Here is a 55,473-nt window from a genome sequence, read left to right as displayed (position 1 = left end):
CGGAATAAAGGTCCTGGCCGCGCACGACATGGCTGACGCCCTGCAGCGCGTCGTCTATGGTGACGGCGAGGTGATAACTGGTCGGGATTTCGCGGCGCGCCACGACCACGTCGCCCCAATCCTGCGGATGGGCTTCGACACGACGCGTCGCGGAGAGCGTCTCGTCCGTGTATTCGGCCCATGACAGGTCCTTGCCGGCGCGCGCTATTGCAGCATCGACGTCCAGCCGCCAGGCAAATGGCACATTTTCGGCAACGCGCCGCTTGCGTTCGCTCGCCGTCAACGCCTTGTCGGCGGCGGGATAGAGCGGCACGCCGTCCGGGTCGCGCGGCCAGTCGCGGCCACGCTTCTCGCTGTCGGCGATGAAGGCGCGGATATCACTTCTGCTCATGAAGGCCGGGTAGACAAGTTCTTCCTTGATCAGCCGCTCGAGCATCGCCCGATATTCGGCAAAATGCTCGGACTGGCGGCGCACCGGTTCCTCCCAGCCAAGCCCCAGCCATTTCAGGTCGCGAAAAATGCCTGCCTCGAATTCCGGCGTGCAGCGCGTCGTGTCGATATCCTCGATGCGCAGCAGCAGGCGTCCGCCCGCCGCCTTTGCCAATTTCTGATTGAGCAGCGCCGAATAGGCATGGCCGAGATGCAGTTCGCCGTTCGGGCTCGGCGCGAAGCGGAATGTCAGCAGTGTCATTGTCCGGCGGCAATCGGGTTGTGTGGCGCTTTCGCCAATTGCTACTTTGCGCCGGTGGCGTCGTGCGTCCAGAGGGACACGTGACGAAGCGTGCGGCACTTTTGATTTTGGAACAAGCAGACATGCAACGCATCGCCAGTCTCGACGACATTGCGCAAGGGCTGGATAGGCTATGCTTACTCGACCCACGCCTGGAAAAAGTGCGCGGCATGGCCGGCGAGGTGCCGCTCAGGCTGTCGGAGCCGGGGTTCAGGAGCCTTGCCTCGATCGTCGTTTCACAACAAGTGTCCCGCGCGAGCGCCGATGCCATCTTCGGCCGGCTGACGAGACTGCTCGATCCGCTGACGCCGCAGGCGATACTTGCCGCCGACGAGGCGATCTTTCGCGAGGCCGGGCTGTCGCGGCCCAAGCAGCGCGGCCTGGTTGCCGTCGCCCGGGCGGTGGCCGAGGGACTCGACCTCGATCACCTGTGCCGGCTCGATGCAAGCGAGGCGATCGCGGCCATGACCAAGGTGCCGGGCATCGGCTCGTGGACGGCTGAAGTCTACCTTTTGTTTGCCGCCGGACACCCAGATATCTTTCCGGCGCGCGACGTTGCATTGCAGAGCGCGGTCGGCCATGCACTCGGCATCGACCCGCGTCCGCGGGAGAAAATGCTGATCCGGCTTGCCGAATCATGGAGCCCGTGGCGCGGTGTCGCATCGCGGCTTTTCTGGGCTTATTATCGCGAATTGAAGGGCAGGGATGCCGCGCCTCCGGCCTGAATCCGCAAAAAAGCATTGAAATCATGCGTTTTTGAGACCCGGCATGATCGACAATCCGCTTCACATCCCTGTCATGTCGGGCTTACAGTATCCGCGTCGACCGGTTCTAGGGTGAAGGAGGTCAACGACGTGACGGTTGCCGTATCTCCGGATGGGCTTCCAGCGCTGGTGCTGAATGCGGATTACCGTCCGCTCAGCTATTACCCCCTGTCGCTCTGGTCCTGGCAGGATGCCATCAAGGCGGTGTTCCTCGAGAGGGTGAACATCGTCGCCGAATACGAACACGCCGTCTCTTCACCGACCTTTTCGATGAAGCTGCCGAGCGTCGTCAGCCTGAAGGCTTACGTGAAGCCGTCGAGGCATCCGGCGTTTACCCGTTTCAACGTCTTCCTGCGTGACCGTTTCCAATGCCAATATTGCGGCACGCCGGACGATCTGACGTTCGACCATGTCATTCCTCGCCATCGCGGCGGCGCCACGACCTGGGAGAATGTCGTCGCTGCCTGCTCGCCCTGCAATCTGAGGAAGGGCGGCATGATGCCGGCCCACGCCAAGATGTGGCCGCTGCAGAAGCCCTACCAGCCGACGGTGCATGATTTGCATAATAACGGCCGGCTGTTCCCGCCCAACCATCTACACGAAAGCTGGATGGATTATCTGTACTGGGATGTCGAACTCGAGCCGTGAGATCATCCGATAATTCGGGAGGCTGGCCGTCTGAAGCGATTTTCTGCGCTTCCGATGCTCACGGACCAATGTCCGCTCCGCTTCGGTTCTCGACAATCACTCCACCCGACTCAGCCTGCCGAATTCTTGGATGATTTCGTGTCGCGCTAAATCAGTCGCGGGCGAAGGCGCTGCGGAAGGCTACGACTGCCAGGACAAAGCTGGCGATGGCGTTCCAGCCGGCCAGCGACAGGCCGAGGATTCGGAGCGCCGCCTTGTCGCAGGAGGGCGGGACGAATTTGTCGAGCGCATCGAGCACGCCCTTGCCGCCGGTGTCCACCGGCCCGGCGGCTGCGGTGCAATCGGTCGGGCCTGGCCACCACGCCCATTCGACGCCGGAGTGATAAACGCCGAGATAGACGCCGTAGAGCATCAGCAGGCCGCCAATAGCCAGCAGGCCACGGCTTACCCAGGCTGGCGCGTGAAGAGCCGACGCAAGCACCGCCAGCAGCATCAAGGGCACGCCGACATAGTAAGGGGTGCGCTGCTCGAGGCAGAGCTTGCAGGGGATGTAGCCGCCGAGATACTGGAAGGCCAGCGCCGAGCCGACCGTGGCGGCCATGGCGACAGCGAGAAACAGGGCGGTGCGGAGCCGCTGGCGTCCGGTATCGGCATTCACGGTCGCTGTCATCGGACTCAGTCCATTCGGTTCGATGCCGTTCAGACGGCGTATTTGACGACGATATAGAGCAAAATCAGGGCAGCGGCGGCGGCGCCTGCAATCTGGCCAAGGCGCTTTTCGATGAAGTGGCGGATCGGCTCGCCATAGCGGCGCAAGAGCCACGCGAGAAACAGGAAGCGAGCACCGCGCGCCACGATTGCCAGCACGATGAACAGCAGCAAGGGAACACCGATGACGCCCGACAGGATCGTCACAACCTTGATCGGCGGCAGATGGGCGAGGCCGGAGGTGACCAGCATCAGGATGATGAAGCCGACACCCGATGAGGCGCGCATCGCCTCGAACTCGTCATATTTGCCATAAAATTCGAGGATCGGCCGCGCCACCGCATCATAGGCATAATGGCCGATGAACCAGCCGGCGATGCCGCCCAGCACCGAGGCGACGGTGGCGACCAGCGCGTAACGATAGGCGCGATCCGGCCGCGACAGCGCCATCGGCAGATAGAGGACGTCGGCCGGCACCAGGAACACCGAGCTCTCGACGAAGGCGATGAAGGCCAGCCACCATTCGGCGGATTTGCTCGCCGCCAGCGACAAGGTCCAGTCGTAAAGTCCGCGAAGCATCGGCACTCCTAATGCACGCCCAAACCAGAAGCGGTCTTGGGATCACGACATGTACAAACAAGACTTGGAAGCGCCCCGCATCAACCTCGTCGGACAAGGTGCGCTTCAATGACATGCGCCGCCTGTCTAGAAAGATTTTCCGCGCTGCACAATGGCAGCTGCTTCACGAAATCGAAAGGCTGAGGCTTGAGCGAGCCCAGATGTCGGGATTTGGCCAGTTGATTGACGAGCAAGCCATGGCGTCGAACACTTGCCTGCCTGAAGTGCGTCAAGGCAGTTTCCAATTACATCGTGGGTTTTCCGGCCGAACACGATCCGTGTTTAAATACCGGCGATTCCTGTCGCATCCTCTCTCCCTGCTTCGCCCTTTGCGCCGCCATGTCGTTGTCTGATTTCATTTATCGCGCCTTTGAGAAGCTCATCCGTCCGCTGGATATTCCACCCGCGCCGCTGCCTGCGAGCGGGCCGTTTGCGCTGCTCCTGCATTTTGCGCGGATGTTCCGCGGCACCCTTGCGGCCATTACCGTCCTGATGATGGCGGTCGAGGGGATCAACCTTGCGACGATTTGGGGGGCCTCGTTCGTCGTCGATGGGGTGAGCGCGAAGGGCGCGGCGGTTTTCCTGCAGGAGGACTGGCCGACGCTGGTCGTGCTCGGCGTGCTGGTTTTCCCCGTGCTGCCGTTGCTCATCTTCGTGGGCAATGCGCTGAACTCGCAGACGGTGGCCGTATGCATGCCGGCGGCGATGCAGTGGCAGGGCCACAAGGCGGTGGAACGTCAGGATCTTGCCTTCTTCCACGACCTCTTCGCAGGTCAGGTGGCGTCGCGCATTTCGCAAGTCGCATCCGCCGTGCAGCAGCAGATCGTCGTGGCCTTCTACAGAATACCGCTGTTTCTGGTGCAACTCGTCGGTTCGCTCGTTCTGCTTGGCGCGTTGTCCTGGCCGCTTGCGCTTCCGGTTTTCCTCTGGATCTCCGCCAACATCGCCATTGCGGTGGTGGCGGTACCCCAATATTCCGAGCGGTCGCGCCGCTCGGCGCGGGGGCGAAGCCTCGTGGTCGGCGCCATGACCGACCTCTACAGCAACATTCAGATGGTCAAGCTGTTTGCGGCGGAAGACAGCGAGGCGGGCGCGATGCGGACCGTGATGGAAAACGCCATCGAGACCCAGCAGCGCGAAAGGCGCATCTATCTGATGACCGATATGGGCGTCGTCCTGCTCAACGTTGCCCTCTTTCTCACCAACGTTGCCATAGGGCTCTGGGGATTTGTCGCCGGCTTCGTCACGGTTGGTCAGTTCGCCGCTTCGATCGCCATCGTGCAGCGGCTCAATGCCAACTCCCGTGCCTTCCTGCAGATGGGCCAGCAGATTTTCCAGGCGGTGGGCACGATCCGCGACGCAATGCCGGTCGTGACGACGCCGCCGACCATAAATGACGCGCCGACCGCCAAGCCGCTCGAGGTCACGGCCGGCGAAGTCGAGTTCAAGAACATCCAGTTCGAATACCGCGAGGGGCAACGGGTGATCGAAGACCTGTCGCTCACCGTGCGCGCAGGCGAGAAGGTCGGGCTCGTCGGCCTCTCCGGGGCCGGCAAGTCGACCCTTGTCAGCCTGCTCCTGAGGTTCTTCGAGCTGAAGGGCGGCGCGATCCTGATCGATGGGCAGGATCTCCGTAGCGTGACCCAGGCCAGCCTTCGGGAGAGCATCGGCGTCGTCACCCAGGACGTCTCACTGCTGCATCGCTCCGTCGGCGACAACATCCGTTATGGTCGGCCGGATGCCCCGCCGGAGGCGTTGGAACGCGCCGCGATGCTGGCCGAGGCCGACGGCTTCATCGCCGATCTCAGAGATGGCGAAGGCCGCACCGGCTACGACGCTTTCGTCGGCGACCGCGGGGTGAAACTTTCCGGCGGCCAGCGTCAGCGCGTCGCGATCGCCCGGGTGTTGCTCAAGGACGCGCCAATCCTGGTTCTCGATGAGGCGACGTCCGCATTGGACAGCGAGGCCGAGGCGGCGGTCCAGGACAAGCTCGCTCTTCTGATGGAAGGCAAAACTGTGATCGCCATCGCCCATCGCCTGTCGACGATTGCCAGGATGGACCGGATCGTCGTCCTCGACAAAGGCCGCATCGTCGAGGAGGGAAAACCATCGGCGCTGCTGGAGCGCGACGGGCTCTATGCCCGACTGTGGAAGCTTCAGACCGGCGGCTATATTGCCGACGCCCTCGAGGAGATGTGAGCCGCCCTCGGTGATGATGTTTTGCTCATGGCCGGCTCGATACATTCTGCTTTCACTCCGGAAACCGGACTTGGCTGAACTCGTTTCCACCATAACGTTCGGAAGCCGATCCCAACTTCATCGATCATGAGCGAAGCCATAATCCCGAACTCCCGTGCCGCCATTCTCGAGCGGCGATCTGCCGGCGCGCTGACATGGTCCGGCCCCGCCCTGATGTTGTTCGCGCGGTCGGCTTTCGCTGTTGCCGCGCAGGGCCTGGTTGCGGCCGTGTACGCTGCGCACGGTTCGGCGACGCCCTGGCGCGACGCAGGGGCTTGGCTGCCGGTATATGGCAGCTTGATCGACGCGGGCTGCCTTGGACTCCTTTGGTGCCTTGCGCGGCGCGAGGGCATCACGTTGCTCGATTTGGTCGGTTTCGATCGCAAACGCTTGGGGCGCGATCTGTTGTTGGGCGTTGCGCTCATCCTCCCGAGCCTCGTTTTCATCTACGCTGGGATCACCGCCAGCAGCCTGTTGGTCTATGGCAACCCTGACGCACCGCAAATATACGGACCTTTGCCGCTCTTGCCTGCGCTCTACGGGGTGCTGATCTTTCCGTTGGTCTGGGGCATTACGGAGCAGACCACCTATAACGGCTATCTTCTGCCGCGTTTCCAAGTCTTGTCGGGAAGCACGGGATTTGCCGTTGCCGTCGTAGCGTTTTCCTGGTCGTTTCAGCATGCGGTGATGCCGCTGACGTTCGACCCGCATTTCATGCTCTACCGGCTCTTGGCACCCATCGCGCATTCGACATTCATCACCCTCGTGTACCTGCGCGTGCGCCGCATCCTGCCGCTGGCGACGGCGCATTGGCTCATGGATGGGGCGTCGGTATTCATCGGCATTCTGTGGCCGCTGTTGCGGTAGAAGGGTTCAAACGGGACGAGATGCCCGCTATCGATCGAAGCGCCGTATCACGAAAACCGAAAGGCTGGGCTCGAGCTAGATGGGATCTCGGGAATTGGCCAGTTGACGAACAGGCCTCCAACCGTATAGTCCGCGCCCATCCAGGCCGCCCGGCCTGAGCCCCTATGGCGGAATTGGTAGACGCGCTCGACTCAAAATCGAGTTCCGCAAGGAGTGCTGGTTCGATCCCGGCTAGGGGCACCACTTTTTAAATTCCCACCCACTTCTTATTGAACCTAATGGCGTGGATGGGATCGTCCAGCGACGCGCCCGACCGTGGCCGAATGATTGCACCTTGCCTGCTGCCGCGAGCTGCTCGAGCTTCCGCTGAACGGTGCGCGGACCAGCCCCAAGCGCAATTTGGCGTTCCTCACCGCACGCGATCAGGCGTGCCGCGGTCCCGCAAAAAGACGTTGCCGCAAAGTCGATCGCTGCCCGACGGACATGTTTCCTCCCGCGAACTACCCACCAGACCCGGCCCACAGATGCAACCTTGGGAGGTGAGATATGCGGTAACATTATGGCACGATGCGAAACAGCTTCGTCTTGGATCGTGCTGCGGGCCGGAGCCGCCGCCGTGCCTAGCGCAGGGCGGCCACGACGTCGGCGAAGTCGGCCCGCTTGCCATTGCCGGCGCGACGCAATTGCACCTCGACGGGCTTGCCGTCGGATTGGTCGCAGTAGACGATGGGTCCGGGCCGCACCCATTTGTCGCCCCACTCGGTCAGCGCGATAATGACCGTTTTGAATTCCAGCCCCTTCCGGGTCAGGACGTAGTCGGCCTGCTCGCCGGCGGCACCCGGGCGACGGTCCATCAGGCCGGCCTCGACGAAATCCTCGAGGCGCTTGGTCAGGATGTTGGTGGCGATCCCCAGGCTCTTCTGGAATTGCGAAAAGCGCGTGCAGCCGCCGAATATCGCGTCGCGCAGGATCAACAGGCTCCAGCGCTCGCCGACCAGTTCCAGGGCCCGTGAGGCCGAGCAGTTTTGTTTTTCATAGAGACGACCAAGCATGGTGTGAACATACCCTATTGACTTGCATCATGCAAGTATGCATTGTACTTGCATGATGCAAGCGACAGAGGTCGAGAGAGCGTCGCTCCACTTCATCGCCCGAGATTTCGGGTGTCCATTAACCAATCAGATCTAGACAGGAGATATGTTATGAAAAAGGAAGAAGATTACACGACGTCATTCGTCGTTAAGCAAAGCCCCGAAGAGGTTTTTGCCGCGGTTGTCAATCCGCGCGCCTGGTGGTCCGAAGATATCGATGGCGATACCAACAAGCTCGGTGCGATATTCTACTATCATTTCAAGGATATCCACCGCGGCACGTTCAAGGTCACGGAGCTTGTGCCCGGCAAGAAGGTCGTCTGGCACGTCGTTCTGAACTACTTCAACTTCGTCAAGGATGCGACCGAGTGGACCGGCACGGACGTGGTCTTCGAGATCGCGCCGACCGAAAAGGGGACCGAGCTGCGTTTCACCCATGTCGGGCTGAAGCCGAGTGAAGAATGCTACGATGTCTGCCATGACTCCTGGCGCTTCTATGTCGCGAGTCTTCGCGACCTGATTTCGACGGGCAAGGGGCAACCCAACAAGGGCGAAGAGAACGCCAACCCAACGGTTGTCCCGCAAAACGAGGACCTCGGCGCCGCCGAGCGCAAGGCGGCAGGCGATGGCGCCGGGATGATCGTCATGACGACGGCAGCGGCGAAGCCCGGCATCGAAAGCAAGGTGCGGAATGCCCTGCGGGACGTGGCGGGGGCGGCCCGCAAGCAAAGCGGGTGCATCGACTATAGCGTCTTTCGCTCGGAGGCAGAGCCCCATGTTACCATCTGCGTCGAGCGCTGGGCATCGAAGCAGGAGCGCGACGCTTTTCTACGCTCGGCGGACGCGAAGAATTTCGTTTCGGCCATAACCGGCGCCTTCCTGGAGCGGCCTTCGCCGATCTCCTACGCGACGTTGGAAGTCGGGTCCTAGTTGCAAGGTTCGCCTGGTCACGGCGCCGGCTGCCCTGGAGCAATGCAACGGGGGAGACGGCGTCCAAGCGTGGGAACAGAAAACCATAGCCTACTTGCATGATGCAAGAACGATGGCTTGCATTTATGCAAGAGGAGGAGAGATCGTCGTGCCGAAATCGATGGAAGTCACAAACAAAGCCGTTCTCGTGACCGGGGCCAATCGCGGCCTCGGCAAGGCGCTGGTCGAGGAAATATTGAGGCGGGGTGCCAAGCGCGTCTATGCCGGCGCGCGCAAACCGCTCGCCCACGCGGATCGGCGCGTCACGCCGCTGATCCTGGACGTGACCGATGCGGTGCAGATTGGGGCGGCTGTCGAGCGGATCGGGTCTCTCGATATCCTCATCAACAACGCCGGCATCGGGCTCTACGACGATCTTGGCGATCGTGCTGCGCTCGAGCGACACCTCGCCGTCAACCTGCTCGGCGTGCATGGCGTAACCCACGCATTCCTGCCGCTGCTCACGCATTCGCGCGGCGCCGTGGTCAACATCCTGTCGGAAGCGGCTCTCGTTCCGTTCCCGATTATTCCGTCTTACTCACTATCGAAGGCCGCCGCGTTTTCCATGACGCAATCGCTGCGTGCTCTCGCCGGCGCTCGTGGCGTGAGCGTTCATGCAGTCCTGTCCGGTCCCATAGACACCGACATGAGCAGAGACGCCGATATACCGAAGAGCTCCGCGGAGAGCGTCGCGAAAGGCATCCTGGACGGCATGGCGCGAGGGGAAGAGGAAATCTTCCCTGATCCAAAATCGGCATCCATGGCCGAGAGCTGGCGCGGCAGCGCGTTCAAAGCGCTCGAACGCCAGATGGCGGCTTTCGTCCAAGCCATGCCCGCCAAGCCATAGGCGACCGCCGCCATCGATGCGCTGCCAGCATTCGCAATTCAGCACGACACAGTGGAGCGGAACATCATGCTGTTGAACGCAACTTCCCCGGTTTTCACCAGCGGATCACGATGACTTTCTCGGTCCCGTTGGCGAGTTCGACAGCTTCGGTGCCATCCGGTTTGCGGCTTTGGATTCTGGCGCTCTCGACAGCTTCAACGCCAACAACGTTGACTGCAAAGGCTTCATCGATTTCGGCGGCACAGACCAAGGTGTCCGGCGGCAGGTCCTTTACTTGATCCAACAACTCGCGAAGCTTCATGGTCGAATCTCCTTGGCGATAGCAGGAATGAGCAGCACGCTTTCGCCGCACATTCGGAACCATGTCCCTTGAGAAAGGTTCCCGATGAGGTGGAGATGCCGCAGAATGGGACCAGCGCGGCGATCCGCCCGTCGCGATGATGTGAACGCGCCGTGCGAAGCATCTGTCTCAAATCCCTGTCCCTAATGCTGCCGGCGCAATTCCTTGTTAATCATGCCGCCCATCGCTAGACCGACCGCCATCACCGCAAAAGTCGCCGCGATAGATCGCTTCGGCAGCACCGTCTCCCAACCTGGCGTCAACCGCTTCGGCACGAAGCCATAATCTGTTGCCGCGGCAATGGCCGCTGCCGCCAACGCATCGCGAAATATCAGAAGCGACGGACGCGGCGGCCTCGAGGCGAGCCATAGTTCGAAAAGGAATGCCCAGAAGATGGAGGAAGCGTGATGCGTGCCATAGCCGACGAGCGTGTGCGCCACGTCACCGCGCCGCACGGACGCGGCCTGTTCGCCGTAGAGCCAGTGGCTGGTCGCATTCGTGGGCTGCAGGGCGCCTTTGCCTTCCTGCCTTGCAAGCAGGGCCAGCGCAGCTGTCGTGGCGAAGCTGACGATCGTACCCGAAACGGCTGCGGACAATCCTGTCTGGATCAGACTTTTCACTTGGTCCTCCGTCGTTTCGCGGTCGGCTCCTTGGAACGCCTTTGTGAATTCGCGGCAGTGTCGTGATTGCCAAAACGGCAAAACGAGTCCGAAGTTCCGGGAACGGACTTTTGGTTGGACGTTATCCCAGGAGCGTCCTCTGGGATAACGCCTTTGAAGTCCGGCTGCCTTTCCTCGCAAGCTCGGATCGCAGCCCGGCCGCTATTTACATCGGCCCCGGCACCATCTTGGTCGGCTGCTCAGGCATCGGAAACGGATAGTTGTCGCATTTCACGTCCGGGTTCGTCGGGCTGAACATTCCGAGCGGGTTGTCCTTGAACAGCCAGGCGTGAAGGTCGTAGTGGTGGAACTCCTTGGGGATGAGCGGATAATGCCCCTCCATCGGCCCCTGGAATGTCTGGCCGAAGAGCTTCGGCGGCTCCTTTGTGTCCGGCGTCAAGGGCACGAGCCATTCCGCGCCGACCAGGCGCAATTCGCCGCCGACCGGCTCATAGATCAGCACATTGGGGCGCGTCGGATCCGCGGTCGGGCCGACAGTCGTGACGTTGACGAAATGGATGCCCATCGCGCCCTTCGGGTAGTCCATCGCCCCCTCTACCTTTTCGCCGCTGTAGAAGACGCATCCTACCGTCGATAGATAAAGCTCGCGAATGGCAACCTTGTAGTCTTCATACCTGGACAGCGATTTACGCAGGGCATCGATCTCGGCTTTGTCGGGTTCGGCCGCCCGGGGAGCGGCGGCGTTCAGACACGCGCCAATGAGACCTGCCAAGGTGAGGATACCGACACGCCTGAGGTGAGTTGTTTTCATCATGCATTCCTCCCAGATTTTTTTCTTCTGGCCGTGCAGGACCGAGGCGGCAGTGATGCTGGACGCGCGGCCGTAATTGATCGCCTCATCCCGGTTGGGACTGCGTCGATGCTAATCCTTTCCGCTGATCGGGAGAATTAACCCTGACGACCTAGGCCCGAGAGAGCCGACGGCGCAGAGACGGACGGTCGGGTCCACTTTGGACGCCATGCACTAGCGCCGGCGCAGCAGGCTCCTCATCCGGTTGCGCAGCAGGCGCGCCATGTTGCGGGTTTCGCGGTAGAGGTGAAGCTGCGACGCCGCCTGGCGGGCGGGGCGGTCGGCGTCCGGCGTCAGCCCGATCACCAGCGTGCCCATCGGCTTGCGTTCGCTCCACAGCCGGCTCATCACCGGATGGTCGGGCACCGCGCAGGAATCGGTCATCATGATGTTGGGGTCGTCGAGATGCTGCCTGGTCACCTCGATCATCAGCAGCGTGCCCGGCGAATAGGCAGCGAGCGTCTCGTCATAGGCGGTCTTCCAGGTGTAGGCGACGCCCGCCTCGACGAAGACGACCAGGCAGGCGATGGTGCGGCCGTCGAGCGTCAGCGAATGGATGCGGCAGAGATCCTGCTCGGCCAGCCGGTGCACCGCTTCGCGGGCGAAGGCGGCGCGGTAGCGGTCGATCGCCATGGCGGTGCGCTCGCGGCCTTTCCAGCCGGCAGCCTCCAGCGTCAGGAAATTTTCGATGGCGTGGCGGATCTCGTCAGGCCCGCGCGCCACGACATGCTCCAGCCGGCCGAGGTCGGCGAGGCGGCGCTTCAGGCGGCGGAACTCGCGATAATGGTGCGCGCGCAGCGAAGCTTTCAGATATTCCTCGCCGTCGAGCTCGCTTTCGAGCACCGGGCGCTCGGCCTTGCCGGTGGTGACCAGCGTCAGGCCGCGCGTTTCGGCGACGCTGGCGAGCAGGCTCGCCACCGGGCCATCCAGCCTTATGTCGGGCAGCACGAAGACCTTCGGCAGCTTGAGATGCGGCCTCGACAGCATCGCGAAGAAATCCTCGATGACGCCGATCGGATCGTCGCGGTCGACCAGGGGCGTGCCGATCGGGCCGAACGGGCTCGACCAGGTGCGCATGACGGGAACCCCGAGCGGCACCACCGGTCGCTCGACCGAGAACGGCACCAGCAGGCGCAGCCGGTTGCGATACTGGTCACCGTCCCGGATGACGGCCAGCCGCACCTCGCGGTCCTCGAGCCTGGGCATGGCCGGCGCCAGGAAGCGCGGATTGAAGAAGACGTTGGATTCGATCGTGCGGGTACAGAGATAGTCGAGCTCCTCGACCAGGTCGAAGCCGGCGGAGGCCGGATAGATGGCAAGCTTGCGCTCGGGCCGGTTGTTGGCGAGGATCTCGACATGGGCGGGATCGGCTTCGCGGGCAAGCCCGGCAAGGCCGGACACCATGGCGCCGGCCGGGCCGCCGCTGGTTTCCTCGAGCAAGGGGACGGCAGCCATCAGGCGGCTCCTTTGGCGGGCACGAAAATGACCATGGCGATGCCGAGCTTGCGCCAGACCGTAAAGGACAGCGCGCCGGCCTCGAAGATCATGGCGAAGACGGTGGCCATCGCCGCGCCCCACAGACCGAAGAGCGGGATCAGCACGACGCTAAGCGCGATGTTGAAGGCCAGCGTTATGGCATAGACAGCGGCACAGATATTCTGGTTGCCGCTCATGGTGAGCAGGCTTTCGCAAGGGCCGACGGCGGCCCGCGCGACGACGCCGAACACCAGCAGGAACAGCAGCGGATAGCCGGCGGAAAATTCCGGGCCGAACAGGGTCAGCATCGGCTCGCCCAGGGCCAGCACGAGCAGCGCCATCGCCAGCGACGGCCAGAAGGTCCACGACACGGTTTCGCGGGCGAAGGCGGCGAGCTTCTGCGGCTCGCCATGGGTGAACTGCGCATAGCGCTGGGCGACGCCGGCCTTGACCGCGAAATAGACGAAATGCACCAGCGCCAGCGTCTTGACGGTGGCGAAATAGACGGCGACGTCGTTGGGATCGAGATAGGCGCCGACCATCAGCACGTCGGCATTGGTGAGCAGGAAGAAGAAGCTCTCGACCAGGAAGATCGGCAGCGAGACGATGAACCATTGGCCGAAATGCAGCTTCATCGGCCCGGCCGGAATTCTTTTGTCGATGCGCGAGGTGACGCCGACGAGCTGACCGAGCGTGGTGGCGTAGGTGGCGGCGATCGCGGCGAAGATCGCCGTTCTGGCGTCCGGCGCGTAGCCCGCCAGCAGCATCAGCGCCATGAACGCCAGGATCAGCAGCGGCCGCACCAGGAATGTCGGCGACAGCGCAAACAGCGCCCAGGAATTGGCCCGCGCGAGCCCTTGCAGCAGGTCGGACATGGCGATCATCGGCAGGCAGATGATGCCGAGGATGAACGGCACGACATAATAGTTCTCGATAAAGGGCGACAGCAGCCAGACGCCGAGCGCGCCGAGGCCGGCGATCACCGTCGAGGCAACCAGCACGAACAGCCGGCTGGCCCGCACGATGCCGCGCAGTTCGGCCAGCATGCCGCGCTCGCGATATTCGGGAATGAAGCGGATGATCGAGGTGTGGAAGCCGAGGCAGGCGAGATTGCCGACGATGACCATCGTCACCCACACGAGCACGAAAATGCCGTATTCGAACGACCCCATCCAGCGCGCCATCAAAACCTGGCTGACGAAGGCGATGACGGCGCTGACGATGCGGACCGAAAAGGCGATCAGCGACATGCGGCCGGCTTCGCCGCGCGCGCCGGCGCTGAACAGGACGGCATCGATCAGGCCAAGCAGCGGCGTGATGCGCAGCGCAAGGCGCTGCGGCAGGAACCGCCCGGCTGTCGTCGCCGCGGAAAAGCGCACCCCGATCACACTCCGTTTTCCGCCAATTTACAGGGGCTTGGTGTAGCGGAGACACATTAAGAAACGGTTGGGTGGGAGTGGAGGCGGGGCGATGGAACGCCGGCCATCGACCTTATCGACGGCGAGACCTGCTGAAGGAGCAGAAGATCGGCGTGCGGGTGAAGATGGTCGAGGAAGTGAGCGTAGATGACGTGGCGTTTGCGGAATTTTAGCTGGTCACGCCGGCGGGACAGCGCCCCCCTCTGGCCTGCCGGCCATCTCCCCCTCAGGTGGGGAGATTGGCTAGTCGCCAAAGACCGGCGCTGCCCTCATCCGGCCCCTCGGGCCACCTTCTCCCCGTAGAACGGAGAGAAGCAAGGCGCATTATTCGGCGCGTCGAACCCGGACCGATCCTCGCCTACATACCCTTCATCGCATCGCAGGACACGTTCGGGTTCATGTCCGCGAACGCGCCGGTCGGGTTGCCCTTCCAGGCCCAGACATGCAGCTCGTAGAACGGGCCGAGGCCATAGCGGTTGGGCGCGCTGTTGAAGTTGAACAGATGTCCATCGAGCGAGGCCGGGCCTTTCGACGTGATGTATTCGACCGCGATCAGTTTTAGCGTGCCGTCGGCCATCGGCTCGTACATGACGGCTTCAGGCTTGGCGACATCGACCGCGTCGTCCTTGAGGTAGCCGGGATTGACGTAGTGGATGCCCATGGCGCCGCCGGTGATGCCGCTGGCGCAAGGAATGGGCGCATAGCCCTCGGCGGTCGCCGCCGCCACATTCTCGAAGCGGCTGTTGGCCGCGCGTACCATGTCGGCCAGCGGATTGCCGTCCTTTGCCTGGGCCGCGGTGGCGGCGATCGACAGGATGGCCAGGGCGGCAAGGCGCCCGGTGCAAAGATTGATGTTCATGTTCTCTCCGGTTGTTTGAGGACGCGCACCGAGCGGGTCTGCTCAACGCTGCGGCGTCCGTTGGAATTTTGCGAAACAGGTCGCTCGTCCTGTTTTCATGTCGGCCGCAGTGATGCGGCCGGTTGCACGGCTTGTTTCAGCCCGTCCAAACGGCGCGGCGGCCTAATGGTCCCACCAATAATATTCCCAGTATTCGCGCCGCTGCTCGCGGTCGGGCAGTCCGATGTCCTGCCTCAGATAATCGTCTTGCGGGGGCAGCCGGCGCCGCCTGCCCAGCAGACGCGAAGGCAGCGCCGCCGCGATCCGCCATAGACGGCCAAGCAGGGAACCGCCGGGGTTTCCCACGACAGGCGCCGGTTCGCCGACCGGCATGCCATCAGGCATGTCGCAATTGCCGCGAATGGCAGTTTGATACTCATCCTTTTGTCCGCCACTTGGGGTTTGCCTGCCATCAACGGTAAAAGTAGGGGTCAAGAACCCGCACCTCCGTGATCTTGTCGACAGGCAGCGAATTCTTCTGGGCGGTGCTGCGGATCGCCTCGGGCGAGGGCGCGTCGTAGATGCAGAAGCTGCGCTTCTTGTCCGGCGACACGTAGGACTGCAGCCAGGTAACGCCCTTTTCGGCATTGCGCATGACGACACCGCCCAGCGCGTCGGCGCCGGCTTCGTTCATCGGCACGTTGAGGCCGTCCGGGAATGTGCGTTCAATCAGATAGCGAGGCATGGAAGCCTTCCTTTCTCCAGTGGGTCACGCCCGGTTTGAGCGCGGCTCGACATTGATCACGCCCGGCAAGAGCGCACATCGGAGCCTTTCCCCATTTTTGGCGGGACGATTCCCTATGTTGGCAGCGTTATGGACGGGGGATATGTTGGCGGGTCCATCGCGGGTCCGCCTTTTCGGCGAACTCGATCTGCGTGAGCGAATGATGCTTCTGGAACGGCAGACACAGCTGGAGCGACTCGACGGGCTGCTGGCCGATGCCGGGCGCGGCCGTGGCTGCGTCGCGGTGCTTGCTGGCGAGGCCGGGGCCGGCAAGACCGCGCTTGTCGAGGCCTTCATCGACCGGACTGCGCAAGCCACGCGCATATTCCGCAGCGCCTGCGAGGATCTGTCGATACCCGATCCGCTCGGGCCGCTTTACGATCTGGCGCGGGACGCGCAATGGGCGCTTCCGCAGGCGATCGATCATCGGCAAGGACAGAGGCTGCCGCTGTTTTCGGATGCACTCGAAATCTTCGAGACGAAGGCGCAGCCGACCCTGCTGGTGATCGAGGACTTGCACTGGGCCGATGATGCGACGCTCGATTTCGTCCGCTTTCTCGGTCGGCGCATCGCCAACAGGCATCTCTTGCTGCTGCTGACGGCGCGCACCGATCGCAGCGAGGGACAGATGCGGGTGCGCCGCGCGCTCGGCGAGATACCGGCAGGCAGCGTCGCGCGCATCGACGTGCCGCTGCTCAGCGAGGCGGCGGTGCTGTCGCTGGCCGAGGCGGCGGGGCGCGATGGCGATGCCATCTACCGGGCGACGGCGGGCAACGCCTTTTTCGTCACCGAGCTGTTGTGCAGCGGATGCGAGGAAAAAACGGCGCTGCCGGCAAGCGTGCGCGACGCGGTTCTGGCGCGGGCCGAGCGGCTGTCGGCCGGCGCCCGCGCGATGCTCGACGCGGTGTCGGTGTTCCCACGCCGGGCCGACGCCTGGGCGTTGCAAGGCCTGTGCGGCGTCGCCAGCGCCGGCCAGCTTGCCGAATGCGTCGCCAACGGCCTGTTGGAGGATCAGGGCGACGGCTATGCGTTCCGGCACGAGATCGCCCGCCGCGCCATCGAGGCGATGCTGACGACGAGCCACCGGCGGCAGTTCAACCAGCGCGCCCTGGCCGCCCTTCTCGAAAACAGTGAGGTTTCCACCGGCCGCCTGGTGCATCACGCGGTGGAGGCGCACAATCTGCAGGCAGTGCGCGAGCTGGCCCCGGTTGCGGCGCGCGAGGCCTCCCGCGTCGGCGCCCATCGCGATGCGGCCGGCTTCTATGAAGCCGTGTTGCGGCAGGCCGACAGCCTGCCGGTGGAGGAGCGCACGGCGCTCCATGAGAAATATGCCTTCGAGTGCCACCTCATCGGCAAGATCGACGACGCCATCGCCGCGCAGGACCAGGCGCGCCGGCTGCATCAGGCCCAGGGGAATACGGCGAAGGAAGGGGATTGCCTCAGATGGCTGTCGCGCTTTGCCTACCTGCTTGGCGACCGCATGGCTGCCGATGCCCTTGGCGAGCAGGCGGTTCGGCTGCTGGAGACCGCGCCGGCCGGGCCGGAACTCGCCATGGCCTATTCCAACCTCTCGCAACTGGCGATGCTGGCCGAAAGGCTCGACGACACGCTGCGGCTCGGCAACAAGGCGATTGCGCTCGCCGAACAACTGAACCGGCCCGACATCGTCTGCCACGCGCTCAACAATGTCGGCAGCGCCGAGCAGTGGCTGGATCTGGCAAACGGACGGCTGCACCTTGCGCGCAGCCTGGAGATCGCGCTGGAGCAGAATTTTCAGGAACATGCGGCGCGCGCCTTCACCAACAGCGCCTGCAGCGAGATGAACCAGCTCGGCTTCGCTGAGGCGCGGTCGTTCCTCGATCGCGGCATCAACTACTGCGTCGAAAACGATCTCGTCACCTGGCGCGACTATATGCGCGGCGTGCTGGCCCAGTTGCTGCTGCGCCAGGGGCAATGGGAAGAGGCTGCCGGCGAGGCGCTCGAGGTGATCGCCAACGATCAGGCGACGATGCTGGTCCGCTATCCCGCCGTGGTGGCCCTGGCAAAGCTGCGGATACGGCGCGGCGACCCGTCCGCCGAGCCGCTGTTTGCCGAAATGACGCAGTTCCTGGACAAGGGATTGGAATTGCAGCGGCTGGCGCCCTATGCGGCGCTGATGGCCGAACGGGCGTGGCTCGGCCAGGCTGACAAGGATGAGGCGCTCGGCCTGATCGCACTGGCTGAGAGCTTGTCGACGACGCGGGCGGGTTTCGGCGAGCTGGCGACGTGGCGGCAGAAGCTGGCGCCGGACATGGATCCAGGCGATACCGTCGGGATGGCCGCGCCTTACCGGCTGCTGCTCGCCGGCGACTGGCAGGCGGCGGCAGAACTATGGGCCGAGATGAACGCGCCCTACGAACGCGGGCTTGCGCTGGCCCAGGGTAACGAGACCGCGCAGCGCCTGGCGCTGGAGATTTTCGAAAGCCTCGGCGCCAGGCCCGTCGCCGTTCACCTGCGCGATATCATGCGCCGCAACGGCGTCAACGGCATCGCAAGGGGGCCGCGCCGAACCACGCGCGCCAATCGCGCCGGCCTGACCCAGCGCCAGATGGAGGTGCTGCAACTGATCGAGCGCGGCTTCTCCAACAAGCGGATCGCCGAGCAGCTGACAATTTCGCCGAAGACGGTCGATCACCACGTCTCGGCGGTTCTGGGCAAGCTGGACGCGGTTTCGCGCGGCGAAGCCACCGCCGCGGCGCGCGATTCGGGGTTGATTTGAGCCTGTCTTCTTCGGGTCGCGATCCTTCGCGCACCCTCAGGTGGGGAGATCGGCTAATCGCAAACGCCGATGCCGCCCCTCATCCGCACTTCGGGCACCTTCTCCCCGTGAACGGGGAGAAGGAAAGCAGTGCCTTACGCAAACGCCCCATGACAATGCTTGTATTTCTTCCCTGAACCACACGGGCAAGCTTCGTTGCGGCCGACCTTGCCCCAGGTCGCCGGGTTCTTCGGGTCGCGATCTTCGGGGGCGACGATGGCGTTGGTCTCCTGGCGGACCAGCACGGCCGTCTCGCCGCCTTCGAAATCGTCCTCGCCGGTGAAGCCGTCGATATGGCTGCCGAACATGTCGGGCGCCTCGGGCGGCGGCGCATCGGCCGCCTGGCGGACCAGCTCGACGCGCATCAGCTGCGCGGTGACGGCCTGGCGCAGATTGCCCAGCATCGCCTGGAACAGCTCGAACGCCTCGCCCTTGTACTCCTGCAGCGGATCGCGCTGGGCATAGCCGCGGAAGCCGACGACCGAGCGCAGATGGTCGAGATTGACGATGTGCTCGCGCCACAGATGGTCGAGCGTCTGCAGCACCACCGAGCGCTCGACATAGGTCATCACGTCGGAGCCGAAACGCTCGGCGCGCTCCTTGGCGGCGGCCTCGGCGGCCTGGCTGACGCGGTCGCGGATGTCGTCCTCGGCAATGCCTTCTTCCTTGACCCAGTCCTCGACCGGCAGATCGAGATTGAGGAATTCGGCGATTTCGGCCTTGAGGCCGGCGACGTTCCACTGCTCGGCATAGGCGTTTTCGGGAATGTTCTTGGCGACGATCTCCTCGATGACGCCTTCGCGCATCTCTGTGATGGTCTCGGACAGGCCTTCGCCGTCCATCAGCTCGATGCGCTGTTCGAACACCACCTTGCGCTGGTCGTTGGAGACGTCGTCATATTTCAACAGGTTCTTGCGGATGTCGAAGTTGCGCGCCTCGACCTTCTTCTGCGCCTTTTCCAGCGCCTTGTTGATCCACGGATGGATGATCGCCTCGTCTTCCTTGAGGCCGAGCTTCTGCAGCATGCCGTCCATGCGCTCGGAACCGAAGATGCGCATCAGATCATCCTGCAGCGACAGGAAGAATTTCGAGCGGCCGGGATCGCCCTGGCGGCCCGAGCGGCCGCGCAACTGGTTGTCGATGCGGCGCGATTCATGGCGTTCGGTGGCCAGCACGTAGAGGCCGCCGGCGGCGAGCGCCTTTTCCTTCAGCCGGGCGATGTCGTCGCGGATTTCCTTTTCCCTGGCCTCGCGCTCGGGGCCGGCCGGCATGTCGCCAAGCTCCTCGGCGATGCGCATGTCGGCATTGCCGCCGAGCTGGATGTCGGTGCCGCGGCCGGCCATGTTGGTGGCGATGGTGATGGCGCCGGGCTTGCCGGCCTGGGCGACGATCGCCGCCTCGCGCTCGTGATGGCGGGCGTTCAGCACCTCGAAATCCTTGAAACCTTCCTTGCGCAGGCGTTCGGCCAGCTGCTCGGACTTCTCGATGGAAGTCGTGCCGACCAGCGTCGGCTGGCCCTTGGCGCGGGCTTCCTTGATCTCCTTGACGATCGCCTTGTATTTCTCCTCGACCGTCCGGTAGACCTCGTCGTCTTCGTCAATGCGGATGACCGGCAGGTTGGTCGGGATCTCGGTGACGTCGAGATTGTAGATGTTGGCGAATTCCTCGGCCTCGGTCAGCGCCGTGCCGGTCATGCCGGCGAGCTTCTTGTAGAGGCGGAAATAGTTCTGGAAGGTGACCGAGGCGAGCGTCTGGTTTTCCGGCTGGATCGCCACATGCTCCTTGGCTTCGAGCGCCTGGTGCAGGCCCTCCGAATAGCGGCGGCCGGGCATCATGCGGCCGGTGAACTCGTCGATGATGACGATCTCGCCGTTGCGTACGATGTAGTCCTTGTCCCGCTGGAACAGCCGGTGCGCCTTCAGCGCGTTGTTGACGTGGTGGACGATGGCGACGTTCTCGACGTCGTAGAGCGACTCGCCCTTGAGCAGACCCGCATCGCGCAGCATGTTCTCCAGCTTCTCGGTGCCTTCCTCGGTGAAGATCGAGGTCTTCTGCTTCTCGTCGATCTCGTAGTCCTGCGGCTGCAGCTGGATGATGAAGGTGTCGATGGTGTTGTACATTTCCGAACGGTCCTCGAGCGGACCGGAAATGATCAGCGGCGTGCGGGCTTCGTCGACCAGGATGGAATCGACCTCGTCGACGATGGCGTAGCTGTGGCCGCGCTGCACCATCTGGGCGCGCTCGTATTTCATGTTGTCGCGCAGATAGTCGAAGCCGAGCTCGTTGTTTGTGGCGTAGGTGACATCGGCGGCGTAGGCGACGCGGCGCTCCTCGTCGGACAGGCCGTGGACGATGACGCCGACCTTGAGGCCGAGGAATTTGTAGACGCGGCCCATCCATTCGGAGTCGCGCGTGGCCAGATAGTCGTTGACGGTGACGACATGCACGCCGTTGCCGGCGAGCGCGTTGAGGTAGACCGGCAACGTCGCCACCAGCGTCTTGCCTTCGCCGGTGCGCATCTCGGCGATGCCGCCATTGTGCAGCACCATGCCGCCGATCAGCTGCACGTCGAACGGCCGCATGCCGAGCACGCGGCGGGCGGCCTCACGCACGGTGGCGAAGGCCGGCACCAGGAGGTCGTCGAGACTGGCGCCGTTGGCGATGTCCTGGCGGAATTTGTCCGTGCGGGCCTGAAGCTCGGCGTCGGAAAGCGCCCGCATCTCGTTTTCCATGGCATTGATCGCCTCGACGCGCGGCCGGGTCGATTTGACCCGACGATCGTTGGAGGAGCCGAAAACCTTACGGGCGAGACCGCCGAGACTGACCATCCAATGGCCCTTTCGATAGCATTCCAAGTCATTGCGACGGGCGCCGGCTGGCCCCATCAACTCCACGTGAACGCGGACAAACGCAAAAAGCGCCCGGAAAACGGTTCTGGACGCAAAGTCGTTGGACAGATAAGAGGGGGCTCATTCGATGTCAACGCCGCGCTCGCCCTGTCGACCGCGCCAAATTCCGCCACAATCTTGCTGGTCTGGAAACCATTCCGCTCTAGCTACCCCGCTTTGGAGATAATCGTAATGTCAGTATTGTTCCGCCGCGCGTCGCTCGCCAGCCTTGGTCTGGCATTCGGGCTATCGGCCCTCTCGCTGTCGCCGCTGATGGCACAGGAGGCCGCCCCTGCCCAGCCGGCAGCACCCGCTCCGGCGGCCAAGCCGGTCGATCCGAACGCCGTGGTCGCCACCATCAACGGCCAGACGCTGACCGAGGCAGACCTTGGGCTTGCCGAGGGCGAGCTGTCGCAGCAGTTCGCGCAGCTTCCGCCCGAGCAACGCCGCGCCGCGGCGCTGTCGGCGGCGATCGAAATCCGCGTGATGGCGGCTCAGGCGGTGACCACCGGCCTCGACAAGGATCCCGACTTCCAGCGCCGCATGGCATTCCTGCAGCAGCGCGCGCTGCATGGCGAAATGGTCGAGAAGGGCGTCGTCGACAAGGTTACCGATGCCGAGGTCCGCGCCCGCTACGACCAGGAAATCGCCAACACGCCGCCCACCAACGAGGTGCACGCCCGTCACATCCTCGTGAAGACGAAGGAAGAGGCAGACGCCATCATCAAGCAGCTCGACGGCGGCGCCGACTTCCAGAAGCTTGCCAACGAGCACACCAGCGATCCGAGCGGCAAGACCAGCGGCGGCGATCTCGGCTGGTTCGGACCTGGCCAGATGGTGCCGGAATTCGACAAGGCGGTGTTTGCGCTGGCGGTCGGCAAATATACCGACCAGCCGGTGCAGTCACAGTTCGGCTGGCATGTCATCAAGGTCGAGGACAAGCGCACCAAGCAGCCGCCGGCGTTCGACCAGGTCAAGGACCAGGCGCGCCAGGCGGTCATCCGCGACAAGTATTTCGCGCTGGTCAAGTCGCTGCGCGCCAACGCCAAGGTCGACATCCCGGATGCGAACCTGAAGAAGACGGTCGACGCACTGGAAAGCGCCAAATAGGCCAGATTGGGCTACGACAGGGCGCGCTGCCGCCCTGTCGCTTCTATTTGGTAGGGCGAGCGATGATGCGTCGACGCCGCCGCCGGACCGCCGTGGCGTCGCCGGCATCGTCAGCGACGATGCCTTTCAAGACATAGCCGACCGCCCTGCGCAGCGTCGCTTCGTCCTCGTCCAGGCGGTTCGTCAGAAGATGCGTCCAGGCGAACGAGGCAATCAGGTCGGCGACGACAGTGGCATCGACGTCGGCAGCTATCTCTCCCCTTGCCTTGGCGCGTTCGACCATCTGGCCGGTGTGGATGCGACGCCCTCTTGCGTATTCGGCGAGGGCGGCGGCGGCTTTTTCGTCCGACTGCGCCTCGGCAATCAGCGATCTGAACACGCTGCCCGACGATGTGTCGCGCCAGTGCGCGAACAAGCTCTTCAGGAAGCCGACGAGATCCTCATCCAGCTTCCCGGTGTCGGGATTATCAACGCGCTTTTGCCGCTGGTAAACATCGAGCAGCAAGGCGGCCTTGCTTGGCCACCAGCGATAGATCGTCGGTTTTCCGGCGCGTGCGCGGCGCGCCACCGCCTCGATCGAGAAGCCGGAATAGCCGGTTTCGACCAGTACCGCCTCTGCGGCATCGAGAATGGCATCGGCGCTTTCCGGGCTGCGCCGTGCGCCAGCCGACTTGCGCCCGGGATCGGTGATTTCGCCCATCTCTTCTTCCTTACCCGCGATTTCAGCAGCCATCATATACAACTCTTGACGAAACGGAACGATCCGTTTTATATGTAACGGAACGTTCCGTAACGATAAGGAGAGTTTGATGAACTCGACCGCCGTGACCCGCTTTTCGCGCCTGCGCTTCGCCCTGCTTGTGCTGCTCGGCGTCTATCCGCTGATCACTGCCATTTTGTACGTGGTTTTTCCGCTGACGCAGGAATGGCAAATCTGGCAGCGCACGCTGGTCATCGCGCCGCTGATGGTCTCGATCATGATCTGGGGGCTGATTCCGGGCGTGCAGCGGGCGTTTCGCGGGTTCATCAACCCAGCGGTCCGCTGATGTTCATTCCAGCGCTTGCGACGTCTCCGAGGCAACGCGCCACGCGCCATCGGCCAGCACGAGCTCCAGCGTCACCCGCGCCTTGCCGGTCAGGCGCTGCGCCGATTTGTCCTTCGGCACATAGTCGTAGCGCATGGCGAAAACCACGTCGGCACGGTCCTTGCCGTGCGGCGTCACCTCAAGGCTGCCGGGCTCGAGACCGAACGACCACGATGCCCATTGCGCGAACCAGTCGGTCTTGACCTTGACGATCGCCTCGCTATCGTAGCGCGTGCCGTAGATGATGGCCGACGAACCGTAGAGCCGCTTGACGGTTTCGCGCATTCTCCTGGCATCAGGCGCCAGATAGTCCTCGCGCAGAAACTGCTCGATGGCGCTCTTGTCGCCGACGGAGCGTTCGAGCGCAGCCACCTGCGACGCGGGAGCCGGGCTGACGGCCGGTTTCGGTTGCTGGGCAATGTCTGCGCCCGGAACGAATTCGAAACGCTCGAGCAGCGACCCCTGCTCCCAGGGACGCTGCGCCTCGCGCGTTGCCGAAACGACGTCGCGGCGCACCGCGATCATCATGTCGTTGATGCTCTGTCCGGGCTCGGCCATGTGCCGCAAAAGTGCGGCCGCAAAGGGCGAGTTGCGCCCCGTCCCGTCCATTGCGACAGCGCCGGGCGCCGTCGAGAAGGCGATGAATGAGCCGCGTGTCGACTCGAACTGGGCAAGACCGGCGAGAGCCGTCGCCGAGCGCGTGATGGTGCTGCGGCTGAGACTTCGGGCAAACGGGTTGTTGCGGCAGGCATCGAGGAAGACCAGGCTGACCTTGGTCTGCTGCTCCATGATGTCGAGAACCTCGTCGATCGGTACCGCCTCGAGCTGCAGCTTGACCGGCATGTCCAGCCGGGCGTCGACCGGCACGATGAAGTTGCGCCCGTCGACCTGCAGGCCGTGGCCGGCATAGTAGAACAGCCCGGCACCGGCGCCTTGCAGCGCATCGGAGAATTCGCCGATCTTGCGTTCGAGCTCGCGCTTGCCGAGATCGTTGCCTTCGATCACCTCAAAGCCGATGGCGCGCAGCTTGTCGGCGATGTCGAGCGCATCGTTGACGGGATTGGCCAGCGTGCCGGCTTCGGCGTAGCTGCCGTTGCCGACCACAAGTGCCACGCGCCGCGCCGTCTGCGCATCGGCGCGCAGCAGCAGAAAGCCCAGAAACGCCAGTGCCAAGACCACAAGCCTGCCCATGGGGAAGGATCATAGCGCTATCGGTCGCAGCGACGCCAACAAATTTGCAACAGCCTGCTTGCTGCATGAGGCGGTGTCAGGCTTCCGGCACCCGTAACGGCTGTGAAACGCCTTGCGCCAGCGCGTGCTATCGGGCAAACCGGCGTTCCTTTCGCGATTTTTCCCGCCCGGGGTCTTCCATGTCCACACAGGTTTCGCCGCTCGCGCCGAAGAAATATCCCAAGATGCCGGTGATCGAGGGCGTGCGCATCGCCACCGCCGAGGCCGGCATAAAATACAAGAACCGCACCGACTTGCTGGCCATGGTGTTCGACGCCGGCACCACCGTCGCCGGCGTGTTCACCAGGTCGAAATGCCCTTCGGCGCCGGTCGATTTCTGCCGGCTGAACCTCGTGGCTGGCAAAGCACGCGTGCTGGTCGTCAATTCCGGCAATGCCAATGCCTTTACCGGCCAGAAGGGCCGCGCCTCGACGGCACTCACGGGCGAGGTGGCGGCGAAAGCGGCCGGCTGCACAGCGGGCGAGGTGTTCCTGGCCTCGACCGGCGTGATCGGCGAACCGCTCGACGCCGGCAAGTTCAGCCATCTGCTGGCCGGTCTGGTCAAGGACGGCAAGCCGGAATTGTGGACCGAAGCCGCCAAGGCGATCATGACCACCGACACCTATCCCAAACTGGCGACCGCGACGGTCAAGCTCGGCGATGCCGAGGTCACCATCAACGGTATCGCCAAGGGCGCCGGGATGATCGCGCCCGATATGGCGACGATGCTTTCCTTCATCGCCACCGATGCGCCGATCGCAGCGCCGGTGCTGCAGGATCTCCTGTCGCGCGGCACGGCCAAGACCTTCAACGCGGTCACCGTCGACAGCGATACCTCGACCAGCGACACGCTGCTGATATTCGCCACGGGTGCTGCCGCCAGGCGCGGCGCGCCGGCAATTTCCGACCCCAAGGATGCGCGCCTCGGCGCCTTCCGCCGTGCCCTCGGCAAGGTGCTGAAATCGCTGGCACTGCAGGTGGTGCGCGACGGCGAGGGCGCCCGCAAGCAGGTCGAGGTCACCGTCACTGGGGCCAAATCGGCCCGCTCGGCCAAGCGCATCGCGCTGTCGATCGCCAATTCGCCGCTGGTCAAGACGGCAGTCGCCGGCGAGGACGCCAATTGGGGCCGCGTCGTCATGGCCGTCGGCAAGGCCGGCGAACCGGCCGACCGCGACCTTCTGTCGATCTGGTTCGGCGACAACCGCCTGGCCTATCAGGGCGAGCGCGACGCCGCCTATTCCGAGGAGGCGACTTCGGCGTATATGAAGCGCGACGAGATCCGCATCCGCGCCGATATCGGCATCGGCCGCGGCAAGGCGACGGTGTGGACCTGCGATCTCACCAAGGAATATGTCGCCATAAACGGCGATTATCGGAGCTGATGGCGTTGGCTTCCAGACATCCGGCAAGCGTGTTGGCGATCGTGCGCCGCTATGAGGCGGCCGGCTTTCGCGCCTGGCCGGCGGCCGCCGTCCATTATGACGGCACCTGGGTGGTTCGGCTGACGGCCGGCCACCCGGCCAAGCGGCTGAACTCGGTCAATCCGCTCGATCCGGGCGACATCCAGCACATTGCCGAGCGCATCGGCCGCGCCAGCCGCCGCTTCGACGCCTATGGCAGGCCGCTGACCTTTCGCATCTCGCCGCTGTCGGGGCCGGATCTTTCGAAGTACCTCGACGGCGAGGGCTGGAGCATATTCGCGGAGTCGCTGGTCATGCGGCTGCCGCTGGCGGACGCCATGCTCGACGACGCCATGGACCAGATTCCGTTGAAGGACATCAGCCGTTTCATCGGCGCGGCGCTCAAGGTGAGCGGCTCGGATGTGTCGCTGCGGCCGGGCCTGTCGGAGATCATCGGCGCCATCCAGCCGGAGGCCGGGCTGTTTGCGCTGGAGGCCGGCAGCGAACCGCTGGCAACGTTGATCTGCGTGCATGACGGCGACCTTGCCGGCCTGTTCGAGATCGCCACCGACAGGTCGGTGCGCAACCAGGGCCATGGCCGCCATCTCATCCGGTCGGCGCTGAAATGGGCGCGGCTGCGCGGGGCGCGGGAAGCCTGGCTGCAGGTCGAGGCGGACAACGCGCCGGCGCTGGCGCTCTACCGTTCGCTCGGATTCGACGAAGTCTATCGCTATCGCTATCGCCGGCCACCCGGCGCATGAGCGGCTTGGATACGATCGGCAAACGCCTGCTCCTGGTCGCGGCCTGCGCGCTGGTCGACGCCGACGGGCGCGTGCTTTTGGCGCAGCGGCCCGAAGGCAAGCAACTCGCCGGCCTGTGGGAGTTTCCGGGCGGCAAGGTCGAGCCCGGTGAGACGCCGGAACAATGCCTGATCCGCGAATTGTACGAGGAGATCGGCATCGAAACCGACATCCCTTGCCTGGCGCCACTCACCTTCGCCAGCCATTCCTACGATGATTTTCACCTGCTGATGCCGCTGTTCGTCTGCCGTCGGTTCCGCGGCATTGCCCAGCCGAAGGAAGGCCAGGTGCTGAAATGGGTGCGGCCGCGCCAGATGCGCGATTTTCCAATGCCGCCGGCCGATGCCCCGCTGATCCAGTTCCTCATCGATCTGCTGTAGCGGCCGACCTGCCGTAAATCGGGCAGCGCCGCAACGCGCCGGCAGCAGCGTTAATGAAAGATTTATCTGACCGTGAAAAATTGATGCTAGGCGGTTTCGCCGATTCCACCGCTGGGGAGCGATTTGCATGAGCCTTGAAAAGGACTGGGACTCGCCTTGGCCCGACCGCCTTCCTGGCGCCGCCAATGCCGGCATGGGAATATTGCGCATCGCCCTCTTGTTCGGCTCGGCCGCGGTGGCTCTGGCCTTGATCGCGACGCCCTACCTCGACAGCCGGACCCGCTCGCAGTTTGCCCGCGACGGGCTTGATACGATGAGCACCGGCTCGATCGGCCAGCGCGACAGCTATACGCTACGCAAGAGCGTGCTGCAGCCGCTGCCCAGTTCGGTCTGCGTTATACGGGCCGATGGCAGAAGCAGCGGCGACTGCTGACTCCTCAACAGATCTCCAGGATTCGGCTGTTTCCTAGGGCCAAAACCCAATCAGCCCCTTGAAGGGAGGGCGCTTTCCTGATTCACCAGCGGGTGTGGATCAGGAGGAGCAGTATGGCTTTGTTTTGGCTATCGGACGAAGCATGGGCAACGATCGAGCCGCACTTGCCCAAGAACCAGCGTGGTGCGCGTCGCGTGGACGATCGTCGGGTGATTTCGGGTATCCTGCACGTGCTGAAGGTGGGTTGCCGCTGGTGTGATTGTCCTGCCGATTATGGTCCCTCGACCACGGTTTACAATCGCTTCAACCGCTGGTCGCGACGAGGCTTCTGGCTGAAGATGCTTGATGCGCTGGTTCAGGCCGGCGCAGTGACGAAAAGCACCGCGATCGACAGCACCTACGTCAAAGCCCAGCGGGCGGCATTCGGCGCAAAAGGGGGCGCCAAGCGCAGGCCATCGGCCGTTCGCGCGGCGGTTGGACAACTAAGGTCCATGCACTCACAGACGTCGTCGGCCGCCCCTACGCGTTGATGTTGACGGCAGGAAACGTCAGCGACGTGAAGGCAGCGCCAGCCCTACTCGAACGCGCTGGCCCGATGCGCTACCTATTGGGCGACAAGGGCCACGATGCGGATCGACTGCGCCGTTCACTGCGCGAGGGAAAGACTACGCCGGCAATCCCGGGACGGCGCAATCGAAAGAGAGCAATCCGTTACGACCAAGAGCGATACCGTGGACGACACTTGATCGAGAACGCCTTCTGCCGCCTCAAGGATTTCCGCCGCATCGCCACCCGCTACGACAAACTCGCCACCAACTTCCTGTCTGGGGTGGCATTGGCTACCATGATCTCGTTCTGGCTTTGAGAGGCGACGAAATGCTCAATCCGGCGATGAACAACACAAAATGGGATGAGCTTCGGCTAGAAATGTACGCGCTCACGCCGCCACCATCTTGGAGCACGCTTTCCACAAACGGCTACCACTCACAGCCCGACCGCGAGTGGTTCTACCACTTCAGGGAGGGCGGATACGAATCCATCCTTCACTTAGACATTCAGGTCGAAACGCCCGCCCAGCGAGAACTTGTCCGCTCGGCTCTCAAGAAGGTGCATGTGCCCGGCGAGGAAATGCCTGACGGCTTTCGCGTGTTCGGTTATCTTCAGGATGGTCAGGCCGCCGAGTTTATATGAGGTCTTCGTTGCTGACCTGATCGAGTCTGGACCCTAGAATGCAGCTGGTTCCTAGAATGCAGCTGGTTCACCGCGCGTTAAGCCTGTCGCATTAACCTTTCTTAACGGGTCGGCGCTAGGTTCGGGCAAGAGGGATGGCGCCCATGAAAATCTTGCTGCAACGATTTTTAGAAGACGAGAGGGGTGCGACGGCTATCGAATATGGTTTGATCGTCGCCGTGCTGTCGCTTGCCATTGTCGCGGGTATTGGCCAGGCTGCCGGCGCCATTCAGTGGTTGTTCAGCGACAACAGCAGCAAGCTTGCCAACGCTTTTGCACAGTGACCGGCTTAGCTTTTGCGTGGGATACGCTTGGCTTTTGCGCAAGGATCCGCTCAGGGGCCGCCGGGGTTTTCCAGGATTGTCTTCAGCGATATTTTTGCGGAGCCCGGCTTCAGCGGCTTTTGCTGAGAGGCATCGGGCGCCCAGCCTGACATCCAGACCACCGAGAAACTCGCCCTGACGCGGCCATCGGCATCCGAAAACCGCTCCGCATAGATTTCGGCGGCGCGCGCGAACAGCGCTCGCGTGCCCGGCCGCCTGCTGCGGTCGACAAGCGCGCTGGTCTCGCCCATAGCGCGCAGGTCGGCGACCAGGCCAAATAGCGAATCGTAGCGCACCGTGATCGTCTCGACGTCGGCAACCGGCAGTGCCAGGCCGGCGCGCTGCAGCAGTGCGCCGGCGTCGCGGACGTCGGTGAACGGGATCACACGCGGGCTGGCGCCGCCATAGAGCTCGGTCTCGGCGGCAAGCAGGCTTTCGCGCAGTTCGGAGAGCGTGCCTGTGCCGGCGAAGGCGCCAAGGAAAAGCCCGTCCGGCTTCAGCGCCCGGCGGACCTGCACCAGCATGCCGGGAATGTCGTTCATCGCCTGCAGCGACAGCAGCGACACTGCGAGGTCGAGGCTTTCCGGCTCGAATGGCACGGTTTCCAACGGCGCCAACAGTCCTGGCTGGCCACCCAGGAAAGCGGCGTCGGCCTCGACGCGCACGTTTTCCGTCACCTTGCCGCTTTCGGCGAGCACCTCTGCTGCAGCCGGCGTCTGGCAAAACAACGAGGCCGCCTTGCCGAACCTGCGTTCGACGGCGCCGAGCCGGTCGGCAAGATCCTCGGCCGCCCGCCGCATGAGGAAATCCGCGCCGGCGATGGGGCGGGCCAGTGCCCGGCGCTTGCGCGCCAGCCAGAGCGAGGTGTCAATTACAGGCTGCAATGGGCAGGTCCTTGTGCTTCGCTCTCTGATATAGTGATGCGGAGGACCAACCACGTGGCCGATCCCATGCCAGAGATCAAGCGTAGTGCGATCAAGAGCATTGCCCGCAAGGCATTGGGCTGGCCAGCGCGCCTCTTGTTCCCGCCGGTCTGTGCCGGCTGCCGCCGCCATGTCTCGCAGCCCGGCGTGTTGTGCGGCGCCTGCTGGCCGAAACTCAGGCTGCTGGAACGGCCGTGGTGCCCGGTGATGGGCACGCCGTTCACCCACAATATGGGTGAGGGTTTCCTGTCGGCGGAGGCGATAGCCGACCCGCCGCCGTTCGAGCGCGCGCGGGCGGCGGTCGCCTATTCCGGCGTTGCCCGCCAGATGGTGCAAGGGCTGAAATACCAGGACCGCACCGATCTGGCGCCGTGGATGGCGCGCTGGATGCTTCGCGCCGGTGCCGAGCTCATCGCCGAGGCCGACGTGGTCGTGCCGGTGCCGCTGCACTGGCGGCGTTTCTTCCGACGGCAGTTCAACCAGTCGGCGGAACTGGCGCGGGCGGTGGCGCAGCTCGGGGAGCGGCCTTTCGCGCCATCAGCCATCAGGCGCGTCAAACTCACGCGCCAGCAGGTCGGGCTTGAGCGGCGGGAACGCGAGGAAAATGTTCGCGCCGCATTCAAAGTGCCTGATGAGGCGGAGATCGAAATCGCCGGCCGCCGGGTGCTGCTGATCGACGATGTCTACACCACCGGCGCCACCGTCCGCGCGGTCGCCAAGGCGTTGAAGAAGGGCGGTGCCGGCGCGGTCGACGTACTGACCTTTGCGCGTGTGCTGCCGGGGGACTTTCGGGCCGACGAATCGGCGCCTATATAGCCTAGGAACGAGGCAGGATTGCTGACCGATGGTCGATGTGACGATCTACACGCGGATGATGTGCGGCTATTGCACCGCGGCCAAGCGGCTGCTCGACAGGAAGGGTGTGACCTACACCGAGCACGACGCCTCGTTCTCGCCGGAGCTGCGCCAGGAGATGATCTCCCGCGCTCACGGCCGTTCCACCTTTCCGCAGATATTCATCGGCGACACGCATGTCGGCGGCTCTGACGATCTCCACGAATTGGAGGCGGAAGGACGGCTGGACAAATTGCTCGCCAACGGCTCGGCCAGATAAGGACATGACGATGGGTGGTTTCAAGGCGGCGGCGATCCAGATGCGTTCGGGAACCAGCCCGGAGCGCAATGCGGTCGATCTGGAACGGCTGGTGCGCGAGGCGGCAGGCCTTGGCGCGACCTATATCCAGACGCCGGAAATGACCGGCGCGCTGATCCGCGACAGCCAGGCACGGGCCGCTTCCTTCACCTCCGAGGACAAGGACATCGTCGTCTCGACGTCGCGGCGGCTGGCCAAGGAGCTCGGCATTTTCCTGCATATCGGCTCGACCGCCATTCTGCGCGCCGACGGCAAGCTTGCCAACCGCGCCCTTCTGTTCGGGCCGGACGGCGCCAGGATTGCCACCTACGACAAGATCCACATGTTCGACGTCGATCTCGACAATGGCGAGAGCTGGCGCGAATCCGCCGCCTATGAGCCTGGCACCGAGGCCGTCGTCGCCGAAGTCAATGGCGCGAAGCTAGGCTTTGCCGTCTGCTACGATCTGCGCTTTCCGCAGCTGTTCCGTGCCGAGGCGCTGGCCGGCGCCGATCTGCTTTCGGTGCCCGCCGCCTTCACCCGCCAGACCGGCGAAGCGCATTGGCACGTGCTGCTCAGGGCGCGCGCCATCGAGAACGGCGCCTATGTGGTTGCCGCCGCGCAAGGCGGCGTGCACGAGGACGGCCGCGAAACCTATGGCCATTCGCTGATCGTCGATCCCTGGGGCCGCATCGTCGCCGAAGCTGCGCATGACGAGCCGGCGGTGATCGTCGCCGAGATCGACCCGGCGCAGTCAGTCGCTGCGCGCAAAAAGATACCGAATCTCAAAAACGCACGCGATTTTGCCGTAAACGCCGGTTCGGCGGAGGCAATGCCGCTCAGGGGTGCCGCCTCTTGATCCGCTTTTCCCTGATCTGCGAACACGAGCACGAATTCGAGGCCTGGTTCCGCAGCAACGACGATTTCGACACCCAGAAGAGGCGCGGTTTCGTCGATTGCCCGGCCTGCGGCTCGCGCAAGGTCGACAAGGCGCTGATGGCGCCTGCCGTCTCCACCGGGCGCAAGCGCGAAAGCATCGCGCTGGCCATGGGCGAGGCGCAAAAGCAGGCGCTGGCGCAGCTCAAGGCCATGGCCGACAAGGTGCGCGAGAATGCCGACTATGTCGGCGACAAATTTGCCGAGGAAGCGCGCAAGATCCATTTCGGCGAAAGCGATCCGCGCGGCATCTATGGCGAGGCGACGCTGGACGAGGCCAAGAGCCTGGCCGAAGACGGCGTCGAGTTCATGCCTATTCCAAGCTTCCCCGACGACCGCAACTGAGGAAAGTCTTGCCCCATCCGGAGAAGACTGAAAAGCGGCGTGGTTCAGAGGTAGTGATCCGTGTTTTCAGCTGGTTGGCTATAAAGTCGATCGACAAGAGGACGATCGATGGGTTGCCAGTTTTCTATAATGGCGAGAGCGGTGGGAAAGATGCAGATAAGGTTGCCGCCGCGCTGCGGTTGATTCAGAAATTTGACCCTGTTCGATACAGCCGTCTGGTCCGCGATCTCAAACGGATCTGGATTACAATCAATCCAGGTGCCGCTGCGCAATTTGTGAAATCGACTTCGACTTGCGAGCTTGATCGGCGATTTGTTCTAGGCGAGCACACGCTGAGCGACCAGATCGCCAGCGCGATAGTGCATGAGGCGACGCATGCGCGTCTCCATCAGCGAGGCATTGGCTATGAGGAGGAATTGCGCCACCGGGTGGAGTGGGTTTGCATGAGACGTGAACTGGCTTTTGCGGCGAAACTGCCGGACGGGGCGAGTATTCGTCAATGGGTCGAAGCTCGACAAACGGAACCCTCGGATTTTTCCAATGTAGCGATGAATGGTCGGCAAATTGATAGCGCGCGTGATGCCTTGCTCCATCTCAATGCTCCAGGTTGGCTGGCAGACTTGATCGTCTTTTTCGCCCGGCGGCGATATCAGAGGCGTATCAGGCGACAAGAAGCTGAAGCGCATTTCGACAAGCGAAAATGATGCTCCGTTTCGCTTGTGGGGGTTCGCTTCCGCCCAGAGCGGCGATGCCGCCGCCCCCTGCACAAGCGTCCGCAATTTCAGGCCGAGCAGCAAGGATGGGGCTCGCGGGCAATCGTTTCGCTGCTTCTTTCATGCCCACCACTTGACGGAGTTGCTTCCGCATAGGCTGCAAACTGGCGTTCAAGCGCCTTGACTGCACTGCTGCGCCAGCCCTCCGCCAGGGATTCCGACATGGGATCGGGGAAGATTTCCTCTTCGCCGTTCTCCACTCCGTCCAGGATCGCCCGCGCGACAGACTCCGGAGAGGCTTTCGCGATGTCCAGGCCCCGTGTCATGTCCGTGTCCACCGGGCCGGGAAGGACCCTGTGGACGCTGACACCCCGTCCGGCCAAAAGGGTGCGCAACGACTGCGACAGCGAGAACGAGGCCGCCTTCGAGATGGAGTAAGCCGGACTGAACGGCACGGCGGCAATCGAGGCCAGCGACAGAATGTTGACGATGGCTCCCCGCGACCGGGCCAGCAACGGCAGCAGAGCCTGGGTAACGTCGTACGAGCCGAAGAGGTTTACGGCCAGCTGTTGTTCGAGCACACGACGGTCGCTGAGGTCATCGATGGGCGATACGCCGGCGTTGTTGATGAGGATATCGAGAGCATCGATCTTCTCGACGGCCTCCCGGATCTGCGCAGCGTTGGTCACATCCATGGTCAGGGACGTCACACGCCGGTCCGGATGAGCCATCGGTTGGCGGGTTGCGGCATAGACGCGCTTTACGCCTCTGCTCAGGGCTTCCTCGACCAGTGCCCGACCGATGCCCCGATTGGCGCCAGTCACCAGGATGGTTGTACCTTCGATCTTCATTGCGTCTCTCCTAATGCTTATCGTTGTGTTCGAGCCCAGTGCACGGTCTAGCCGCGACTCAAGGTTGGCGCGCCGCAACTCAGGTTGGCTACAGTCGCCGTTGTCGATACGACTGGTTGGTGAGATGGACTTAGCGCCGGATGTCGAAGCCATGGGAGTGACAAGTGTGACGGGATTCCGATGGACTCGCTGATCACGGCCGCGGCGCATGCGCTTGCGGCGGGCGATCCGCTCGGCGCTTTGAAACGGGTTGCGCTGCGCGACGATGCGCCGGCACTGGCGTTGCGCGGTATCGCAATGGCGCAGCTTGGCGACCTGGTTCGGGCGAAGGTTCTTCTCAAGAGGGCGGCGCGCGCATTCAGCCCGAGGGAGGCCGTGGCCCGCGCGCGGTGTATCGTCGCCGAGGCCGAGATCGCGCTCGTCTCGCGCGACCTTACCTGGCCGGCCAAGGCACTCGACGCCGCACGGGCGACGCTTGAAAAGCATGGCGACCGCGTCAACGCCGCGCATGCGCGCAACCTCGACGTTCGGCGCTTGCTGCTGATCGGCCATCTCGACGAAGCCGAGCGCAGGCTGGACGGCTTCGATCCCTCGCCGCTGCCGCCGGCATCGCGGGCCGCCCACGAGCTGGCTGTCGCCGGCATCGCCATCCGCCGCTTGCGGACCGGCCCTGCGCGCGCCGCGCTTGGCCTGGCGGCGCGGGCGGCGCGCGCGTCCGGCATCCCCGCGCTGATCGCGGAGGTGGAGAGCGCATCGCTGGTGCTGGACACGCCGGCCGCACGCCTTGTCGCGCGTGGCGGGGAACGGCCCCTCCTGCTCGACGAAGTCGAAGCGCTCCTGGCGTCGGGGGCGCTCGTGGTGGATGCATGCCGCAATGTCGTGCGGGTCGCAGACACGGTCGTCTCGCTGGCGACCCGCCCGGTGCTGTTCGCGCTGGCCCGCGCGCTGGCCGAAGCCTGGCCGGGGGACGTGGCAAGATCGACGCTCATTGCGCGCGCTTTCCGCGGAAAGGACGCGGACGAATCACATCGCGCACGGTTACGGGTCGAAGTCGGGCGGCTTCGCGCGGAGCTTCGGAGCTTGGCGGATGTGAGCGCGACGAAGCGGGGCTTTGCGCTGGCCCCGCGCCGCGCAGGTGAGGTCGTCGTGCTGGCGCCACCCGTCGAAGAAGAGCATGCCGCCGTGCTCGCCTTCCTCGCCGACGGCGAGTCTTGGTCGAGTTCGGCCCTGTCGATTGCGCTTGGAGCCAGTTCGCGTACCGTGCAGCGAGCGCTCGAGCAGCTCGCCCAGGCCGGCAAGGTGCAGTCGTTCGGCCGCGGACGGGCGCGTCGCTGGATGACCCCGCCGCTGACGGGTTTCCCGACAATCTTGTTACTCCCCGGCCCACTGCCGGGCTACTAGGATGGAATCATGGAACGATCCGCAGCCGAAATCCTTCGAGAATATGGACCCTTTCCGGGTGTCGACCACGTGGACGGCGTTACCTTCGACGGTGAGCATGTCTGGTTTGCCTCAGGCGACAGATTGAACGCCTTCGATCCGGCGAGCGGCAAAGTGGTGCGCTCGATCGACGTCGCGGCACACGCCGGAACGGCCTTCGACGGCCATCACCTCTATCAGATCGCCGAGGATCGCATCCAGAAGATCGATCCGAGGAATGGCCGGGTGCTGGCGTCGATCCCGGCGCCTGGCAATGGCGGTGATTCCGGGCTCGCCTGGGCCGAAGGAACGCTCTGGGTCGGGCAGCATCGGGGCCGAAAGATTCATCAGGTCGATCCCGAGACAGGGGCAATCCTTCGCACCATCGTTTCCAACCGCGTCGTAACCGGGGTCAGCTGGGTCGACGGCGAGCTGTGGCATGGCACCTGGGAGGGCGAGGAGAGCGATGTCAGACGGATCGATCCTGAAACGGGAAAGGTCCTTGAGAAGCTCGATATGCCGCCGGGAACAGGCGTGTCGGGGCTCGAATCCGATGGCGGTGACCAGTTTTTCTGTGGCGGCGGAAACAGCGGCAAGATCAGAGCTGTTCGCCGGCCCAAACGAGGCTCTGCGACCAGAATCTGAGTTTTTGCCCTCCGTAGCCGTTTGATTTCGGGACCATTCGAGCTAACTGGTTTTTGCGGTTTTTAGCCCGGTGGTCCGAACCAGGTGTTCATCGCGTCTTGAAGACCATCCTGCGTCCTGTCGCCTACCCAAGCAACATATCCATCGGGTCGGATTAAAACTGCGGTTGGAGCGGAGACCAAACCTAGCGCAGGCAACTCCCATGGATCGTCCCATTTGGCGTAAACCAACTTAATGCGGTCTGACCACGGCTTGATGTCGAGGCTGCCCGGCGCGTCGAGATTCAAGAGCACTGGCCGCGCTTTTTGGAGGAGCGCAAATACGCGCATGGGACCATCAGGCGTGGCCAGGTCGAGGTCAGGAATGCGGCGGCCGACCAGCGGATGCCCCTGGCCGAGGTCGTAATGGATACCAAGTCCGGACATCTCGGCAGCGATCCGTTTGCGAGGCTCCTCCATCCCAAGGAGCTCTGATACGATTTCACGCAAGGCTTCAGTGCGATCATCAGTACGTTGCAATGCGACCTGTGCCATTGTCGTACGCAACACGCGGGCCGCAACCGGATGCCGCTCGATGTGATAAGTGTCGAGCAAGCGTTCAGGCGATGTTCCTTTCACCACTTGGGCCAACTTCCAACCGAGGTTCACCGCATCCTGCACACCGATATTGAGGCCTTGTCCGCCCACCGGGGAATGCACATGGGCGGCATCGCCCGCTAGGAGAACCCGGCCCTTGCGGTAAGCCGCCGCCTGCCGCGACATGTCCGTGAACCTGGAAATCCAGGTTGGGCTATGGATTCCGTAATCTGTTCCGCATGCGGCGACGAGCGCTTCGCGGAGATCGCGCAGCGTGGGCTCGGTCGTGGCGCCGACATTCTTTTCAGTGACCATGACGCCTATGGGACCTTTATCGGCAAAGACGACCTTGCCGTCACGAATTTCGTACTCTTCCCTGCCGAAGGCATGGATGCCAAGTGCGGTGCGATGAATGCCCAGTGGCGGCTCCTCCGCCATCTCGGCCTCGGCGAGGATGCTGCTGGTCGTCGCATCCCATCCTCGAAACTCAATGCCAGCAGCTTTGCGGACCAGACTGCGGCCTCCATCACACCCGACGAGATAGCTTGCCCGCAGCGACGCACCATCGGACAGTTCGATGGTGACGCCGGCGTCGTCCTGCACGAAACACGTTAATTCACGGGCGCGATAGATCGGCACTGCCAGCTCGCTGACCCATCCAGCGAGAATGCGCTCAATGTGTTTCTGTCTCAGCGCCAGCCCGTAGTTGTGGCGGGTCGGAAAATCGCTGATGTCTAAACGCATCGCCGCGAATCCCGTGACTTGGGCTATTTGTCCTTCGGCGAGGAACCGGTCCGCGATGCCGCGCTGATCGAAAACTTCGAGAGTGCGTGAACTCAGACCTCCAGCACGCGAACCGGCAAGCTCTTGGTTCGGGCGGCGTTCGACAATGGCTACGTCGATGCCTGCCAACGCCAACTCGCCTGCCAGGGTTAGGCCCGTCGGACCTCCTCCGGCAATCACGACTGCATGTTCTGTCATCGGCAAACTCCTCTGGCAGTTACGACTCCCAATGCAATGATCGCAGAGTCCCAGTGGTTGCCGTTTGGGTTAGTTCAGGCTCGCTATCAATTTTTCGAGCAGGCGAGCGAGCATGATCTGCTCCGGGCGTATCAGGCCGGAAAGTATCTGGTGCTCGTTGGCGACGTGAGCGGTAACCGCCTCGTCGATCAACGCCAGACCCTTTTTAGTCAGCTGCACGACAATGCCGCGGCGATCGTCGGGGTGCGGCCCGCGCTTGATCAGGCCGGATTTCTCGAGCCGGTCGAGGCGGTTGGTCATCGCGCCCGACGTCACCATCGTCGCCTCGTAGAGAGCCGTCGGCGTCAGCGCGTATGGCGGCCCGGAACGACGCAGCGTTGCCAGCACATCGAATTCTCCGGATTGCAGCCCGTAACTTGCAAACAGCGGCGCCAGCCGCTCTCGTGCGATCAGCGAGGCGGCCTCGTTCAACCGTCCGAGCACGGCCATCGGCGAGACATCGAGATCCGGCCGTTCCTTTTTCCATTGCCCGATCGCTTTTGCTGCGCGATCCATGTCTCTCACCGTTATGTATCTTGACGTGAAGAATCTTTAGCTTATCTTACCTCAGCTTGCGATATTGGCCAAGTGCCGCGAACGGGCGACGGGACGGTGCGATGAAATTTCTCTGGGACTCGGCGCTTGGCCTTCTGGTTGTCACCGGTGGACTGCTCGGCCTGACGCTGCCGTTCGGCAAGATCGCGACGGCGGCCGGCGTGGCCGCCATGGTCTGGGCCTTCGTCATCTCGCTTGGTGCCGGCGGCGTGCTTTTGTGCGCATTGCTGCTCAACGGGAAGCGCATGCGGCTTACGCCGCACAGGCTGCGCTATTTCTTCGTCACCGCGGCCGTCTCATATGCAATCCCCAATCTGCTGATGTTTTCAGCCATTCCGCATCTGGGCGCCGGCTACAGCGGCATCATGTTCACGCTGTCGCCGGTCGTCACGCTGGTGTTCTCGATGCTGCTCGGCGTCAGGCGCCCGACCATGCTGGGCATCGTCGGCATAGTCGTCGGTTTCGTCGGCGCAGTCATGGTGGCGGTGACGCGCGGCGAAGCGGGCCAGCCGGCCGAATTTTTCTGGGTTGCGATGGGCCTGCTCATCCCGGTCAGCCTCGCCGCCGGCAACATTTACCGTACCGTCGACTGGCCCGAAGGCACCGGCCCGATCGAGCTCGCCGTCGGCAGCCATCTGGCAGCAGCCTTGATGCTGTTTGCCGGCATTCTGGTCCTGCTTGGCGGCAATGCATTCGGCTCGCTCGGCGGCGTGCCGCTGGTCGCTGCGGCACAGGTGGCATCAGCCTCGGCGATGTTCGCCTTCTTCTTCCGCCTGCAAGCGGTCGGCGGCCCGGTCTATCTCAGCCAGATCGGCTACGTCGCGGCGGCGGTCGGGCTGTTTGCCGGGACCCTCTTCCTCGGCGAGCGCTATCAACTGCTGACCTGGGCCGGTGCCGTCATCATCACCGCCGGCGTGTTCATCACCACCAAGGCGCAAAGCCAGAGGCCATAGGGGCCAGAAGGCGTAAGCTTCAAACGGATGCCTTCTCCGCCAGCACCATGTAGTTGACGTCCATGTCCTTCGAGCGCTGCCAGCGGTCGGCGAGCGGGTTGTAGGTGACGCCGGTGCGGTCGATGACGGTCAGGCCGGCGCCGGCAAGCGCCTTTTCCAGTTCCTCGGGGCGCACCAGCTTGCCGAACTGGTGGGTGCCGCGTGGCAGCCAACGCAGCACATATTCGGCGCCGATGATGGCCAGGCCCAGGGCCTTCAGCGTGCGGTTGATGGTGGCGACGAACATGATGCCGCCAGGCTTGACCATCTCGCCGCATTTGGCCAGGAACAGATCGACATTGGCGACATGCTCGACCACTTCCATGTTGAGGATGACGTCGAATTTTTCGCCGGCATCGGCAAGGTCTTCCGCGGTCGTGGCGCGATAATCCACGCTCACGCCGACTTCCGCCGCATGCAGCTTGGCCACTTCGATGTTGGTGGCGGAGGCATCGGCGCCGACCACTTCGGCGCCAAGCCGCGCCATCGGCTCGCACAAAAGCCCGCCGCCGCAGCCGATGTCAAGGAAGCGCAGGCCTTCGAATGGCCGTGCCGCACGCGGATCGCGGCCGAAGCGGGCCGCCACCTGGTCGCGGATATAGGCAAGCCGGATCGGGTTGAACTTGTGCAACGGGCGGAACTTGCCGTTCGGGTTCCACCATTCGGCAGCAAGGGCGGAAAAGCGTTCCACCTCTCCGGCATCGATCGTCGATCGTCGGGGCTCTGGCATGGCGTGGTCTCCTCGGACGCTAGGAAGTCGGGCGCGAGGCTGCGAATGTCAAGGCGCGAAATTCACCGCCGGCGGTGCGATGCGCGCGATGCCTTCCGGCGCGGCCTTTTGCCGGCTGCATTTGTGTCAGCACGTGTCAGTTGATGGTGTGCCGGAAGGAAACGCCTAGGCTTTGGCGGACGAAGCAGAGACATCGGGTTCGGAGGAGTGCGCAATGATGCGAACGGTTGCTTCCATTCTTTGGCGCCGGCTTGACCAGGAAGGCCACGACGCTTGCCTTCTGTCGGAAGCGAGTTCCGGGTGGAACCTCAGGGGACAGGCGCTTTTCGTCCAGGACGGCGAGCCGTGCAGCATCGCCTACGAGGCGGACTGCGACGCCGATTGGCATACACGATCGGCGCGCGCCGACGGCTTTCTCGGCACGCAAGAGCTGCATTACAGGATCGACCGGCTGACCGAGCGCCAATGGACGCTGAACGGCGAGCATCAAGCGGAAGTCGACGGTCTCATCGATGTCGATCTCGGCTTCACGCCCGCCACAAACCTTTTGGCGCTTCGCCGTTTTGCCCTCGATGTCGGTACGGCGACGCCCGCGCCGGCAGCCTATCTGACATTTCCCGAACTCAGGCTCGTTCGCCTCGAGCAAACCTATCAGCGCGTCGATGCTGCACATTACGCCTATGCCGCCCCGATGTTCGGCTACCACGAGACACTGGAGGTCTCGCCGCTCGGTTTCGTCCTCGATTATCCGCGCCTGTGGAGAGCCACGGCACAGCTGGGCTGAAGCGAGCGGCATTTGCCAAGAGGCAGTGCAGGCGTGACGCTGTGCTCGTGTGTCGCCTGGCCGGCAGCGGCGGCATGCCTTGCGAAACCGCGATCATTTGGCTAAGGAGGCCGCGCATTGAGCGCCCGGCCACAGCTTGGCGCATTTTTCCGCTTTTCGGCCTTCGGTCCGGCATCCAGTCAAAGGCATTTCGCTTCTATGGCGCGCATCGTGATGAAATTCGGCGGAACGTCCGTCGCCGACATCGTCCGCATCCGCAATGTGGCGCGTCATGTCAAACGCGAGGTCGACGCCGGCCATGAGGTCGCCGTCGTGGTCTCGGCGATGGCCGGCAAGACCAACGAGCTCGTGCAATGGACGCGCGAGGCCTCGCCGATGCACGATGCGCGTGAATATGACGCCGTGGTCGCCTCCGGCGAGCAGGTCACTGCCGGCTTGCTGGCGATCGCGCTGCAGAATATCGGCGTGCATGCCCGCTCCTGGCAAGGCTGGCAGATCCCGATCAAGACCGACAACGCGCATGGCGCGGCGCGCATTCTCGACATCGACGGCGCGTTCTTGATCAAGCGCTTCGGCGAAGGCCAGGTGGCGGTGGTTGCCGGTTTCCAGGGCATCGGGCCGGACAATCGGATCGCGACACTCGGTCGTGGCGGCTCCGATACCAGCGCAGTCGCCATCGCGGCAGCGGTCAAGGCCGACCGCTGCGATATCTACACCGACGTCGACGGGGTCTATACGACCGATCCGCGCATCGAGCCGAAGGCGCGGCGGCTGGCCAAGATTTCGTTCGAGGAAATGCTCGAAATGGCCTCGCTCGGCGCCAAGGTCCTGCAGGTGCGCTCGGTCGAGCTTGCCATGGTGCACAGGGTGCGTACTTTCGTGCGGTCGTCCTTCGACGATCCCGACGCACCAGGAATGGGGGATTTGCTTAATCCGCCGGGAACGCTTATTTGCGACGAGGAAGAGATCGTGGAACAGCAGGTCGTCACCGGAATTGCCTACGCCAAGGACGAGGCGCAGATTTCGTTGCGCCGCGTCGGCGATCGGCCGGGCGTCGCCGCCGGCATTTTCGGGCCGCTGGCCGAGGCCAACATCAATGTCGACATGATCGTCCAGAATATCTCCGAGGACGGCAAGTTCACTGACATGACCTTCACCGTGCCATCCGGCGACGTCGACAAGGCGCTCGCCGTGCTCGAGCGGCTGAAGGCGACGATCGGCTACGACGTGGTGCAGTCGGAAGCCGGCATGTCGAAGGTCTCGGTCATCGGCATCGGCATGCGCAGCCATGCCGGCGTCGCCGCTACCGCCTTCAAGGCGCTTGCCGACCGCGCGATCAACATCCGCGCCATCACGACGTCCGAAATCAAGATTTCGATCCTGATCGACGGTCCCTATACGGAACTAGCAGTTCGCACTTTGCATTCCGTGTACGGTCTGGATAAGCAGTAGCGGACTGCATCGGCCCGAAATCGGAATCGATTTTCGGAAGGCAGGATGCAGCGGATCGAAAATCTTGGAGCGGTCTTTATGCGTCCAATTGGACGATGGCGCTCTAATTGAGTTGTTGCGTTTGTGCCGCTGTGCAGGGCAACCTGCACCGGTTGAAACGCTATTGGAGAAGAAGCCGCGATGCGTGATTCGGCCAGTGGCCCGCGCGTTTTGCTGAAACGGCTCCGCGAGCTCATGCAAGAGCCGCTGGAGCCGCAGGAGCGGCTTGACCGAATCGTGCGCGACATCGCCTCCAACATGGTTGCCGAGGTTTGCTCGCTCTATGTGCTGCGCGCCGATTCGGTGCTCGAACTCTACGCCACCGAAGGCCTGAACCCGAACGCCGTCCACCTGGCGCAGCTCAGGCTGGGGCAAGGCCTGGTCGGCACGATCGCGGCCTCGGCGCGGCCGCTCAACCTCTCCAACGCACAGGAGCATCCTGCCTTCGCCTACCTGCCGGAGACAGGGGAAGAGATATACAATTCCTTCCTCGGCGTGCCGGTGCTGCGGGCAGGGCGGACACTCGGCGTCCTGGTCGTGCAGAACAAGACCATGCGCCATTATCGCGACGACGAGGTCGAGGCGCTGGAAACGACGGCGATGGTGATCGCCGAGATGATCGCCACCGGCGATCTGGAGCGGCTGACAAGGCCCGGCCTAGAGCTCGATCTGCGCCGCCCGGTAAGCTTTACCGGCCTGTCCTTCAACGAAGGCGTCGGGCTCGGCCATGTGGTGCTGCACGAGCCGCGCATCGTCGTCACCAATCTTTTCAACGAGGACAGCGAGGAAGAGGTCAGGCGGCTCGACGCGTCGCTCGGCTCGCTCAGGCTCTCCATCGACGACATGCTGGAGCGCCGCGACGTCGCCTTCGAGGGCGAGCATCGCCAGGTGCTCGAAGCCTATCGCATGTTCGCCAACGACCGCGGCTGGGTGCGCCGGCTCGAGGAGGCGATCCGCAACGGCCTGACGGCCGAAGCGGCGGTCGAAAAGGTGCAGAGCGACATGCGTGCCCGCATGCTGCACATGACCGATCCGTATCTGCGCGAACGGATGAGCGATTTCGACGATCTCGCCAATCGGCTGCTGCGGCAGCTGATGGGGCGCGGACCGGAGGACGTCGCGGCCTCGCTGCCCAAGGACGCCATCATCGTCGCCCGCTCCATGGGTGCTGCGGAGCTGCTCGATTATCCCAGGGACAAGCTGCGCGGGCTGGTGCTGGAGGACGGCGCCGCGACCAGCCATGTCGTCATCGTGGCGCGGGCCATGGGCATACCGGTCGCCGGCCAGATGAAGGGCGCCGTTTCCATGGCGGAAAACGGCGATGCCATCATCGTCGACGGCGAGGAAGGCGCGATCCATCTGCGCCCGCAGCCCGACCTCGAGGCGGCCTATGCCGAGAAAGTGCGTTTCCGGGCGCGGCGGCAGGAGGTCTACCGCGAGCTGCGCAAGAAGCCGTCGGTGACCAAGGACGGTGTCCAGGTCGACCTTCTGATGAATGCCGGGCTGGCGGTCGACCTGCCGCAACTGGCCGAAGCGGGCGCGGCCGGCATCGGCCTGTTCCGCACCGAGCTGCAATTCATGGTCGCCTCGACCTTTCCGCGCGCGGAAGCCCAGGAGCGCTTGTACCGTGACGTGCTCGAGGCGGCGCGCGACAAGCCGGTGACGTTCCGCACCATCGATATTGGCGGCGACAAGGTGCTGCCCTATTTCAAGGGCTCGATCCAGGAGGAGAACCCGGCGCTCGGCTGGCGCGCCATCCGCCTGACGCTCGACCGGCCTGGCCTGCTGCGCACCCAGATCCGCGCGCTGCTCAAGGCGTGCGGCGGGCGCGAACTGAAGCTGATGCTGCCAATGGTGACGGAACTCGGTGAGATCGTGCAGGCGCGCGAGATCATCGATCGCGAGGTCCGGCATTTGTCGCGCTTTGCCCATCATTTGCCGACCAGCCTTAAGGTGGGGGCGATGCTGGAGGTGCCGTCGCTGCTGTTCCAGCTCGACGAGTTGATGAAGGCGGTCGATTTCGTCTCGGTCGGCTCGAACGACCTGTTCCAGTTCGTCATGGCGGTGGACCGTGGCAATACCCAATTGTCCGACCGCTTCGACCCGCTGTCGACGCCGTTCCTGCGTGTTTTGAAGCAAATTGCCGATGCCGGGGCTCGCAACCAGACGCCGGTGACCCTGTGCGGCGAACTTGCCGGCAAGCCGATCTCGGCGATGGCGCTGATCGGCCTTGGCTATCGCTCGATCTCGATGTCGCCGGCATCGATCGGCCCGGTCAAGGCGATGCTGACGGAACTGCCGCTCAGCGAACTGGAAGCGTTCTTCGACGACAATCTGATGGCGCCGGCGCATGGCCTGCCGATGCGGGCGCTGCTGCAAGCCTTTGCCGATGACCGCTCGATACCGCTATAGACTTCGCCATGATCAACCTGCCCCGCGACCGTATGGATCAAGTCGTCAAGCGTTTCGACATGCTCGAAGCGCAGATGTCGGCCGGGCCAGCGCCGGACGCCTATGTCAGGATGGCCTCCGAATATGCCGACATCCAGGAGATGGTGGCAAAGATCAGGGCGCTGCGCGCCGCCGAGCGCGAACAGGCCGATCTGGAGGCGATGCTCGCCGACAAGGGCACCGACGCCGAGATGCGCGCCTTGGCCGAGGCCGACCTGCCGGAGGTCAAGCATCGCATCGAGGCGCTGCAGAAGGACATCCAGATCCTGCTGTTGCCCAAGGATGCCGCCGACGACAAGAACGCCATCCTCGAGATCCGCGCCGGCACCGGCGGCGACGAGGCGGCGCTTTTCGCCGGCGACCTGTTTCGCATGTACGAGCGCTATGCCGCGGCGCATGGCTGGCGTTTCGAGACGGTGTCGGCCAGCGAGGGTGAGGTCGGCGGCTACAAGGAAATCATCGCCACCGTTTCGGGCAAGGGCGTCTTTGCCCATCTGAAGTTCGAATCCGGCGTGCACCGGGTGCAGCGCGTGCCGACGACCGAGGCGGGCGGACGCATTCATACCTCGGCGGCGACGGTCGCGGTGCTGCCGGAAGCCGAAGAGGTCGACATCGACATCAGGGCCGAAGACATCCGCATCGACACGATGCGCGCCTCGGGTTCCGGCGGCCAGCACGTCAACACCACCGATTCGGCCGTGCGCATCACCCATCTGCCGACCGGCATCATGGTGGTGCAGGCGGAAAAGTCGCAGCACCAGAACCGGGCGAAGGCCATGCAGATCCTGCGCGCCAGGCTCTACGACCTCGAGCGCAGCAAGGCGGACGAGGAACGTTCCGAATCGCGCAAGTCGCAGGTCGGCTCGGGCGACCGCTCGGAACGCATCCGCACCTATAATTTTCCGCAGGGTCGCGTCACCGATCATCGTATCAACCTGACGCTCTATAAGCTCGACCGGGTGATGATGGGCGAACTCGACGAGATCATCGACGCGCTGATAGCCGATCACCAGTCGAAGCTGCTCGCCGATATCGGCATCGATGGCTGACAGCCTGCCCGCCACGCTGGCGCCGCTGCTGCGGGAGGCGCGAAACCGGCTCGCCGCAGCCGGGATCGCGGATCCGGCGCTCGATGCCAGGCTGATCGTCGAGCATTTTTCCGGCACCAGTCGCACGCAGGCCATCGCCGATCCCGGGCGCGCTGTCGATACGGACGTGACGGCGGTAATCGAAGCCGCCTTGCGGCGGCGCATCGCCGGCGAGCCGGTACACCGGATCCTTGGCTACCGCGAATTCTACGGCTTGCGCCTTTCGCTTTCGCCGCAAACGCTGGAGCCGCGGCCGGATACCGAAACGCTGGTCGAGGCTATACTGCCCTTCGTCAAGGCAATGGCGGCACGCGAGGGCGGCTGCCGCATCCTCGATCTAGGGACCGGTACCGGTGCCATCGCGCTGGCGCTGCTCAGCGCCGTTCCGGCCGCGACCGCCACCGGCGTTGACATTTCGCAGGAGGCGCTGGCCACAGCCATGCGTAATGCCGGGGAATTGGGGCTCGTCGGCCGGTTCACGCCGGTCAAATCCGACTGGTTTGAAAAAGTTTCTGGCCTGTACCATGTAATTGTCGCAAACCCTCCCTATATACCCTCAGACGACATTGGAAATCTGCAGGACGAGGTCCGCGGTTTCGATCCACGCCAGGCCCTCGATGGCGGCGTGGACGGTCTGAGCCCCTACAGGAAGATCGCCGCGGGAGCGGCAGCGTATTTGGAACTCCAAGGCAGGATTGCGGTCGAGATCGGCCATACGCAGCACCAACAGGTTACGGAGATATTCTCCGCGGCCGGGTACCGTTCGGTCGGGGTGTTTCGTGATCTCGGCGGAAACGACAGAGTTCTTGTGTTCGAACGGTGGAAGCCGTGATGCAGTGCGAAAAAAGCGCTTGGCAATACCGGGGAATGCGGCTAGGGTCGCGTTAACCGGATGAGACGAAGCAGGCAGTGCTCTTAGCGATTCGGTTTTCCTTGGAAATAGCTGCCTTCTTGCGCAAACGACGCCCAAGCTTCGTGCGGGAATCGTCCGGCAAGTGAAGTAACCGGAACAGGATGGCACGTGGCGCCAACGCAATTGATGCGGGCGAACGCCGGTGAAGGAACGAAACGGCTGGCCGTATGAGCGCCTCCGTTCGTGAAGAGTTTTTCGAAAATTTCAAAGTGAAGAGAGTCTAATGAGGCCACAACAGCAAAACAGGCGCATGCGCGGTCGCAACAACAGTGGCGGCGGCGGCAACAACAATAACAACAACAATCGTAAGGGGCCGAATCCCCTGACGCGTAACTATGAGAGCAACGGCCCGGACGTGAAGATCCGCGGATCGGCTCAGCAGATTGCCGAGAAGTACGCAACCCTTGCCCGTGACGCGCAAAGCTCCGGCGACCGGGTGATGGCGGAAAACTATCTCCAGCATGCAGAGCACTATAACCGCATCATCGCAGCCGCTCAGGCGCAGATGCCGATCCAGAACGCCCAGCAGAATCGCGACGATTTCGACGATGACGGCGACGAGGATCGCGACGAGTTCGACAATGCCGGCAACAACAATGCCAACGAGACGTCGGGTTCGGCGGTCAATCACGGGGCCGGCCCGCAGCCGGTCATCGATGGCACGCCGGCCGAGCTGGCGCTGAACCAGGAAAACAGCCGCGACAATCGGGGCGGCCGCGATAACCGTGACGGACGCGACAACAATGGCGGACGCCACCGCGACCGTCGCCCCAATGGCGGTTACGGCCAGAACGGCCAGCGCGGCGAGTATGGCGCGCGCGGCGAGCAGCAGGGTGGACAGCGCGTCGAACAGCCACGGCGCGACGAGACGCCGGCGCAGGCGGAGCCCGTGCCGGCCGCTGAGCCGGTCTTTGTGAGCGAGCCCGCACCGCAATTCGAAAACCTTTCGCCAGCGGGTCTCGCCGCCCAGGCCGAGCTCAACGAAGCCGCGGCCGAAAACAGCCCGGCACGCCGCCCCAGGCGTCCGCGCCGTCCGCGGCTCGATGTCGAACCGGCAAATGGCGGCAACGACAACGCCGGCCGTGACAGTGCCGAGACAAGCAGTGCCGAGACAAGCAATGCCGAGACTGGCAATACCGACGCTGGCAATGTCGATGCAGCGCCGGCTGAAGGCCCCGGCGGTCAAGCTGTGATCGCAGACGTCGAGAATTGATCGGAAAAACGTTCAGCCGATCTTAGCGCATCCTTTACCCTGGACGGCGGAGAGAAATCTCCGCCGTTTTTGTTTTGCGCGCTCGGAATATTATGCATTCGCCAGTGTCGAGGCGTCTTGAGGGTCCGTGGTTTGCGTCCCATATCTTGCGTGAACAGGATCCGGCTCGAACGGGCGGGTCCGTCACCGCAATCTGATCCGGTGCCGCGAAGCGGGCCGGTGACGGAAGGAGACAGGCATGAATCTTGAAAAATATTCCGAGCGCGTGCGCGGCTTTATCCAGTCCGCGCAAACCATGGCGCTTTCCCGCAATCACCAGCAATTCACCCCCGAGCATATCCTCAAGGTCCTTGTCGATGACGACGAGGGCCTGGCTGCGTCGCTGATCGAGCGCGCCGGCGGCAATGTCCGTGACGTCAAGCTCGGCGTCGAAACGGCACTGGAGGCAATGCCCAAGGTCGAGGGCGGCAATGGCCAGCTCTATCTGGCGCAGCCGCTGGCAAAGGTGTTTTCGACCGCCGAGGAACTGGCCAAGAAGGCCAGTGACAGCTTCGTTACCGTCGAACGGCTATTGCAGGCGCTGGCCATGGAAAAATCGGCCAAGACCGCCGACATCCTGTCCAAGGCGGGTGTCACGCCGCAGGCGCTGAACCAGGTCATCAACGACGTACGCAAAGGTCGCACTGCCGATTCGGCGAGCGCCGAGCAGGGCTACGACGCGCTGAAGAAATACGCGCGCGACCTGACGGCGGACGCCCGCGCGGGCAAGCTCGATCCGGTCATCGGCCGCGACGACGAAATCCGCCGCACCATCCAGGTGCTGTCGCGCCGCACCAAGAACAACCCAGTGCTGATCGGCGAACCCGGCGTCGGCAAGACGGCGATCGCCGAAGGGCTGGCGCTGCGCATCGTCAATGGCGATGTGCCGGAATCGCTCAAGGACAAGCAGCTGATGGCGCTCGACATGGGGTCGCTGATCGCCGGCGCCAAATACCGCGGCGAGTTCGAGGAGCGGCTGAAGGCGGTGCTTTCCGAAGTCACGTCTGCCGCCGGCGGCATCATTCTGTTCATCGACGAGATGCACACGCTTGTCGGTGCCGGCAAGGCGGATGGCGCCATGGACGCGTCGAACCTGCTGAAGCCGGCGCTCGCCCGCGGCGAACTGCACTGCGTCGGCGCCACCACGCTCGACGAGTACCGCAAGCATGTCGAGAAGGATGCGGCCCTTGCCCGCCGCTTCCAGCCGGTCTTCGTCAATGAGCCGACGGTCGAAGACACCGTCTCGATCCTGCGCGGCCTGAAAGAGAAATACGAGCAGCACCACAAGGTGCGCATCTCGGATTCGGCGCTGGTCGCGGCCGCTACACTGTCAAACCGTTACATCGCCGACCGCTTCCTGCCGGACAAGGCGATCGATCTCGTCGACGAGGCCGCGTCGCGGCTCCGCATGCAGGTCGATTCGAAGCCCGAGGCGCTGGACGAGATCGATCGCCGCATCATGCAGCTCAAGATCGAGCGCGAGGCGCTGAAGGTCGAGAAGGACGATGCCTCGAAGGACCGGCTCGCCCGGCTTGAGAAGGAACTCTCGAACCTGGAGGAGGAATCGACCGAGCTGACCTCGAAATGGCAGGCCGAGAAGCAGAAGCTCGGGCTTGCCGCCGACCTCAAGAAGCAGCTCGACGAGGCGCGCAACGAACTTGCCATTGCCCAGCGCAAGGGCGAATTCCAGCGCGCCGGCGAACTTGCCTATGGCAAGATCCCGGAACTCGAAAAGCAGCTGAAGCAGGCCGAAGCCAGGGATGGCAAGGCCGGCATGGTCGAAGAAGTGGTCGGCCCCGATCATGTCGCCCATATCGTCTCGCGCTGGACGGGGATCCCGGTCGACAAGATGCTGGAAGGCGAGCGCGACAAGCTGTTGCGCATGGAAGACGAGATCGGCAAGCGCGTCGTCGGCCAGGGCGAGGCGGTGCAGGCAGTGTCGAAAGCCGTGCGCCGTGCGCGCGCCGGCCTTCAGGACCCGAACCGGCCGCTCGGCTCGTTCATGTTCCTCGGACCGACGGGCGTCGGCAAGACCGAATTGACCAAGGCGCTGGCCAGCTTCCTGTTCGACGACGAGAGCGCCATGGTGCGTATCGACATGTCGGAGTTCATGGAGAAGCACTCGGTCGCCCGGCTGATCGGCGCGCCTCCCGGCTATGTCGGCTATGAGGAAGGCGGCGCGCTGACCGAAGCGGTGCGGCGCCGGCCCTATCAGGTCGTGCTGTTCGACGAGATCGAGAAGGCGCATCCTGATGTCTTCAACGTGCTGCTGCAGGTGCTCGACGACGGCCGGCTGACCGATGGGCAGGGCCGCACGGTCGATTTCCGCAACACGCTGATCATCATGACATCGAACCTCGGCGGCGAATATCTGGTCAATCTCGGCGAGGACCAGGATGTCGACGTCGTGCGCGACGAGGTGATGAATGTCGTCAGGGCTTCGTTCCGGCCGGAATTCCTCAACCGCATCGACGAGGTAATCCTGTTCCACCGGCTGCGCCGGCAGGATATGGGTCGTATCGTCGAGATCCAGCTCAAGCGCCTGGAAAACCTGCTTGTCGACCGCAAGATCGCGCTTTCGCTCGATCAGGAGGCGATCGACTGGCTAGCGGCCAAGGGTTACGACCCGGCCTATGGCGCGCGGCCGCTGAAGCGGGTGATGCAGAAGGAATTGCAGGACCCGCTGGCGGAAAAGATCCTGCTCGGCGAGATCCTCGACGGCTCGACCGTCAAGGTCACCGCTGGGTCCGACCGCTTGAACTTCCGCTCGAAGCCGGCAGTCGTGGCAACCGAAGCGGCCGCCTGAGCTCAAGCCAAGAGCCTGTTCCATCCCGATCGAATCGGGATGGAATTCCTATCTTCAATCTCGACCATGATCCTTTCCGAAAAACCGGCATACCCTTTTGTTACGCCGGCCTTCGGTTCATGGTCTGAAACTTGGTGGGGCGCAGATGACGTTGGACGACTACAATAGTTTCTGCGCCTCGCTGCCTTCGACGATCCATGTCGTGCAGTGGGGCGGCGCCCATGTCTGGAAGGTCGGCGGCAAGGTCTTCGCGATCGGCGGCTGGAGTGAGGGCAAGGAGCCGTTCGTTACCTTCAAATGCTCCGACATCGCCTATGACGTGCTGAGGGAGCAGCCGGGCCTTCGGCCCGCGCCCTATCTTGCCTCACGCGGCATGAAATGGATCCAGCGCCAGACCGGCGAAAGCATGGATGATGGCGCGCTGAAGGATTACCTGCGCGAAAGCCACCGTCTTGTCGTGCTGAAGCTGACGAAGCAGGCGCGCAAGGAATTGCGGCTCGCTGCCGGTTAATCGGTCAGAAATCCGCCATCTTCATGCCCGGTTCATATTGGAACCTTATCGTTGGCAACTGATTTGCTGGCGAAGGGGTTCGCCTACCACATCGGCCCGAAATCGAGTTTTGATTTTCGCAAAGCACGATGCGGAGATTTAAAGCGTTAGAGCGTCCTTTGCGCGTCGAAAAGACGCGCGGCGCTTTGAAGAGACAATGCCGGCGGCGGCAATTACGGACCGGAGAATTTGGCCATCATGTTGCGCACCATCTTCACCCTTTCAGCGCTTGCTGCCGGGCTGCTGGCGTCGAATGCGATGGCCTCGCCAATAGTGGATACCGCGCCACGGGTGGTTCGTGCCGCCAATGGCGGCGGCATTCTTGTAGCCCAGAACGGCAATCTCGATATCTACTACGATGCCAGGGGAAACCGCGTCATCGTCGATGCGGAGACCGGCAAGGTCATCGCCATCCAGCCGCCGCAGACCAGGCTCGACCGCCGCGCCTTGCGCCGCGAGCGCTTGCGCAACCTGGGACCGGTCGAGGACGACCCCTATTATCTCGACGACCCTGAGGACACGGCGCGGTTCCGCCGCAGGCAGATGGAAGACGAGGGCAGGGTCATCATACCGCCGGCTGACGAGTACGACCCCTATGGCGACAATTCGGTGGAAGCCTTCCCCGAAGCGCCACGGGATGACGGCTACGGCAACGGTTATCCGGAGGCAGCGCAGCCGGTAAAGCCGCGCACCATCGAGCGCCAGCCGCTCAACGAGGCCTCGATCGAGCCGGTCGAGCCGACGGTGCCGAACGAGCAGGCGGCCTTACCGCCAGACACAGCCCCGCCGCCAAGCACTGGCGGCAAGACGGCGGTCGACCCGTCGCTTGCGCTCGGCGCCCGCGAGGACGTGGCGGCACTGCAGGTGCTGCTCGACCGTGCCGGTGCATCGCCCGGCGTCATCGACGGACGCTTCGGCTCGAATGTCGACAAGGCACTCGCCGCCTATAACGAAATCACCGGCAGCAATCTGAAATCGACCGACGCGGTCGGTATCCAGGCGGCCCTGGCGCAATCCGGTGGCGATGCCTTCGCCTCCTACACGATCACGCCCGAGGATGCGGCCGGCCCCTATGTCGCCTCGATACCGGAGGACTACAGCCAAAAGGCCCAGCTCGATCGGATGGGCTACACGTCGGTACCCGAAGCGCTGGCCGAGCGCTTCCATATGGATGAAACCTATCTGAACAAGCTCAATCCGGACGCCAATTTCAATCGTCCGGGCACCATCATCAAGGTCGCCAATTTCGGCAGGCTGGTGGCGACGCCGGTGGCGCGCATCATCGCCGACAAGTCCAATAAGCAGGTCCGCGCCTATGATGCTGCGGGCAAGCTGGTCGCAGCCTATCCGGCGACTATCGGCTCGTCCGACACGCCGTCGCCGTCCGGCACGCATGCGGTGTCGCGTGTCGCATTGGACCCGAACTACACCTACAACCCGAACATCAATTTCAAGCAGGGCGAAAACGACAGGATCCTGACCATCCCGCCGGGGCCGAACGGCCCGGTCGGCTCGGTCTGGATTGCGCTGGACAAGCCGACCTACGGCATTCACGGCACGCCGGATCCGTCCAAGATCGGCAAGACCGAAAGCCATGGCTGCGTGCGGCTGACCAATTGGGACGCGCGCGAGCTTGCCAAGATCGTGACGCCCGGCGTTATCGTGGAGTTCGTCGACTAAAGCGCAACGCCTTCGCCCGAATCACCCGATGACCTTGCGCAGCAGTGGCGCGCGCAGCGCTGCGGCATAGATCAGCTGCACCACCAGGATGAAGCCGACGCTGAGCAACGGGCTGATCAGGCAGAGTGCAGCGCCGACGGCCCACAGGATCTGTGCCTTGACGATGCGCAGATAGACCGTTCGGGTGGTCTCCGCGTCGACACCTTCGGCCAGAAATCCGTTTTTGTCCGCGTAGCGCCAACTGGCGAGCAGCGTCAGTCCGAGCATCAAAAGATTGAACCAGTACACGAGCACCGCAGTCCTGAATTCGAGGAAGTCGGCGAGAAGGTCGGTCGAGAACGGCAGCAAGGCGATGAAGCCGAGGACACAGAGGTTCAGCGTGGCAAGCCGCCGGTCGGATTTTGCAATCAGCCCGTGTTGCGCCTGCTGGCCGAACCAGAAGATGGTCAGCGTCAGGAAGCTGAGCGCATAGGTCAGGAAGCGCGGCGCCAGTGCTGTGATCGCTGTGATCAACTCGCGTTCGGAATGCACCGTTTCATGCGCCGGCACCCTGATCTCGAGAACGATCAGGGTGAGCGCGATGGCGAACACGCCGTCGGTGATGCCGACGACGCGCCCGCGTCCTTCCGCCGAGGGTTCGAGCGGTCGTTTCATGCGGTATTTCCCCCTTGCCTGTAGCGCTGCGAGAAGCTTAGCACGGCACTTGCCGTTTGCACCCTGAGCGGCGTGATCCTGCCTGTGTGGCCAGGTTGGGCCTGGTTTCAACGAGAACAGCGTGCTGGCCGGTTGTCGCCGGCGCGCCGGCGATCTAGGTAAGGCGGCATGCACACGCCAACCAAAGTCGGTACCGGCGCCGTTCCCCTGACCGGCTCACTTCCCGCCGATACGTTCTGTCCGCAGGCGCAGCGGCGGTTCGTGCTGATCGCCGCGATCCTGGCTTCTGCGCTCGGCTTCATCGACGGGTCGGTCCTGGCCATTGCGACGCCGGCGATCCGCGTCGACCTCGGCGCCAGCCTCGCCGAGGCACAATGGATTTCCAATGCCTACGCATTGACACTCTCAGCCCTCATTCTCGTCGGCGGCGCCGCCGGCGATCGCTTCGGCCTGCGCCACTCCTTCGTCGCCGGCATCGTCCTGTTCATTGCCGCCTCGCTTGCCTGCGCGCTGGCGCCTAACCCGACGGTGCTTATTGCGTTTCGGGCTATCCAGGGTGTCGGAGCGGCCATCATGGTGCCGGGCAGCCTGGCCATTATCGCCAAAGCCTATCCGAAAAAGGAACGCGGCCGGGCGATCGGCATCTGGGCCGCAGCATCAGCACTGACGACGGCGCTCGGCCCGGTGCTGGGCGGCTTCGTGCTGTCGGCGTTCGGCGACGGCATCTGGCGGGCGATCTTCGCCATCAATCTGCCGCTCGGCCTTATCTCGGTCTATCTTCTGCTGGCCAAGGTCCCTGCCGACGCGCCGGCGGAAAAGCGCGGCCTCGATCTCGGCGGCGCTGCACTCGCCATATTGGCGTTCGGAGCTCTCGCTTACGGTCTGACCTCGATGAGCGGCGACGGGGAGGGGCTGATGTCCGGCCCGAGTATTGCCGCCGGTGCGGTTTTGCTCGTCGTGTTCATCGTCTTCGAGCGCCGGCGGCGCGAGCCGATGATCGAGCTGTCGTTGTTTCGAATCGGCGCGTTCGCGGGCGCCAATGTGGCGACCTTCTTCCTTTATTTCGCGCTGTCGGCCAATCTGTTCTATCTGCCGATGCTCATGATCGCCGGATGGGGGCTGAGCGCGGCCGAGGTCGGTTTCATCTTCCTGCCGCTTTCGGCATTGATCGCAGTGTTGTCCGGACCGGTCGGCCAGTGGTCCGACCGCATCGGGCCTCGCTTTCCGATCGCCAGCGGCAGTCTGGTTGTGGCTCTTGCCTTTGCCGGACTTGCCCTGCTGGCCTATTGGGGCATCCACAATTTCTGGATCGGGGTATTCCCGCTGATGGCTCTGATGGGGTTCGGCATGGCGCTGGTGGTATCGCCGCTGTCGAGCGCCGCGCCGAAGGCGGGGGGGGGGCACGGTTGGGGGGGGGGCGGCGGGCGGCACCAACCCCGCACGCGCCACGGGGGGCGGGTTGGGGCGGGGGCGGGTGGGGGGGGGG

General features: G+C 63.6%; 54 protein-coding genes, 1 tRNA gene and 1 pseudogene (1 of these 56 only partly in view). 35 read left to right on the top strand and 21 right to left on the bottom strand.

All coding sequences use genetic code 11. The annotated features are described in order from the left end of the window. Positions 1-691: the 5' portion of a tRNA glutamyl-Q(34) synthetase GluQRS gene (gene gluQRS / locus NKI67_RS21260; RefSeq protein WP_352619544.1), read on the bottom strand. It extends 185 nt beyond the left edge of the window; the window shows 691 of its 876 coding nt (coding positions 1-691); the start codon lies at positions 689-691; the stop codon falls past the left edge of the window. 122 nt (positions 692-813) lie between these two features. On the opposite strand from gluQRS, the gene NKI67_RS21255 reads away from it, so the two are divergent. After that, a complete protein-coding gene (locus tag NKI67_RS21255) occupies positions 814-1,455 on the top strand; it encodes a DNA-3-methyladenine glycosylase family protein (protein WP_352646648.1) in 642 nt (213 codons plus the stop codon). Positions 1,456-1,584: 129 nt separating this feature from the next. Continuing rightward, on the top strand, positions 1,585-2,142 hold the full coding sequence (locus tag NKI67_RS21250; RefSeq protein ID WP_023677956.1) for an HNH endonuclease: 558 nt from the start codon (positions 1,585-1,587) through the stop codon (positions 2,140-2,142). A 151-nt stretch (positions 2,143-2,293) separates the two neighbouring features. Here the strand turns inward: NKI67_RS21250 and NKI67_RS21245 are convergent, their stop codons facing one another. Both NKI67_RS21245 and NKI67_RS21240 read right to left on the bottom strand, forming a co-directional pair. Beyond that, a complete protein-coding gene (locus NKI67_RS21245; RefSeq protein ID WP_352570543.1) occupies positions 2,294-2,812 on the bottom strand; it encodes a disulfide bond formation protein B in 519 nt (172 codons plus the stop codon). 29 nt (positions 2,813-2,841) lie between these two features. After that, the gene (locus NKI67_RS21240) at positions 2,842-3,429 is read right to left on the bottom strand and encodes a YqaA family protein (RefSeq protein WP_352646645.1); all 588 of its coding nucleotides are present in this window, start codon (positions 3,427-3,429) and stop codon (positions 2,842-2,844) included. Positions 3,430-3,807: 378 nt separating this feature from the next. On the opposite strand from NKI67_RS21240, the gene NKI67_RS21235 reads away from it, so the two are divergent. From NKI67_RS21235 to NKI67_RS21225, 3 genes are all read left to right on the top strand, one after another. Beyond that, positions 3,808-5,667, top strand: coding sequence for an ABC transporter ATP-binding protein (locus NKI67_RS21235; RefSeq protein ID WP_352646643.1), 1,860 nt, complete (start codon positions 3,808-3,810; stop codon positions 5,665-5,667). Between the two features lie 213 nt (positions 5,668-5,880). Beyond that, a complete protein-coding gene (locus NKI67_RS21230) occupies positions 5,881-6,573 on the top strand; it encodes a CPBP family glutamic-type intramembrane protease (protein WP_352646641.1) in 693 nt (230 codons plus the stop codon). 158 nt (positions 6,574-6,731) lie between these two features. Beyond that, positions 6,732-6,816: transfer RNA gene (locus tag NKI67_RS21225), tRNA-Leu, on the top strand. A gap of 377 nt (positions 6,817-7,193) precedes the next feature. Here the strand turns inward: NKI67_RS21225 and NKI67_RS21220 are convergent. Continuing rightward, a complete protein-coding gene (locus tag NKI67_RS21220; RefSeq protein ID WP_352646639.1) occupies positions 7,194-7,625 on the bottom strand; it encodes a winged helix-turn-helix transcriptional regulator in 432 nt (143 codons plus the stop codon). Positions 7,626-7,775: 150 nt separating this feature from the next. Between NKI67_RS21220 and NKI67_RS21215 the strand changes: the two genes are divergently transcribed. Together NKI67_RS21215 and NKI67_RS21210 are read left to right on the top strand one after the other, a co-directional pair. Further along, positions 7,776-8,594, top strand: a complete 819-nt coding sequence (locus NKI67_RS21215) for an antibiotic biosynthesis monooxygenase (RefSeq protein WP_352646636.1) — start codon at positions 7,776-7,778, stop codon at positions 8,592-8,594. A 148-nt stretch (positions 8,595-8,742) separates the two neighbouring features. After that, the gene (locus NKI67_RS21210) at positions 8,743-9,480 is read left to right on the top strand and encodes an SDR family NAD(P)-dependent oxidoreductase (protein WP_245274743.1); all 738 of its coding nucleotides are present in this window, start codon (positions 8,743-8,745) and stop codon (positions 9,478-9,480) included. Between the two features lie 94 nt (positions 9,481-9,574). Here the strand turns inward: NKI67_RS21210 and NKI67_RS21205 are convergent, their stop codons facing one another. From NKI67_RS21205 to NKI67_RS21170, 8 genes are all read right to left on the bottom strand, one after another. Continuing rightward, the gene (locus NKI67_RS21205; RefSeq protein WP_352646633.1) at positions 9,575-9,781 is read right to left on the bottom strand and encodes a sugar phosphorylase; all 207 of its coding nucleotides are present in this window, start codon (positions 9,779-9,781) and stop codon (positions 9,575-9,577) included. Positions 9,782-9,963: 182 nt separating this feature from the next. Next, complete coding sequence (locus NKI67_RS21200) at positions 9,964-10,440, bottom strand: hypothetical protein (RefSeq protein WP_352646631.1); 477 nt, start codon at positions 10,438-10,440, stop codon at positions 9,964-9,966. A 205-nt stretch (positions 10,441-10,645) separates the two neighbouring features. Beyond that, positions 10,646-11,254: a hypothetical protein gene (locus NKI67_RS21195; RefSeq protein ID WP_352646629.1), complete on the bottom strand. Its 609-nt coding sequence runs from the start codon at positions 11,252-11,254 to the stop codon at positions 10,646-10,648. A 210-nt stretch (positions 11,255-11,464) separates the two neighbouring features. Next, entirely contained in the window at positions 11,465-12,745 is a 1,281-nt protein-coding gene (locus NKI67_RS21190) for a GNAT family N-acetyltransferase (RefSeq protein WP_352646627.1), read from the bottom strand. Beyond that, positions 12,745-14,145 carry a lipopolysaccharide biosynthesis protein gene (locus NKI67_RS21185; protein ID WP_352646715.1) on the bottom strand — a complete coding sequence of 467 codons (1,401 nt, stop codon included), beginning with the start codon at positions 14,143-14,145 and terminating at the stop codon, positions 12,745-12,747. The genes NKI67_RS21190 and NKI67_RS21185 overlap by 1 nt, the downstream gene beginning before the upstream one ends. Positions 14,146-14,542: 397 nt before the next feature. Continuing rightward, entirely contained in the window at positions 14,543-15,043 is a 501-nt protein-coding gene (locus NKI67_RS21180) for a hypothetical protein (protein ID WP_352619584.1), read from the bottom strand. Positions 15,044-15,205: 162 nt separating this feature from the next. Then, a complete protein-coding gene (locus tag NKI67_RS21175; protein ID WP_352471339.1) occupies positions 15,206-15,427 on the bottom strand; it encodes a hypothetical protein in 222 nt (73 codons plus the stop codon). A 67-nt stretch (positions 15,428-15,494) separates the two neighbouring features. Beyond that, positions 15,495-15,767, bottom strand: coding sequence for a DUF4242 domain-containing protein (locus NKI67_RS21170; RefSeq protein WP_023677971.1), 273 nt, complete (start codon positions 15,765-15,767; stop codon positions 15,495-15,497). 142 nt (positions 15,768-15,909) lie between these two features. Here NKI67_RS21170 and NKI67_RS21165 point away from each other — a divergent pair, with 142 nt between their 5' ends. Continuing rightward, positions 15,910-18,564, top strand: coding sequence for a helix-turn-helix transcriptional regulator (locus tag NKI67_RS21165; protein WP_352646624.1), 2,655 nt, complete (start codon positions 15,910-15,912; stop codon positions 18,562-18,564). Between the two features lie 134 nt (positions 18,565-18,698). On the opposite strand, the gene secA is transcribed toward NKI67_RS21165, so the two are convergent. Beyond that, complete coding sequence (secA, locus tag NKI67_RS21160) at positions 18,699-21,431, bottom strand: preprotein translocase subunit SecA (RefSeq protein WP_352646622.1); 2,733 nt, start codon at positions 21,429-21,431, stop codon at positions 18,699-18,701. 252 nt (positions 21,432-21,683) lie between these two features. Here secA and NKI67_RS21155 point away from each other — a divergent pair, with 252 nt between their 5' ends. Next, complete coding sequence (locus NKI67_RS21155; RefSeq protein WP_352456658.1) at positions 21,684-22,601, top strand: peptidylprolyl isomerase; 918 nt, start codon at positions 21,684-21,686, stop codon at positions 22,599-22,601. 43 nt (positions 22,602-22,644) lie between these two features. Here NKI67_RS21155 and NKI67_RS21150 read toward each other — a convergent pair whose 3' ends face one another. Continuing rightward, a complete protein-coding gene (locus tag NKI67_RS21150; protein ID WP_352646713.1) occupies positions 22,645-23,301 on the bottom strand; it encodes a TetR/AcrR family transcriptional regulator in 657 nt (218 codons plus the stop codon). Positions 23,302-23,410: 109 nt separating this feature from the next. Here NKI67_RS21150 and NKI67_RS21145 point away from each other — a divergent pair, with 109 nt between their 5' ends. Next, positions 23,411-23,647 (top strand): putative antibiotic biosynthesis monooxygenase, encoded by a 237-nt coding sequence (locus NKI67_RS21145; RefSeq protein ID WP_352471336.1) that lies wholly within the window; start codon positions 23,411-23,413, stop codon positions 23,645-23,647. 3 nt (positions 23,648-23,650) lie between these two features. Here NKI67_RS21145 and NKI67_RS21140 read toward each other — a convergent pair whose 3' ends face one another. After that, positions 23,651-24,877 (bottom strand): caspase family protein, encoded by a 1,227-nt coding sequence (locus NKI67_RS21140; RefSeq protein ID WP_352646620.1) that lies wholly within the window; start codon positions 24,875-24,877, stop codon positions 23,651-23,653. 179 nt (positions 24,878-25,056) lie between these two features. Between NKI67_RS21140 and argJ the strand changes: the two genes are divergently transcribed. The 7 genes and pseudogenes from argJ to NKI67_RS21105 all read left to right on the top strand — a co-directional run bounded on the left by argJ (position 25,057) and on the right by NKI67_RS21105 (position 29,443). Next, positions 25,057-26,298, top strand: coding sequence for a bifunctional glutamate N-acetyltransferase/amino-acid acetyltransferase ArgJ (argJ, locus tag NKI67_RS21135; protein WP_352646618.1), 1,242 nt, complete (start codon positions 25,057-25,059; stop codon positions 26,296-26,298). Next, positions 26,298-27,077, top strand: a complete 780-nt coding sequence (locus NKI67_RS21130) for a GNAT family N-acetyltransferase (protein ID WP_352593931.1) — start codon at positions 26,298-26,300, stop codon at positions 27,075-27,077. Before argJ ends, NKI67_RS21130 begins: the two co-directional genes overlap by 1 nt. Then, the gene (locus NKI67_RS21125) at positions 27,074-27,496 is read left to right on the top strand and encodes a (deoxy)nucleoside triphosphate pyrophosphohydrolase (RefSeq protein WP_023677979.1); all 423 of its coding nucleotides are present in this window, start codon (positions 27,074-27,076) and stop codon (positions 27,494-27,496) included. Before NKI67_RS21130 ends, NKI67_RS21125 begins: the two co-directional genes overlap by 4 nt. A 127-nt stretch (positions 27,497-27,623) precedes the next feature. After that, positions 27,624-27,929, top strand: a complete 306-nt coding sequence (locus NKI67_RS21120; RefSeq protein ID WP_023677980.1) for a hypothetical protein — start codon at positions 27,624-27,626, stop codon at positions 27,927-27,929. Between the two features lie 113 nt (positions 27,930-28,042). Next, positions 28,043-28,794, top strand: a pseudogene (locus NKI67_RS21115) (IS5 family transposase). Positions 28,795-28,805: 11 nt separating this feature from the next. Then, positions 28,806-29,120 carry a DUF6678 family protein gene (locus NKI67_RS21110; protein ID WP_352646616.1) on the top strand — a complete coding sequence of 105 codons (315 nt, stop codon included), beginning with the start codon at positions 28,806-28,808 and terminating at the stop codon, positions 29,118-29,120. Positions 29,121-29,263: 143 nt separating this feature from the next. After that, positions 29,264-29,443: a Flp family type IVb pilin gene (locus NKI67_RS21105; protein ID WP_352453066.1), complete on the top strand. Its 180-nt coding sequence runs from the start codon at positions 29,264-29,266 to the stop codon at positions 29,441-29,443. A gap of 50 nt (positions 29,444-29,493) precedes the next feature. Here the strand turns inward: NKI67_RS21105 and NKI67_RS21100 are convergent, their stop codons facing one another. After that, complete coding sequence (locus tag NKI67_RS21100) at positions 29,494-30,366, bottom strand: methyltransferase domain-containing protein (RefSeq protein ID WP_352577157.1); 873 nt, start codon at positions 30,364-30,366, stop codon at positions 29,494-29,496. A 54-nt stretch (positions 30,367-30,420) separates the two neighbouring features. Here NKI67_RS21100 and NKI67_RS21095 point away from each other — a divergent pair, with 54 nt between their 5' ends. Genes NKI67_RS21095 through NKI67_RS21075 form a run of 5 tightly spaced genes read left to right on the top strand, consistent with a single transcriptional unit; the run spans position 30,421 to position 33,522 of the window. Beyond that, the gene (locus NKI67_RS21095) at positions 30,421-31,221 is read left to right on the top strand and encodes a ComF family protein (RefSeq protein ID WP_352570523.1); all 801 of its coding nucleotides are present in this window, start codon (positions 30,421-30,423) and stop codon (positions 31,219-31,221) included. Positions 31,222-31,249: 28 nt separating this feature from the next. Then, positions 31,250-31,519, top strand: coding sequence for a glutaredoxin 3 (grxC, locus tag NKI67_RS21090; RefSeq protein WP_352491813.1), 270 nt, complete (start codon positions 31,250-31,252; stop codon positions 31,517-31,519). Between the two features lie 10 nt (positions 31,520-31,529). Next, on the top strand, positions 31,530-32,396 hold the full coding sequence (locus NKI67_RS21085; protein WP_352621689.1) for a carbon-nitrogen hydrolase family protein: 867 nt from the start codon (positions 31,530-31,532) through the stop codon (positions 32,394-32,396). Continuing rightward, positions 32,393-32,818, top strand: coding sequence for a DUF1178 family protein (locus NKI67_RS21080; protein WP_352646614.1), 426 nt, complete (start codon positions 32,393-32,395; stop codon positions 32,816-32,818). Before NKI67_RS21085 ends, NKI67_RS21080 begins: the two co-directional genes overlap by 4 nt. Positions 32,819-32,826: 8 nt before the next feature. Continuing rightward, entirely contained in the window at positions 32,827-33,522 is a 696-nt protein-coding gene (locus tag NKI67_RS21075; protein WP_352570520.1) for a hypothetical protein, read from the top strand. A 77-nt stretch (positions 33,523-33,599) separates the two neighbouring features. Here the strand turns inward: NKI67_RS21075 and NKI67_RS21070 are convergent, their stop codons facing one another. Beyond that, a complete protein-coding gene (locus tag NKI67_RS21070) occupies positions 33,600-34,382 on the bottom strand; it encodes an SDR family NAD(P)-dependent oxidoreductase (protein ID WP_352621691.1) in 783 nt (260 codons plus the stop codon). Between the two features lie 180 nt (positions 34,383-34,562). Here NKI67_RS21070 and NKI67_RS21065 point away from each other — a divergent pair, with 180 nt between their 5' ends. Both NKI67_RS21065 and NKI67_RS21060 read left to right on the top strand, forming a co-directional pair. After that, entirely contained in the window at positions 34,563-35,783 is a 1,221-nt protein-coding gene (locus tag NKI67_RS21065; protein WP_352621692.1) for a winged helix-turn-helix domain-containing protein, read from the top strand. 9 nt (positions 35,784-35,792) lie between these two features. Further along, positions 35,793-36,446, top strand: coding sequence for a Vgb family protein (locus tag NKI67_RS21060; RefSeq protein WP_352621693.1), 654 nt, complete (start codon positions 35,793-35,795; stop codon positions 36,444-36,446). Between the two features lie 62 nt (positions 36,447-36,508). On the opposite strand, the gene NKI67_RS21055 is transcribed toward NKI67_RS21060, so the two are convergent. Further along, positions 36,509-38,002 (bottom strand): FAD-dependent monooxygenase, encoded by a 1,494-nt coding sequence (locus NKI67_RS21055; protein WP_023675145.1) that lies wholly within the window; start codon positions 38,000-38,002, stop codon positions 36,509-36,511. A 69-nt stretch (positions 38,003-38,071) separates the two neighbouring features. After that, positions 38,072-38,557, bottom strand: a complete 486-nt coding sequence (locus NKI67_RS21050; protein ID WP_352542481.1) for a MarR family winged helix-turn-helix transcriptional regulator — start codon at positions 38,555-38,557, stop codon at positions 38,072-38,074. Between the two features lie 101 nt (positions 38,558-38,658). Here NKI67_RS21050 and NKI67_RS21045 point away from each other — a divergent pair, with 101 nt between their 5' ends. Further along, positions 38,659-39,549: a DMT family transporter gene (locus NKI67_RS21045; protein WP_352503215.1), complete on the top strand. Its 891-nt coding sequence runs from the start codon at positions 38,659-38,661 to the stop codon at positions 39,547-39,549. 19 nt (positions 39,550-39,568) lie between these two features. On the opposite strand, the gene ubiG is transcribed toward NKI67_RS21045, so the two are convergent. Next, positions 39,569-40,318: a bifunctional 2-polyprenyl-6-hydroxyphenol methylase/3-demethylubiquinol 3-O-methyltransferase UbiG gene (gene ubiG / locus NKI67_RS21040; RefSeq protein ID WP_023675148.1), complete on the bottom strand. Its 750-nt coding sequence runs from the start codon at positions 40,316-40,318 to the stop codon at positions 39,569-39,571. 214 nt (positions 40,319-40,532) lie between these two features. On the opposite strand from ubiG, the gene NKI67_RS21035 reads away from it, so the two are divergent. From NKI67_RS21035 to NKI67_RS20995, 9 genes are all read left to right on the top strand, one after another. Further along, a complete protein-coding gene (locus tag NKI67_RS21035; protein ID WP_352577137.1) occupies positions 40,533-41,102 on the top strand; it encodes a putative glycolipid-binding domain-containing protein in 570 nt (189 codons plus the stop codon). A 198-nt stretch (positions 41,103-41,300) separates the two neighbouring features. Next, positions 41,301-42,554: an aspartate kinase gene (locus NKI67_RS21030; RefSeq protein ID WP_352634310.1), complete on the top strand. Its 1,254-nt coding sequence runs from the start codon at positions 41,301-41,303 to the stop codon at positions 42,552-42,554. A 180-nt stretch (positions 42,555-42,734) separates the two neighbouring features. Beyond that, on the top strand, positions 42,735-45,005 hold the full coding sequence (ptsP, locus tag NKI67_RS21025; RefSeq protein WP_352621697.1) for a phosphoenolpyruvate--protein phosphotransferase: 2,271 nt from the start codon (positions 42,735-42,737) through the stop codon (positions 45,003-45,005). Between the two features lie 8 nt (positions 45,006-45,013). Continuing rightward, positions 45,014-46,093, top strand: a complete 1,080-nt coding sequence (gene prfA, locus NKI67_RS21020) for a peptide chain release factor 1 (protein ID WP_352633855.1) — start codon at positions 45,014-45,016, stop codon at positions 46,091-46,093. Further along, positions 46,086-46,964 carry a peptide chain release factor N(5)-glutamine methyltransferase gene (gene prmC, locus NKI67_RS21015; RefSeq protein ID WP_352621700.1) on the top strand — a complete coding sequence of 293 codons (879 nt, stop codon included), beginning with the start codon at positions 46,086-46,088 and terminating at the stop codon, positions 46,962-46,964. The genes prfA and prmC overlap by 8 nt, the downstream gene beginning before the upstream one ends. 331 nt (positions 46,965-47,295) lie before the next feature. Further along, complete coding sequence (locus NKI67_RS21010; RefSeq protein WP_352570513.1) at positions 47,296-48,258, top strand: DUF4167 domain-containing protein; 963 nt, start codon at positions 47,296-47,298, stop codon at positions 48,256-48,258. Between the two features lie 238 nt (positions 48,259-48,496). Beyond that, entirely contained in the window at positions 48,497-51,103 is a 2,607-nt protein-coding gene (gene clpB, locus NKI67_RS21005) for an ATP-dependent chaperone ClpB (RefSeq protein ID WP_352646612.1), read from the top strand. 145 nt (positions 51,104-51,248) lie between these two features. Continuing rightward, positions 51,249-51,614, top strand: coding sequence for an MmcQ/YjbR family DNA-binding protein (locus tag NKI67_RS21000; protein WP_352646609.1), 366 nt, complete (start codon positions 51,249-51,251; stop codon positions 51,612-51,614). Between the two features lie 237 nt (positions 51,615-51,851). Beyond that, positions 51,852-53,333, top strand: a complete 1,482-nt coding sequence (locus tag NKI67_RS20995) for a L,D-transpeptidase family protein (protein WP_352577123.1) — start codon at positions 51,852-51,854, stop codon at positions 53,331-53,333. 21 nt (positions 53,334-53,354) lie between these two features. Here the strand turns inward: NKI67_RS20995 and NKI67_RS20990 are convergent, their stop codons facing one another. Then, positions 53,355-53,987 carry a TMEM175 family protein gene (locus tag NKI67_RS20990; protein WP_352646607.1) on the bottom strand — a complete coding sequence of 211 codons (633 nt, stop codon included), beginning with the start codon at positions 53,985-53,987 and terminating at the stop codon, positions 53,355-53,357. Positions 53,988-54,155: 168 nt separating this feature from the next. Here NKI67_RS20990 and NKI67_RS20985 point away from each other — a divergent pair. Further along, on the top strand, positions 54,156-55,473 hold a 1,318-nt coding region (locus NKI67_RS20985; RefSeq protein WP_352646605.1), incomplete at its 3' end, for an MFS transporter.

It is taken from the genome of Mesorhizobium sp. M0408 (assembly GCF_040321495.1).
Taxonomy (GTDB): domain Bacteria; phylum Pseudomonadota; class Alphaproteobacteria; order Rhizobiales; family Rhizobiaceae; genus Mesorhizobium.
Note: the sequence above shows the minus strand (reverse complement) of the source record. Positions and strands in the feature narration are given on the sequence as shown.

What these genes read in the sequence shown, in the direction of transcription:
- NKI67_RS21010 (WP_352570513.1), top strand. Translation starts at nt 47,296, where the DNA reads ATGCGCGGTCGCAACAACAGTGGCGGCGGCGGCAACAACAATAACAAC.
- NKI67_RS21140 (WP_352646620.1), bottom strand. Translation starts at nt 24,877, where the DNA reads ATGGGCAGGCTTGTGGTCTTGGCACTGGCGTTTCTGGGCTTTCTGCTG.
- NKI67_RS21035 (WP_352577137.1), top strand. Translation starts at nt 40,533, where the DNA reads ATGATGCGAACGGTTGCTTCCATTCTTTGGCGCCGGCTTGACCAGGAA.
- NKI67_RS21245 (WP_352570543.1), bottom strand. Translation starts at nt 2,812, where the DNA reads ATGACAGCGACCGTGAATGCCGATACCGGACGCCAGCGGCTCCGCACC.
- NKI67_RS21045 (WP_352503215.1), top strand. Translation starts at nt 38,659, where the DNA reads ATGAAATTTCTCTGGGACTCGGCGCTTGGCCTTCTGGTTGTCACCGGT.
- NKI67_RS21050 (WP_352542481.1), bottom strand. Translation starts at nt 38,557, where the DNA reads ATGGATCGCGCAGCAAAAGCGATCGGGCAATGGAAAAAGGAACGGCCG.
- NKI67_RS21085 (WP_352621689.1), top strand. Translation starts at nt 31,530, where the DNA reads ATGGGTGGTTTCAAGGCGGCGGCGATCCAGATGCGTTCGGGAACCAGC.
- NKI67_RS21150 (WP_352646713.1), bottom strand. Translation starts at nt 23,301, where the DNA reads ATGGGCGAAATCACCGATCCCGGGCGCAAGTCGGCTGGCGCACGGCGC.
- NKI67_RS21190 (WP_352646627.1), bottom strand. Translation starts at nt 12,745, where the DNA reads ATGGCTGCCGTCCCCTTGCTCGAGGAAACCAGCGGCGGCCCGGCCGGC.
- NKI67_RS21170 (WP_023677971.1), bottom strand. Translation starts at nt 15,767, where the DNA reads ATGCCTCGCTATCTGATTGAACGCACATTCCCGGACGGCCTCAACGTG.
- NKI67_RS21230 (WP_352646641.1), top strand. Translation starts at nt 5,881, where the DNA reads ATGTTGTTCGCGCGGTCGGCTTTCGCTGTTGCCGCGCAGGGCCTGGTT.
- ubiG (WP_023675148.1), bottom strand. Translation starts at nt 40,318, where the DNA reads ATGCCAGAGCCCCGACGATCGACGATCGATGCCGGAGAGGTGGAACGC.
- NKI67_RS21065 (WP_352621692.1), top strand. Translation starts at nt 34,563, where the DNA reads ATGGACTCGCTGATCACGGCCGCGGCGCATGCGCTTGCGGCGGGCGAT.
- NKI67_RS21165 (WP_352646624.1), top strand. Translation starts at nt 15,910, where the DNA reads ATGTTGGCGGGTCCATCGCGGGTCCGCCTTTTCGGCGAACTCGATCTG.
- argJ (WP_352646618.1), top strand. Translation starts at nt 25,057, where the DNA reads ATGTCCACACAGGTTTCGCCGCTCGCGCCGAAGAAATATCCCAAGATG.
- prmC (WP_352621700.1), top strand. Translation starts at nt 46,086, where the DNA reads ATGGCTGACAGCCTGCCCGCCACGCTGGCGCCGCTGCTGCGGGAGGCG.
- NKI67_RS20990 (WP_352646607.1), bottom strand. Translation starts at nt 53,987, where the DNA reads ATGAAACGACCGCTCGAACCCTCGGCGGAAGGACGCGGGCGCGTCGTC.
- clpB (WP_352646612.1), top strand. Translation starts at nt 48,497, where the DNA reads ATGAATCTTGAAAAATATTCCGAGCGCGTGCGCGGCTTTATCCAGTCC.
- NKI67_RS21030 (WP_352634310.1), top strand. Translation starts at nt 41,301, where the DNA reads ATGGCGCGCATCGTGATGAAATTCGGCGGAACGTCCGTCGCCGACATC.
- NKI67_RS20995 (WP_352577123.1), top strand. Translation starts at nt 51,852, where the DNA reads ATGTTGCGCACCATCTTCACCCTTTCAGCGCTTGCTGCCGGGCTGCTG.
- NKI67_RS21120 (WP_023677980.1), top strand. Translation starts at nt 27,624, where the DNA reads ATGAGCCTTGAAAAGGACTGGGACTCGCCTTGGCCCGACCGCCTTCCT.
- NKI67_RS21060 (WP_352621693.1), top strand. Translation starts at nt 35,793, where the DNA reads ATGGAACGATCCGCAGCCGAAATCCTTCGAGAATATGGACCCTTTCCG.
- NKI67_RS21205 (WP_352646633.1), bottom strand. Translation starts at nt 9,781, where the DNA reads ATGAAGCTTCGCGAGTTGTTGGATCAAGTAAAGGACCTGCCGCCGGAC.
- NKI67_RS21255 (WP_352646648.1), top strand. Translation starts at nt 814, where the DNA reads ATGCAACGCATCGCCAGTCTCGACGACATTGCGCAAGGGCTGGATAGG.
- prfA (WP_352633855.1), top strand. Translation starts at nt 45,014, where the DNA reads ATGATCAACCTGCCCCGCGACCGTATGGATCAAGTCGTCAAGCGTTTC.
- NKI67_RS21145 (WP_352471336.1), top strand. Translation starts at nt 23,411, where the DNA reads ATGAACTCGACCGCCGTGACCCGCTTTTCGCGCCTGCGCTTCGCCCTG.
- NKI67_RS21110 (WP_352646616.1), top strand. Translation starts at nt 28,806, where the DNA reads ATGCTCAATCCGGCGATGAACAACACAAAATGGGATGAGCTTCGGCTA.
- NKI67_RS21070 (WP_352621691.1), bottom strand. Translation starts at nt 34,382, where the DNA reads ATGAAGATCGAAGGTACAACCATCCTGGTGACTGGCGCCAATCGGGGC.
- NKI67_RS21195 (WP_352646629.1), bottom strand. Translation starts at nt 11,254, where the DNA reads ATGATGAAAACAACTCACCTCAGGCGTGTCGGTATCCTCACCTTGGCA.
- NKI67_RS21000 (WP_352646609.1), top strand. Translation starts at nt 51,249, where the DNA reads ATGACGTTGGACGACTACAATAGTTTCTGCGCCTCGCTGCCTTCGACG.
- NKI67_RS21220 (WP_352646639.1), bottom strand. Translation starts at nt 7,625, where the DNA reads ATGCTTGGTCGTCTCTATGAAAAACAAAACTGCTCGGCCTCACGGGCC.
- NKI67_RS21215 (WP_352646636.1), top strand. Translation starts at nt 7,776, where the DNA reads ATGAAAAAGGAAGAAGATTACACGACGTCATTCGTCGTTAAGCAAAGC.
- NKI67_RS21130 (WP_352593931.1), top strand. Translation starts at nt 26,298, where the DNA reads ATGGCGTTGGCTTCCAGACATCCGGCAAGCGTGTTGGCGATCGTGCGC.
- NKI67_RS21105 (WP_352453066.1), top strand. Translation starts at nt 29,264, where the DNA reads ATGAAAATCTTGCTGCAACGATTTTTAGAAGACGAGAGGGGTGCGACG.
- NKI67_RS21155 (WP_352456658.1), top strand. Translation starts at nt 21,684, where the DNA reads ATGTCAGTATTGTTCCGCCGCGCGTCGCTCGCCAGCCTTGGTCTGGCA.
- secA (WP_352646622.1), bottom strand. Translation starts at nt 21,431, where the DNA reads ATGGTCAGTCTCGGCGGTCTCGCCCGTAAGGTTTTCGGCTCCTCCAAC.
- NKI67_RS21175 (WP_352471339.1), bottom strand. Translation starts at nt 15,427, where the DNA reads ATGCCTGATGGCATGCCGGTCGGCGAACCGGCGCCTGTCGTGGGAAAC.
- NKI67_RS21125 (WP_023677979.1), top strand. Translation starts at nt 27,074, where the DNA reads ATGAGCGGCTTGGATACGATCGGCAAACGCCTGCTCCTGGTCGCGGCC.
- ptsP (WP_352621697.1), top strand. Translation starts at nt 42,735, where the DNA reads ATGCGTGATTCGGCCAGTGGCCCGCGCGTTTTGCTGAAACGGCTCCGC.
- grxC (WP_352491813.1), top strand. Translation starts at nt 31,250, where the DNA reads ATGGTCGATGTGACGATCTACACGCGGATGATGTGCGGCTATTGCACC.
- NKI67_RS21180 (WP_352619584.1), bottom strand. Translation starts at nt 15,043, where the DNA reads ATGAACATCAATCTTTGCACCGGGCGCCTTGCCGCCCTGGCCATCCTG.
- NKI67_RS21055 (WP_023675145.1), bottom strand. Translation starts at nt 38,002, where the DNA reads ATGACAGAACATGCAGTCGTGATTGCCGGAGGAGGTCCGACGGGCCTA.
- NKI67_RS21235 (WP_352646643.1), top strand. Translation starts at nt 3,808, where the DNA reads ATGTCGTTGTCTGATTTCATTTATCGCGCCTTTGAGAAGCTCATCCGT.
- NKI67_RS21240 (WP_352646645.1), bottom strand. Translation starts at nt 3,429, where the DNA reads ATGCTTCGCGGACTTTACGACTGGACCTTGTCGCTGGCGGCGAGCAAA.